At 33.2% G+C, this 57671-nt stretch carries 43 protein-coding genes and 2 pseudogenes (1 of these 45 running past the window's edge); 22 read left to right on the top strand and 23 right to left on the bottom strand.

Features of this window, described 5'->3' with window-relative positions:
- A protein-coding gene (purL, locus tag ACYSNM_RS11100) for a phosphoribosylformylglycinamidine synthase (protein WP_461756972.1) crosses the window boundary here: on the bottom strand, positions 1-1064 show its 5' end (the start). The gene continues 2608 nt to the left of window position 1, outside the view; only the first 1064 of its 3672 coding nucleotides appear in the window; its start codon is at positions 1062-1064; its stop codon lies off the left edge, out of view.
- Positions 1065-1585: 521 nt separating this feature from the next.
- Here purL and ACYSNM_RS11095 point away from each other — a divergent pair.
- Positions 1586-4507 carry a M16 family metallopeptidase gene (locus ACYSNM_RS11095; protein ID WP_461756971.1) on the top strand — a complete coding sequence of 974 codons (2922 nt, stop codon included), beginning with the start codon at positions 1586-1588 and terminating at the stop codon, positions 4505-4507.
- Positions 4508-4673: 166 nt separating this feature from the next.
- On the opposite strand, the gene ACYSNM_RS11090 is transcribed toward ACYSNM_RS11095, so the two are convergent.
- From ACYSNM_RS11090 to ACYSNM_RS11075, 4 genes and pseudogenes are all read right to left on the bottom strand, one after another.
- Positions 4674-5489: a 2,3,4,5-tetrahydropyridine-2,6-dicarboxylate N-succinyltransferase gene (locus tag ACYSNM_RS11090; protein WP_461756970.1), complete on the bottom strand. Its 816-nt coding sequence runs from the start codon at positions 5487-5489 to the stop codon at positions 4674-4676.
- Positions 5490-5507: 18 nt separating this feature from the next.
- Positions 5508-6353 (bottom strand): annotated as a pseudogene (locus ACYSNM_RS11085) (NAD(P)-dependent oxidoreductase); the annotation flags it as partial.
- A 793-nt stretch (positions 6354-7146) separates the two neighbouring features.
- A complete protein-coding gene (locus ACYSNM_RS11080) occupies positions 7147-7629 on the bottom strand; it encodes an Lrp/AsnC family transcriptional regulator (RefSeq protein ID WP_461756969.1) in 483 nt (160 codons plus the stop codon).
- A 239-nt stretch (positions 7630-7868) separates the two neighbouring features.
- Positions 7869-8504, bottom strand: coding sequence for a hypothetical protein (locus tag ACYSNM_RS11075; RefSeq protein WP_461756968.1), 636 nt, complete (start codon positions 8502-8504; stop codon positions 7869-7871).
- Between the two features lie 370 nt (positions 8505-8874).
- Here ACYSNM_RS11075 and ACYSNM_RS11070 point away from each other — a divergent pair, with 370 nt between their 5' ends.
- Complete coding sequence (locus ACYSNM_RS11070; RefSeq protein ID WP_461755015.1) at positions 8875-9078, top strand: hypothetical protein; 204 nt, start codon at positions 8875-8877, stop codon at positions 9076-9078.
- A 614-nt stretch (positions 9079-9692) separates the two neighbouring features.
- Positions 9693-9892 (top strand): annotated as a pseudogene (locus ACYSNM_RS11065) (helix-turn-helix domain-containing protein).
- 67 nt (positions 9893-9959) lie between these two features.
- On the opposite strand, the gene ACYSNM_RS11060 reads toward ACYSNM_RS11065, so the two are convergent.
- The 6 genes from ACYSNM_RS11060 to ACYSNM_RS11035 form a co-directional block, all read right to left on the bottom strand.
- A complete protein-coding gene (locus tag ACYSNM_RS11060) occupies positions 9960-10190 on the bottom strand; it encodes a hypothetical protein (RefSeq protein ID WP_461756967.1) in 231 nt (76 codons plus the stop codon).
- A gap of 30 nt (positions 10191-10220) precedes the next feature.
- Positions 10221-10604 carry a nucleotidyl transferase AbiEii/AbiGii toxin family protein gene (locus tag ACYSNM_RS11055; RefSeq protein ID WP_461756966.1) on the bottom strand — a complete coding sequence of 128 codons (384 nt, stop codon included), beginning with the start codon at positions 10602-10604 and terminating at the stop codon, positions 10221-10223.
- A 17-nt stretch (positions 10605-10621) separates the two neighbouring features.
- Positions 10622-10795, bottom strand: coding sequence for a nucleotidyl transferase AbiEii/AbiGii toxin family protein (locus tag ACYSNM_RS11050; RefSeq protein WP_461756980.1), 174 nt, complete (start codon positions 10793-10795; stop codon positions 10622-10624).
- Between the two features lie 139 nt (positions 10796-10934).
- The gene (locus ACYSNM_RS11045) at positions 10935-11552 is read right to left on the bottom strand and encodes a DUF6088 family protein (protein ID WP_461756965.1); all 618 of its coding nucleotides are present in this window, start codon (positions 11550-11552) and stop codon (positions 10935-10937) included.
- Between the two features lie 930 nt (positions 11553-12482).
- On the bottom strand, positions 12483-14915 hold the full coding sequence (locus ACYSNM_RS11040) for a TonB-dependent siderophore receptor (RefSeq protein WP_461756964.1): 2433 nt from the start codon (positions 14913-14915) through the stop codon (positions 12483-12485).
- A 44-nt stretch (positions 14916-14959) separates the two neighbouring features.
- Positions 14960-15979, bottom strand: coding sequence for an ABC transporter substrate-binding protein (locus ACYSNM_RS11035; RefSeq protein ID WP_461756963.1), 1020 nt, complete (start codon positions 15977-15979; stop codon positions 14960-14962).
- 895 nt (positions 15980-16874) lie between these two features.
- On the opposite strand from ACYSNM_RS11035, the gene ACYSNM_RS11030 reads away from it, so the two are divergent.
- The 6 genes from ACYSNM_RS11030 to ACYSNM_RS11005 all read left to right on the top strand — a co-directional run bounded on the left by ACYSNM_RS11030 (position 16875) and on the right by ACYSNM_RS11005 (position 22633).
- Positions 16875-17570: an SMI1/KNR4 family protein gene (locus ACYSNM_RS11030; protein ID WP_461756962.1), complete on the top strand. Its 696-nt coding sequence runs from the start codon at positions 16875-16877 to the stop codon at positions 17568-17570.
- A 246-nt stretch (positions 17571-17816) separates the two neighbouring features.
- Positions 17817-18452: a hypothetical protein gene (locus ACYSNM_RS11025; protein WP_461756961.1), complete on the top strand. Its 636-nt coding sequence runs from the start codon at positions 17817-17819 to the stop codon at positions 18450-18452.
- A 10-nt stretch (positions 18453-18462) separates the two neighbouring features.
- Positions 18463-19005, top strand: a complete 543-nt coding sequence (locus ACYSNM_RS11020; RefSeq protein ID WP_461756960.1) for a TlpA family protein disulfide reductase — start codon at positions 18463-18465, stop codon at positions 19003-19005.
- Positions 19006-19383: 378 nt separating this feature from the next.
- A complete protein-coding gene (locus ACYSNM_RS11015; protein WP_461756959.1) occupies positions 19384-20727 on the top strand; it encodes a DUF5690 family protein in 1344 nt (447 codons plus the stop codon).
- 52 nt (positions 20728-20779) lie between these two features.
- Positions 20780-21946: a TIGR03364 family FAD-dependent oxidoreductase gene (locus tag ACYSNM_RS11010; protein ID WP_461756958.1), complete on the top strand. Its 1167-nt coding sequence runs from the start codon at positions 20780-20782 to the stop codon at positions 21944-21946.
- 3 nt (positions 21947-21949) lie between these two features.
- Positions 21950-22633, top strand: a complete 684-nt coding sequence (locus tag ACYSNM_RS11005) for a phosphonatase-like hydrolase (protein WP_461756957.1) — start codon at positions 21950-21952, stop codon at positions 22631-22633.
- 95 nt (positions 22634-22728) lie between these two features.
- Here the strand turns inward: ACYSNM_RS11005 and ACYSNM_RS11000 are convergent, their stop codons facing one another.
- A complete protein-coding gene (locus ACYSNM_RS11000; RefSeq protein WP_461756956.1) occupies positions 22729-25773 on the bottom strand; it encodes a DNA polymerase III subunit alpha in 3045 nt (1014 codons plus the stop codon).
- Between the two features lie 20 nt (positions 25774-25793).
- Entirely contained in the window at positions 25794-26960 is a 1167-nt protein-coding gene (gene dinB, locus ACYSNM_RS10995; protein WP_461756955.1) for a DNA polymerase IV, read from the bottom strand.
- Between the two features lie 88 nt (positions 26961-27048).
- Here dinB and ACYSNM_RS10990 point away from each other — a divergent pair, with 88 nt between their 5' ends.
- The 7 genes from ACYSNM_RS10990 (at position 27049) to ACYSNM_RS10960 (ending at position 36074) form a co-directional block, all read left to right on the top strand.
- A complete protein-coding gene (locus tag ACYSNM_RS10990; RefSeq protein WP_461756954.1) occupies positions 27049-27819 on the top strand; it encodes an XRE family transcriptional regulator in 771 nt (256 codons plus the stop codon).
- Positions 27820-28073: 254 nt separating this feature from the next.
- Positions 28074-28577 (top strand): GNAT family N-acetyltransferase, encoded by a 504-nt coding sequence (locus ACYSNM_RS10985; protein ID WP_461756953.1) that lies wholly within the window; start codon positions 28074-28076, stop codon positions 28575-28577.
- A gap of 374 nt (positions 28578-28951) precedes the next feature.
- Positions 28952-29908 (top strand): AAA family ATPase, encoded by a 957-nt coding sequence (locus ACYSNM_RS10980; protein ID WP_461756952.1) that lies wholly within the window; start codon positions 28952-28954, stop codon positions 29906-29908.
- 41 nt (positions 29909-29949) lie between these two features.
- Positions 29950-30600: a hypothetical protein gene (locus ACYSNM_RS10975; protein ID WP_461756951.1), complete on the top strand. Its 651-nt coding sequence runs from the start codon at positions 29950-29952 to the stop codon at positions 30598-30600.
- Between the two features lie 149 nt (positions 30601-30749).
- Entirely contained in the window at positions 30750-32384 is a 1635-nt protein-coding gene (locus ACYSNM_RS10970) for a S8 family peptidase (RefSeq protein ID WP_461756950.1), read from the top strand.
- A 398-nt stretch (positions 32385-32782) separates the two neighbouring features.
- Positions 32783-33793, top strand: coding sequence for a hypothetical protein (locus ACYSNM_RS10965; RefSeq protein ID WP_461756949.1), 1011 nt, complete (start codon positions 32783-32785; stop codon positions 33791-33793).
- On the top strand, positions 33756-36074 hold the full coding sequence (locus ACYSNM_RS10960; protein ID WP_461756948.1) for a hypothetical protein: 2319 nt from the start codon (positions 33756-33758) through the stop codon (positions 36072-36074). The genes ACYSNM_RS10965 and ACYSNM_RS10960 overlap by 38 nt, the downstream gene beginning before the upstream one ends.
- A 277-nt stretch (positions 36075-36351) precedes the next feature.
- On the opposite strand, the gene ACYSNM_RS10955 is transcribed toward ACYSNM_RS10960, so the two are convergent.
- Positions 36352-36981 carry a hypothetical protein gene (locus ACYSNM_RS10955; RefSeq protein ID WP_461756947.1) on the bottom strand — a complete coding sequence of 210 codons (630 nt, stop codon included), beginning with the start codon at positions 36979-36981 and terminating at the stop codon, positions 36352-36354.
- A 355-nt stretch (positions 36982-37336) separates the two neighbouring features.
- On the opposite strand from ACYSNM_RS10955, the gene ACYSNM_RS10950 reads away from it, so the two are divergent.
- Together ACYSNM_RS10950 and ACYSNM_RS10945 are read left to right on the top strand one after the other, a co-directional pair.
- Positions 37337-43204 (top strand): hypothetical protein, encoded by a 5868-nt coding sequence (locus ACYSNM_RS10950; protein ID WP_461756946.1) that lies wholly within the window; start codon positions 37337-37339, stop codon positions 43202-43204.
- A gap of 40 nt (positions 43205-43244) precedes the next feature.
- Entirely contained in the window at positions 43245-43787 is a 543-nt protein-coding gene (locus ACYSNM_RS10945; RefSeq protein WP_461756945.1) for a hypothetical protein, read from the top strand.
- A 100-nt stretch (positions 43788-43887) separates the two neighbouring features.
- Here ACYSNM_RS10945 and ACYSNM_RS10940 read toward each other — a convergent pair whose 3' ends face one another.
- From ACYSNM_RS10940 to ACYSNM_RS10905, 8 genes are all read right to left on the bottom strand, one after another.
- On the bottom strand, positions 43888-44808 hold the full coding sequence (locus tag ACYSNM_RS10940) for a hypothetical protein (protein ID WP_461756944.1): 921 nt from the start codon (positions 44806-44808) through the stop codon (positions 43888-43890).
- Positions 44809-45336: 528 nt separating this feature from the next.
- Positions 45337-45990, bottom strand: coding sequence for a nucleotidyl transferase AbiEii/AbiGii toxin family protein (locus ACYSNM_RS10935; RefSeq protein ID WP_461756943.1), 654 nt, complete (start codon positions 45988-45990; stop codon positions 45337-45339).
- Between the two features lie 11 nt (positions 45991-46001).
- Positions 46002-46310: a nucleotidyl transferase AbiEii/AbiGii toxin family protein gene (locus tag ACYSNM_RS10930; RefSeq protein WP_461756942.1), complete on the bottom strand. Its 309-nt coding sequence runs from the start codon at positions 46308-46310 to the stop codon at positions 46002-46004.
- Positions 46307-47026 carry a type IV toxin-antitoxin system AbiEi family antitoxin domain-containing protein gene (locus tag ACYSNM_RS10925; protein ID WP_461756941.1) on the bottom strand — a complete coding sequence of 240 codons (720 nt, stop codon included), beginning with the start codon at positions 47024-47026 and terminating at the stop codon, positions 46307-46309. The genes ACYSNM_RS10930 and ACYSNM_RS10925 overlap by 4 nt, the downstream gene beginning before the upstream one ends.
- Before the next feature lie 305 nt (positions 47027-47331).
- Positions 47332-48384, bottom strand: coding sequence for an adenylate/guanylate cyclase domain-containing protein (locus tag ACYSNM_RS10920; RefSeq protein WP_461756940.1), 1053 nt, complete (start codon positions 48382-48384; stop codon positions 47332-47334).
- A gap of 168 nt (positions 48385-48552) precedes the next feature.
- Positions 48553-49176, bottom strand: coding sequence for a CatA-like O-acetyltransferase (locus ACYSNM_RS10915; protein WP_461756939.1), 624 nt, complete (start codon positions 49174-49176; stop codon positions 48553-48555).
- Positions 49177-49383: 207 nt separating this feature from the next.
- A complete protein-coding gene (locus ACYSNM_RS10910; protein WP_461756938.1) occupies positions 49384-51360 on the bottom strand; it encodes a DUF3857 domain-containing protein in 1977 nt (658 codons plus the stop codon).
- Positions 51360-53252 carry a DUF3857 domain-containing protein gene (locus ACYSNM_RS10905; protein WP_461756937.1) on the bottom strand — a complete coding sequence of 631 codons (1893 nt, stop codon included), beginning with the start codon at positions 53250-53252 and terminating at the stop codon, positions 51360-51362. The genes ACYSNM_RS10910 and ACYSNM_RS10905 overlap by 1 nt, the downstream gene beginning before the upstream one ends.
- A 221-nt stretch (positions 53253-53473) precedes the next feature.
- Here ACYSNM_RS10905 and ACYSNM_RS10900 point away from each other — a divergent pair, with 221 nt between their 5' ends.
- The 4 genes from ACYSNM_RS10900 to ACYSNM_RS10885 all read left to right on the top strand — a co-directional run bounded on the left by ACYSNM_RS10900 (position 53474) and on the right by ACYSNM_RS10885 (position 54921).
- Complete coding sequence (locus tag ACYSNM_RS10900; RefSeq protein ID WP_461756936.1) at positions 53474-53641, top strand: hypothetical protein; 168 nt, start codon at positions 53474-53476, stop codon at positions 53639-53641.
- 437 nt (positions 53642-54078) lie between these two features.
- A complete protein-coding gene (locus ACYSNM_RS10895) occupies positions 54079-54417 on the top strand; it encodes a helix-turn-helix domain-containing protein (protein ID WP_461756935.1) in 339 nt (112 codons plus the stop codon).
- On the top strand, positions 54414-54632 hold the full coding sequence (locus ACYSNM_RS10890; RefSeq protein ID WP_461754550.1) for a hypothetical protein: 219 nt from the start codon (positions 54414-54416) through the stop codon (positions 54630-54632). Before ACYSNM_RS10895 ends, ACYSNM_RS10890 begins: the two co-directional genes overlap by 4 nt.
- On the top strand, positions 54622-54921 hold the full coding sequence (locus ACYSNM_RS10885) for a type II toxin-antitoxin system RelE/ParE family toxin (RefSeq protein WP_461756934.1): 300 nt from the start codon (positions 54622-54624) through the stop codon (positions 54919-54921). Before ACYSNM_RS10890 ends, ACYSNM_RS10885 begins: the two co-directional genes overlap by 11 nt.
- 150 nt (positions 54922-55071) lie before the next feature.
- On the opposite strand, the gene ACYSNM_RS10880 is transcribed toward ACYSNM_RS10885, so the two are convergent.
- A complete protein-coding gene (locus ACYSNM_RS10880; protein WP_461756933.1) occupies positions 55072-57021 on the bottom strand; it encodes a KUP/HAK/KT family potassium transporter in 1950 nt (649 codons plus the stop codon).
- Positions 57022-57671: the final 650 nt, after the last annotated feature.

The raw sequence follows: 57671 nt of genomic DNA, 5'->3' as shown, positions 1-57671 counted from the left end.
TATCCAAGAGTTTGATCTTGTTCTTGGTGTTCGAAAGTCAATACAGAACCAGTAATTAATGGCTGTCCAAATTTGTTTCCAAAATCAGAAGCACCATTAGAGGCTTTGATTAAAATATCGATAGGACTTTGGTATAACCATTGTCTTTCTTGTACTTTTTGTTCCCATGGACGGTCAGATAATAAACGAGAGTAAGCTGTCATGTAAACTGCTGTTCCCGCTAATGGTAATGAACCTTGTCCACCTGCTAAACGGTCACGAATCTCACCTCCTGAACCTGTTGCAGCTCCATTAAATGGCTCTACTGTAGTAGGGAAGTTATGTGTTTCTGCTTTTAAAGAAATTACAGAATCGAAATCTGTTTCTTGGTAAAAGTCAGGTTTATCTGCTGATTTTGGTGCGAATTGCGTTACTTTAGGTCCTTTGATAAAAGCAACGTTATCTTTATAAGCAGATACGATATCGTTAGGGTTTTGTTTTGAAGTTTCTTTAATTAAGTTAAATAAAGAACTTGGTTTTTCTTGTCCATCAATAATAAATGTTCCACCAAATATTTTGTGACGACAGTGCTCTGAGTTTACTTGTGAGAAACCGAATACTTCAGAGTCGGTTAATTTACGTTGTAATTTTTCAGATAAGTTATTTAGATATTCTACTTCCTCTTGGTTTAAAGCTAAACCTTCTTGTTGGTTGTACGCTTGAATATCATCAATATAGATGATTTTCTCTGGTGCAATATCTATGTGGAAGATATTTTGGTCTAAACCGGCAAATTTCTGAGATAACATTGGATCAAAGTCCTGTGTGTCTTCTTGAGTTTGAAATTCTTCAATACGTGTAATTCCTTGGATTGCCATGTTTTGAGTAATTTCCACCGCATTAGTACTCCATGGAGTTACCATAGTTGCGCGAGGTCCTACTAAAGCCTTGTCAAGACTGGTTTGGTTTAAGTATTGTGCATTACCAAATAACCAGTTTAACTTTTGGATATCTTCATTAGATAAATCGTTCTGAGCTTCAACAGCATAGAACTTTCTCGAAGGGTTTTCGAAGAAATGAATCATTATGTTATGAATATTAAGTTGTTGTTGTAAGGTGCAAAAGTAGCTAAAAAAAGTCAATAAAAAAACTATTCTTAAGGGTGTTAAACAATAGAGTTATAGTTTGATTTTAGCTTTGGTATATAGTTGGGGTTTGCCTTGTTAAAAGCAATTATATAAGTTTTAAAGACTCTGTATTTTTTTTATAATGCCTTTTAACTTGGGTTTTTTACGCCTTTTTTATCCTATTGTAAATTAGCTCTGTATAGAGAATTAAGTATGCTTGTGTTTCAATAATAGAGTTAATGCTGTTTTGTAGCCAAAAGGGAACAAAAATCTAAGAAAAATAAAACCAATAGGTATTCATTGTATTAGTTAATGCCTTGATTGCACGTGCTATAGGTTAAATAGTTTTTTTTTCTCTTAACTTACTGATAGTAAAATGGTAGAGGATAAAATGTTTTTTAAATTCGATTGGGTTTTATTTTAAAAGTAAGTCTTTTTTCACTTACTTTATCAGGATTAACAACCTTAACTTAATAATTATGATAAAGAAGTTTATACTCCTAGGGGCAGTATTTTTTCTCTCCTCCATACTACATGCCCAGTTTCGTACTGTAAAGCAAACGGATTCTAAAGGGTTTACCTATGAAATTGTAGAAAATGACCCTTCTAAAACTAGGGTTTATACCTTAAGTAATGGCCTTAAAGTATACTTAGCACAAATTAAAGATAAGCCTATTATACAAACTTATATTCCTGTAAGGGCTGGATCGAATAGCGATCCTAGTGACAATACTGGTTTAGCCCATTATTTAGAGCATATGTTATTTAAGGGAACTAGTAAATTAGGAACTAGCAATTGGGAAATTGAACAACAGTATCTACAGCAAATTGAAGATTTATATGAAAAGCACAAGGCGGAGAATAACCCTGAAGTGAAAAAATCTTTGTACCAGCAAATAGACTCTATATCCAAAATAGCCTCTTCCTTTGCAATAGCTAATGAGTATGATAAGTCTGTGGCTACTTTAGGAGCTGTAGGAACAAATGCTCATACTTGGTTTGAAGAAACCGTATATCAAAATACCATACCATCTAATGAATTAGATAAATTCCTATTTATAGAGTCCGAGCGATTTTCAGAACTTGTTTTGCGTTTGTTTCATACCGAATTAGAAGCGGTTTATGAGGAGTTTAATCGTGGACAGGACAATGATGGAAGAGCTGTTTTTGAGGCTATCTTTCAAATGTTATTTCCCGAATCTAATTACGGGCAACAAACTACTATCGGTACTTCGGAACACCTTAAAAACCCTTCTATGATAGCTATTAAAGATTACTTTAATAAATATTATGTTGCCAATAATATGGCTATTGTATTGGTAGGAGATTTAGAGTTTGAGCCTACTATAGAAATGGTCAATAATTATTTTGGAGATTTTAAGTCCTCTAAAGATATTGTGGAGTATGTAGCCCTTGAGAAGCCTCTTACTAAAATTCAAAGTCGTGAAATATTTTCTCCCGAGGCCGAGAATGTCCAATTTGCCTTTCGTTTTGATGGAGTAAAAAGCCAGGATCCTCTATATGTAAAGATGATTGACTTACTTCTTACCAACGGTACAGCTGGATTAATAGACTTAAATATTAATCAAAAGCAAGCTGCATTACAAGCAGGAAGTATGTCTTTGGTTTTGAAAGATTACTCTGTGAGTTATTTTTCAGGTTACCCAAATCAAGGACAAACTTTAGAAGAGGTACAGCAATTGATCTTGGATCAAATTCAAAAAGTAAAAGATGGGGATTTCCCACAGTGGCTATTAGAGGCTGTTATTAACGAAGCAAGAGTAGATGCTATGAAAAACCTTGAAAGTTACCAAGGTATGGGCTCGGAGATGTATACAGCTTTTGTTCAAGGTAGATCTTGGCAAGAGGTAGTTTCAGAAATTGATCAAATGGCTAAAATCACCAAAGCGGACATTGTTAAGTTTGCCAAAGAGAATTACAAGGATAATTATGCAATTGTTTACAAAAGAAAAGGCGATAAACGCAATTTGGTTTATGTAGAGAATCCAGGTATTACTCCAATTGATCTTAATAGAGAGAGCGAGAGTGTGTTTTATAAGGAATTAAATGAAATTAAAGTAAAGCCAATTGAGCCTGTTTTTATTGATTTTAAAAAGGCGATTGCTCAAAGTAAACTAAGTCCAACTTCTACTTTATACCATATTGAGAATACAACCAATGATCTAGGTACGGTTACTTATATCTTTGATATGGGAGCTGATAATAGTAAGAAATTACTTCCTGCTTTGAATTATTTGGATTTGTTGGGAACCGATAAATATTCGGCAGCTCAAATAAGAGAAGAGTTTTATAAATTGGGAATAAGTTTTAGTTATTCCGTAAGTAGTGACCAGAGTTTTATTAGCCTATCTGGGCTAAATGCATCAATGGACAAAGGTATTGCTTTAGTTGAGCATTTATTTAAAAATGCAAAAGTAGATCAAACGGCTTTGGATAACTTAATAGATCAATACTTTAAGAGTAGAGAGGATCAAAAGACAAATAAAAATAGCATTAAAGCTGCTTTGAATGCATATACTGCAAGTCAAGGAGAGCTGAGTAGATTTACAAATGTGCTTTCTAAAGAAGCCTTACAAGGGCTTAAAGCAGACGAGTTAGTAGGTATTATACATGGACTTTTTAACTATAATCACGATGTTTTCTATTATGGAAACCAAGTCAAACAGGTGGAAGAATCGATAAAATCTGTCCATAATTTAGGTAAGGGTCAAAAGGTGCCAACAGCAGTAGTTTTTGCGGAGCCAGAAACGGCCAGAAATGTATATTTTGCTCCTTATGAAATGGTTCAAGCTGAAATTAGTTTCCGCTCAAGAGAGTCTTTATTTGACAAAGATTTACTTGCATACTCTAGTGTTTTTAATGATTATTTCGGAGGTGGAATGGCATCTGTGGTTTTTCAAGAGATACGTGAAAGCAAAAGTTTAGCTTATTCGGCTTATGCTTCTTATGCTAACGCAAGTAAACTTGGAAATCATAACTATGTGATTGCTTATGTAGGAACCCAAGCAAATAAATTACCTCAGGCAGTGGATGCTATGATGGAACTTATGAATAATATGCCTGCAGCTCAAAATCAATTTGACAATGCTAAGAACTCGAGTTTGAAAAATATTGCAACCCTTCGTTACACTAAGGCGCAAATTTTTTACTATTGGCTAAGTCTTAAAAAGCGAGGTATAGATTATGATATTAATAAAGATATCTACACGCAAACCAAAGATATGCAATTGCAAGATTTAGTGAATTTCTTCGACAACCACGTTAAAGCAAAGACCTATAACGTAGGTTTAATGGGCAAGAAAGAGGAATTAGACTGGCAGAGTGTTCAGAAGCTTGGAAAGGTAATTGAAGTAAGCTTAGAAGAGCTATTTGGGTATTAATAACCAAAAGAGAACTGAATAGATTACAAGGTAGGGTAAAAGAAGATTTTATCCTGCCTTTTTTTATCTTTAAGTATTTGTTGTGTAGGTGGTTGGTAGTGTTTTAAGTAAAAAACAAAGGAGCTATTTTATATAAAACAGCTCCTTTATTAGGTTTTATTGGTTATTAAACCGCAATATCAAAATCTCTTAATGTTTGGTTTAAAGAAGTCTTTAAATCAGTAGACTCTTTTCTTTTTCCAATAATTAAAGCGCAAGGTACTTGGTATTGTCCTGCAGGAAATTCTTTGGTATAAGCTCCTGGAATAACTACAGAATTCGCAGGTATATGTCCATTGTAATAGATGGGTTTGTCTTGGGAAACATCGATTATTTTGGTCGATTTAGTAATAACTACATTTGCCCCTAAAACGGCTCTCTCTCCTACAATTACACCTTCTACTAAAATACATCTAGATCCTATAAAGGCACCATCTTCAATAATTACTGGTCCGTTTTGTAAAGGTTCTAAAACTCCACCAATTCCAACTCCACCGGATAAATGTACATCCTTTCCAATTTGGGCGCATGAGCCTACTGTTGCCCATGTATCTACCATCGTACCTGAATCAATATAAGCTCCTATATTTACGTAACTAGGCATAAGTACAACTCCTGGAGCAATATAAGAACCATATCTAGCTACTGCATTAGGTACTACTCTAATTTGTTTTTGTGCAAAATCTTTCTTCAAAGGCATTTTGTCATGGTACTCAAATGGCCCCATTTCTATGGTTTGCATCTTTTGGATACTAAAATAAAGAAGTACTGCTTTTTTTATCCATTGGTTCACTACCCAGTTGTTATCTTGCTTTTGGGCTATGCGTAACTCCCCTTGATCTAAAAGGGCAATTACTTTGGATATAGCTTGTTGGACAGTGTCTTGTTTTAGCAAGTCTTTATCTAGCCAAGCTTGCTGAATTATTTGCTGAAGATGCTGCATATATTGGCTTTTTTTAGGTTATTTTATTGCTCTAATGACCGCCATTAAGTCCAGGTCACCTAAACCTAAATCAGCGGCTTTTTGGTAATCACCACTTACTGCTTGTGACAAAGGAGTATCTAAGCCTTGGTCTTGAGCCAAAAGAATGTCTTTAAGCATGAATTTTAAAGGGAAAGCTACTGGGTAATGATCCTTTAAAACACCTGGTGTTTTAATTTGTGTCATAGCCGATCCACATGCGCTATCGTTCACAATTTGAGTCATCATTGCTTTGCTAATACCCTGTTGATTTGCAAAATTGACTGTTTGAGCAAATCCATCTACTACAACAGACATATAGTAATTAATAGCTAGTTTAGCTTTACTTCCCATCCCAACTGCTCCAAGGTAATAATGTTTGCTTCCAAGAATTTCAAAAAACTCGATACCATCTTGGTAGATTTGAGCATTATCCGCTCCAATTAAATACAGTAAAGTACCATCTTGGGCTGGTTTTACACTTCCTGATACAGGGGCATCTATGTAAATGGCTTCAAAGCTTTTCAATAGAGTATTGAATTCAACTGCAGCCTGTGGTGAAATGGTACTAGAGTTTATAAAGGTTTTTCCTTTAATAGGGTAAGTAATGATTTGTTGAAAAACTTCTCTACAAACTGCATCGTTTGGTAAGGTTAAAAAAATCACTTCTCCATTTTGGATAACTTCTTTTAAGTCTTGGCTTGGCTTAGCCCCAAATTGCTCAGTAGTGGAAACATCTTTAGAGTTTCTTTGAAGATAGGTTATTGAATAATTCTTTTTCAATAAATTAATAGCCATTGGTGTGCCCATATTGCCTAGACCAATCCATCCAAGTGTTTTCATACTATAGTTTTTTAGGTGATTATTTTTTTACAAGAATGCCTTGCCTAACAAATATAACTAAAAATATAGGCCTTTTAGCTACTGTTTTAGCTTTTTTTATGGTGCTTTTGTAATTTACTAAGTGGAAAAAAACATTAAAACTGCATAATTTGGAATTTTAGTAAAAAAAATATTCAACAAGAGAAATTTTGTAGTGAAGAGGGGTTTTTATTGGCAGTGGTGACACTAAAAATTGATTTATAATAGTTTAAAAAATCAATTGATAGGTTGGTTAAGGATTTTTGAAGGGGGTGTTGATACGTTTTAGTGTTGTTTTTGATATGCTTCACTAAAGAAAATAGGGGGTTGAGCTAAAAAAAGTATTTTTTTTAAAAAACTGTTATTATATTTGCGCTATAGAAAACAAGTAATAGACGAATTTGTGTTTACCGCTTTTCATTAAGCAAGTTGATTGAATTTCTTAATCGCACTATGTTTATAGTTTTTAAAAAGTATTTTAATAAATTATAAGCAAAAAGAAAGATTAATATAACAAACCATTAGTAGTCTTTATCGAATATGCTTTGTAATTTTCCAAAGCATAAAAGGAGTGGTCTTCCTTTGTTTAAAAAAGACTATTATTATTTTTATTTTTTTTTAGAAAAGCACAAAATAAATGTATGGGTTAGTTTGTCATCCATTTGTGCTAATCTTAAGTTATTACACAGCTAGACTTTAAACTTTGGATAAAGAGTACCTTGTAAGTGGTGATTTTTTTCACTTTTTATTCATTGTTTAAGCTAGTGTAAAGCCACCTCTACCCATTGCTTTGCACTAATCCAACTGCTATATTATGTTGGTTTTTAATCTCTCTCATTACAAAAGAACTATGCGTACTTCCAATGCTGTCTAAAACAGAGAGTTTGTTGAAGACAAAATCTTGGTAATGTTTCATATCATTGGCATAGACTTTTAATAAGAAATCAAATTCTCCAGACACGTTATAGCATTCTACTACTTCATCAATTAAATCGATGTCTTGTATGAATTTATTGTGTAATAATCTACGGTGTTGTTTTAACTTGACGTGACAAAATACAATAAAGCCTCTATTTAATTTTTCAGGGTCAATTAAGGCGATGTACTTCTTTATGTATCCTTCTTTTTTTAAGCGTTTAACTCTTTCAAAAACAGGGGTAGGGGATAAATTTACCATTTGGGCTAATTCCTTAGTGGTTAAATCTGAATTATTCCCCAGGATTTCTAAGAGCTTTAAATCCGTGTTGTCTAAATTGTGCATGTTCAGGTTTTAATTTTGGTTATAGGTAAATAGTCTTTGTAAAAAGATCTTTGCCTTTTAAAGGGCAGAGGCAATGTTTTTTTAGCAAAGAAGGTTATTGGTAGTGTACACGATAATTGGTTACAAGGATAGAGAATAACTATGTATAAAGCGCCTGCTTTACATAGGGGGAGGATTCTTTTCTTTTAGAACGCTGCGTTGTACTTTTTAATTTTTAAGGGTTAGCTAGGGTATTGCAACTAGCATTTCTCTTGATCTCTTACATAGAAGGATAGATTGATAATGCGGTTTAATTTCTCTTTATCAATAGTAGTAGGTGCTTGAGAATATAGTTCACTCTTTAATAAAGAAACAATTTGGAAAAAATCCTCACTTATATTATCATAGTATAACTCTAGGTCTTTTTCATTGCGGTGAGTAAGACACTTTAAGTTTTTACTATGCTCTAAAAGGTTACCTACATAATCCAGGATTTGATCATAGGTTTCATAGGAAGTATGCATTTGTAGATAACCAAATTCAAATAAGAGGTCTTGTAGGTTCACTACTTCTCTTTCTATGGATTTATTATGACTTAAGCCAACTTGTAAGTTTTCTTTTTGTAGTATTATATTTAACTGGGTTAAGAATTGAAAGAACACTTTTTGTTTTTTTATAAATACCCTTAAGTTTCTTTCTCTAAATAGTTCACTTTTGGTTTGCCCTTGTAAGAGTAATACAGTAATAATAGCTGTGATTACTACTCCAAGTAAAGTCCCAAAGAATTGAGCAGGTAAACTTCCTAATTCAAATATTTCAAAAGTCACTGCAGTTATTAAAAAGATAATAGTACAAATTACTATTCCTACTCTTGCCCAGTTGATGTTTTTTAGCATTGTGAACTATGGTATTATAATTTTAGTGTATATAGTTGGTGGTTTTGTGTAGCCTATAAAGGCCAAGACAAAATACAACTTATTTTGATGTATTGGTAGGTTTTAGTGCTTTGTTTTTATTGTTTTTATTTCAAGTAGTTTTGGATACTACAAAGGTGTACGAGACCTTTTTAAAAAATGCAACCCCCTTAGCTGGACTAATAACAAACAATGGGTAAAATCACCCTAATGTTTACCCAATGTTAGGTCTGTGTTAGAAAAGGGAGGATATAGAAATTAATTCTTAATAAAGTATTAAAAATATATTTTTATGTGGGATTGTGTTTTTTATTGCTTATGTTTACTACAGTAAAATATTAAAAACACAGCTATGAGAACACGTTTTATGTTTGATTTTGCAAAGACAGTTTTAGTGAATGTTAGCTTTGATCCAACCTTATTCTACAAAGAATTAGACAAAGCTTTAAAGAATTTATTACCTTATGATGTAGAACAATTAGGACGCTGGGTTAGCTCCTATGTAAAAGGAAAACCAGAGTTACATGAATCTTTGGATTTATTAGAAGCCTATTAATGGAATTTTTAAAGGTAATTGGATAACAATTTTATTGTTTTAAATTATCTTATAATATAAAAAGGAGTTTAGTTTTTTAGCTAGAATCTTTTACTTTTCTTGAATACATGACAGTCTTTTTTAGCTTAAAAGCTAAAGATAAGGAGCTGTTTTTATAAGAATGTAAGACTAAAATATTGGCATTATTGTGCCTTACTGTATAAAATAATCAAAAAAAAGCACTCCATTTAGAGTGCTTTTTTTTGATTAAATCAATTCACCTTCTACAAAGACTGTTGCTGCAACCATCACACTAAATAATGGTGTCTCAATTGAGTCAGTGAGTAAGATGCTTGGGCATGCATCTATTAAAACATAAACTGGGCGAAGATATGGGAACCTAAGAGAAAGAAGTCTTATTCAGGAAAATCACAAGTACAACTTTGAAGAGTCAGATTAAACTTCCCATTGACAACAGAGCTAAACTAGCGCAAACAAATTGTTATTTAGGGTTACAACTAAGCTTGTAGTAACTTACAACAAATTAAAACTAACTCTAAATACTATTTATTATGCAAGTAGAACTTATTACTAAAGAAGTTTTTGAGATTTTTAAACAAGAGATTACTACCTAGATTAGAAGGTAAAGTCCTTCTAATAGAAAGATCAAGAAACAAAATAATGGATCAAAAGTTATGAGGTAAGAAAGCTTCTTGGTATTTCTCCTGATACTTTGCAAAATATGAGAATAAATGGTACCATGCCTTTTAAGAAGATTGGTGAATGGATGTTTTATAGAAACGGGGATATTTTAAAGATGATAGAGAGTGAATGAGATGCCCTCTTCTATTAGATAAATAGCGACTTTTAGGCTTTTGTGACAACATAAAATAGCCGCCCTTTTAAATCTTATTAAATTTATTTTCGATCTCCTTTAAACGATTAAGTAAATCAGTCCAATTTAAGCTATCACCAATAATCATGTGCTCTTGCATCGTTTTATAGTCTTCTTCCCATTTACCAGATACTTCCTCTGGAGGTAAAATACTCAATTTACCTTTTTTATGATTCGAATAATCTATCCCTCTTAAAGGCGTTACTTTTTGTCGATGATCAACAATACTAATAAACAAATCATCATCAACTACTGCTTGTTCACCGAATTATGAAGCCATAATTTTGTCTAAATCGTAAAAATGTCTAGTTAGTCGATCAGTCCTAATATTTTCAATTGCCTTTGAGAATTCTTCGTGCAATAACAATACTTTCTCAATTAAAGTACGAGTAGGAACAACTACTTCTACATTAAATGCTGGTAAAGCAAAAGGCGATTTTGAAAATCCCGAATCAATATATGAAATAATAGGTTTTGACTCAGATGGTTCAGTTAGCGATCTAGCCCCCATTTCAAGTAAAACACGCTGCTCAATATATGCATTAGTAGCAGGGACACTTGATTGATAATAAACCTCTAGAGTATTAGGATCACTTGTATCGTCAACATGGTCGTTATACTTAATTTCATATAAACTCGGATCTACTCCCAACTTTGTTAATTGATGTATTAACTCTTCTCTAAATTCATTAATAATAAATCCTCCAGAAGCCTTTCTAAGTTTTTTAATTTGTGTTTTAGAATCAAGCTCACCAAATGTCTGTCAACAATCAAATCAATATCTTCTGAAAAACGTTGTATTAAACTATAAGCTTTACTCAGGGAGGTTCCTCCTTTAAATATAATAAAACCTGCATATTTAGATTGAAATATTGCCTTTAAAAGAATACAAACCCACCAATCTTTCTCTATTACAAAAGCTGGTAATCCATAAACAGCTTCAGCTTGTTTTAGTACAGCAACTCTTTGTTGTTCTGATAAATTAATCCATATACTCCTGTTTATAATAAAGTTTTTTTATTTCATTTTGAATCCAAACCGAAGCAAATTTTAATTGAGATTCTATCACCTGCTGATCTATTTTATCAATAGCTAATTTGATAGTATTTAAAAAAGAATCTGTAATTTCTTTTTGCCCTTTTTCTTTAAAAGCCTGCACTACTAAATGTAATAGATTATCTTTTATCATAAGATTTTTAGGGACAGTCCTTTTAAAATTAATCTTCCTATTTCCAACCTTAATTTCTCTTTGAGACCCGTCAGTCAAATAAACAGTTTTTAATGGTATTTGAGTTGTTAGTCCCAATAGGTACAATGCTAATACTCCAGTTGGTGCTATACGCACCTTATCTCTTTTTGCAATCTCATTTGCAATTTCCTCTATAGCTGGATAAATTGTTCCTAATAAAGAATCTTGCTTAGGTTTTATATAAATACCTTGAGCTATCCGTTCAATAAGTTTTTCTTTTTCTAAACGCGAAAGTATTTGGCGAATATTTTCAGATGTGCCATATTTAACAAAATCATTAGCGAAAAAAATTTTACCACGCTTAGATTTAGAAATCTTCCCTATTATTTGATTACTAATAGATTCACTCATGAAAAAACATATATATATGTCACAAATTTAATGAATATTTGTGACAAAAATCATCTTCAGTTAATTAAATATTTTGCTTATTGAGTAGTAATACCTTATTTCAAACAAAAACATCTCAAACAATAACTTATTTAGATAGATAATATCAAAGCTTCAAGTAAACATGTACTTATAAAAACTGAATTATTTATTGATACATGTCTACTATTGTTCATTATAAGTAGTAAAACGTATTCATTAGCAGATAAAGCCTGTATACTACAAAGGGTTTCTTTGAGTACTTTTAAATCAAAATATACAGGATAGTATTTAAAAACTAAGAGATTTCATCTATGGATAGCTTTGAGGTTAATTTTTTATGGAAAATAAGCTGTTCTTTGGCGTGAGAGCTCTGATCCCAGTCTTTAAAGTCACTAGTTTTGTTTTGGTGTTAAAATTTCCTTCCATCTACACCAAGTAACTCACCAATAGCCTTATGGCTTAGTAGTTTAGTATCGGCTAATTTTTTAAAGATCTACGAAAACTCTTGAGTCATTCGTGTTTCTTGTGTAATTATATTTCAATAGTGTGAGATAATTTCTTCTGTATTTTTATTTATCTAACGACTATGTTGTACATGTAGCTTTACTGATTTACTTCTTAAAGCAAAATCTTCGATGACAGCCATAGGGTAGGAGCCCTTAAGTATCAATTGTCGATCGGCAAGTTGATTTCCATAATCGTTCCCCTATTCAAAGTAAATATCTAAACGACTATTAAACTCTTCTACTTTAGTTTTATTGAAATGCTATACCAAGTACTCTGGTAGGATTAGTTTTAGTAATTTTTTGCTGTCTATCATAACACAAAGGTATTTATAGTTCCCTTTTGCTCCCCAAGTTTTGTGTTTGGACCAAAGAATTGGTCATGCTTACTTTTTTCAAGGTTGTTTTAGAAAGTAAAGCTAATACTTCCCATAATGTTTCTAGGTGCTCCTGCAAATACTCTTGTGTAGTCAAAACCTCCTAAGAAGTAATATTTATCAAAGATGTTGTTTACATTCACGGCTACTTTTACCTTGTCTATATGATAATAAACTGCTGCATTAGCTGTGGTGTAACTTGGTAAATATCCCCAAACAGTTTGTCCTTGGGCATCTTTTTCAAAACTGTCATTTAACCTTCTTTTGTCTACATAATAAACTCCTGCACCAACACCTAGTCCTTTTAAGGCAGAATGGGATAAAACGTATTTTACCCACAAACTAGCAGAGTTTTTAGGTGCTCCAGCTAGTAACTGGCTGTCCTCTGAAGGGTCGGAAGAGTTTTTTATTTTCGTTTTGTTATAAGTGTAATTAGCCATGATTTGCAATTCTTTTGTGAATTGTCCTCTAATGTCTACCTCTACTCCTTGAGAGCTGACCTTACCAGCTTGTCGGTAATAAGGTAGTCCTTCAGGGCCTACAATACCAGTTTGCATAAGCATTTGATCTCTTTCTATATGGAATAAAGATAAATCCACTTGTAATTGGTCTTTTAAAAAGGCCGCTTTTACTCCGGTTTCGATTTGGTAGCTGCTTTCTGATTTAAATGGTTTATCCGAACCATATGCTTTGTGGTTTACAATGAAATCCGCCGAAACAGGTACATATCCTTGAGAATAACTAGCAAAATAATTAATCGATGGACTAATTACGTAGGTTAATCCTACACGAGGTAAAAGTACATTTTGAGTAGCAGTATAATCCTTGGTGATATCGGTGCTTTTGGATCTGTGATTTTCATAGCGTAAACCAACTACCATTTTAAAGCGCTCAAAAAGGTTTAATTGGTCTTGAAAATATACCCCTGTTGTATGGTAAGGGCTCATAAAAGGGTACTGTGTATTTGGGCGCCAGATATAGTCATTTAAGTTAACAGCTCCGTAGGAAGGCTTGTTTAGATCATAGGTTAATGGAACTATTTTTCCATCTACCATTTTACTTCTTGCTTCTCTTTGGTAACTGTTTTTATCTACGTTGTACTGAGCGTAGTCTACTCCAACAACTAAATGGTTTTGAATATTGTCCTCATAGATATCCCATTTTACATAAGACACTACATTGGAGGTGTACTCTTTTCCATGACGGTCAAAAAAGCGCAAATTCACTATAGTGTTCTCCGGTGGGTTTGCAAAGCTATTTAAGGTACGGTGTTCGTTTAAATCCTCTTTATAACTACTTTGGGTATAGTTGGTATTCCATACCAAATTAGGAGTTATCTTTTGCTTTAAACCAATACTAGCTGTAATGGTAGTAGTGTTGAAAAAATCAGATGGTTGGCTTAAAGAGAACGATCTAGGTAATGCATATAAATCTCCACCTAAAATACTCATTCCCCTGTCTAAATACCCTTTGAAATTATCAAATACTAAGTCAATAGAAATATCTGTTCCTTCTACTGGTTTAAGTAAGAACGATGGAGCAAATAAGAAATTGGTTCTATTGTTTATATCTCTGAAAGTTTGAGAAGTTTCATATCCAGTGTTTAACCTATAAAGCATTTTTTTATTTTTCTCTAAAGGTCCACCTAAATCTAAGGTAGTTCTAAGGGTTTGAAAACTTCCAGCTGCAAGTTGTATGTTTCCTTTGAACTCGTCTAAAGGTTTTTTAGTAATCATATTAATAGTTCCACCTGGGGCAATATCCCCAAATAAAGAGGCAGTTGGTCCTTTTAATACTTCAATACTCTCTAGGTTTAAAATCATAGGAGAACGGTAGTAGCTTTCTCCAAAGCCATAAGCTGAGCGCATACCATTAATTAGACGGTATCCAGTGTCATAACCACTTTTGAACCCCCTAATTACAAACTCATCATAAGAAGAAGCTTGGGTAACTCCAGCTAAATCTGAAATAACATCGGTTAATTGAAAGGCTTGTTTATCTTCCATTAACTCGGCCGATACTAAAGAAATACTCTGAGGAATATCTTTAATGGTACCACTAAATTTACCGCCTAAAACCGCCGAGTTAGTAAGGTAGGAATTATCTCTTCGGATAGTAACTAATACTTCCTCTAACTGGGTTTGGTCTTGCTCTAGTGTGATGCGTAAGTTATCCAGTTTGCTTATATCTTTTTGGTCTAGTACGACATATTTGGTTTTGTATCCCATAGCCGTTATTTGTACGGAAATAGGTAAGGCAAAACTTTGTGAAGATTTGAACTCTCCTTTATTATCGGTAGTTAGGATTTGGCTATTTTGTACAATAACATCACAATAGGCCACTCCTTGACCTTGTTGGTCTAAAATACTTCCTTTGATTTGGTAAGTAGCTTGAGAGAACCCTGTTAGGGTGCACAATAAAAGTGCTAAAACACTAAGGGTTTGAAAAATAGATGTTCTCATCTTTTATAAGTTATTAAATATAGGTGATACGCTACGAGCTATGTTTATTTGGAAAGACCGTAGAAAAAATCTAAGTCTTGTTTTAATTCTTTTTCAAATTCTTCTGGGCTATAGATTTGAGGGTACGCCCAAGATTGTAGTTGTTTGGAGAATAGTAAAATCTTTAAAGTATGTGGGTTGAAGTTAAAAGTAGGAGTTAACTCATAAACTTGTTTGTTCACCACAGCAGGTAATGCTGCCAATTCTTTTAGATCATATACATCTTTTTGGGGCGTATTCCACAATACCATTAAGTCAGGATTCCATAAGTAAAGTGTTTCTGGGCTTAGGTTTGGCGCATCAATATCTAAAGGACAAGCATTAAGGGCTCCAGAGCTGGTAATTACAAAGTCCATTAAAGATCCTTTTCCCGAAGTGGATAGAATTCTTCCTTTACTCCAAGAGTAGTAAATGGATTTCTTTTCTTGTACACTTTCTGCACGCTGTTTTAATTTATTAGATTCCGCAGTATAGTAGTCAATAAGTTCTTTAGCTCTTTTGTCTTTCCCCATTAAAGTAGCAATACCTAAAAACTCTTCCACAATACCTAATGGTTGGCTACCATCTACTGTGAAAACCTTATATCCTAGTGATTCTAACTGTTCACTTGTGTCGTTTTCTTGCTCTAAAAGAATAACTAAATCTGGTTCTAAAGCAATTATATTCTCCATTGAAATAGCTCTACCATTAAAAGTAGGTGCGCTAATTTGTTTGTTTTTAATACGAGGGTCTAAAGTAGATAAGAAATCATAGGTGTCTTGTTGTAAATAAACCTCTTGCGTAATGGCAATTAATTGGTCTTGGGCACCAAGCATATATATTTCCTCTACAATTGGAGTGAAAAGAACAGCTACTTTGGTGGCGATAGTATCTAAGGTTACTTGTTTACCTCTACTATCTGTTGCTACTACACTATAGGTAGAGCTCTTCGAATGCTGAGCAGAGTCCTTAACTTTTGTACAAGATTGTAAAAATAAAAGTCCTATAATGAAAAGGACGCTAAAAAGTAATTGTTTCTTTTGCATATAAACAATGGTTATAAATGTTTTGTTGAAGGTAGGAAAAGTGTCTAAAAAAAGGGTATGTTTATAATGTCACTTTTCGCTACAAATATACACTAATCTTTGTTTGTAATTATATAGGTGTGAAAAAAAATAAAAATAAATACAAACCATTGGTTTTGTTAGTGTTGTTAGTGTTTTGTAGGGGTAAATGTATGTTTTAAGGAGGTTTTTAAGTAGTACAAAACTTGAATAATATAGTATATTTAGGTATTTGATGTATTAGTACTTATTATGTATTAAGAATGTATTATGTGTATTATTGTTAATAATGTTGTGTGTTTTGTGTTGATAATATTGTTTTTTATTAGGTATTGTCTTTTGTTAGGCTAATTTGTATGGTGTCTGTTTTAGACATTTTGCTATTGAAAAGGCTTAAAATTAGAGGCTATTGGTTATTTTGAGGGTTTATTGCAGCACAATATTGGGCAGGGAAGTACTTTTAAAGTTACTTATTCTAAGTGAATTCCTCCATACTCTTGTAGTATAGTGGAAAAAAAGACTGCTTTAATCTCCCAAAGGAGATAAAGCAGTCTAATACGAAGACGAAAAATAAAATAAATTTAAAATGAAATGTATGTTGTTTTGTTGTTTTATATATTACAATTTAGTAAAAATTATACTTTTTAATATGGTGGTTTTTAGTTTAATTAAAAAAAATATAATAAAATAACATAGGTAATTTGTACCCCATAGGCAAGTGGAGGTCTGTTTTTAGTCTAGTAAGTAGATTTATAGAGACTTACCAAGGATTCTAGAGTAGGGTATTTATTGGTAAATGTTATATTTAGTGGTGTTTTTGTTAGAAATACGTGGTAAAAAAAGTGTACCTTGTAGAATATAATACAATTTGATACACATGAAACTAATTTATTCTTTTCCAAATTTGACTCAGGATCTACTGGATGAGCAAATGAGTATTTTAAAGCAAATGTTTGGATTTAATGAACTGCCTAAGGATTACCAAGAGTTCCTTTTGAAAAACAATGGAGGTTTTGTATCTCCAGGAATTATCGATTGTGGAGATAGTTTACAAAATTTTAAGCAAATTCGATTTGACTCTACTCTTTTAAAGCAAGAAGGTAGCTCAGAAACCGTTTGTCCAGTTTTATATAGTTTTAGCGCAGTTTGGTTAAACGATAAAATGGATCAAAGTAAAGTGGAACAATGGGATTTATTTGAGTTAATGGCAAGCAATAGATATTTAAGATCATACTTTGATGTGATGCCAGATCAAATGATTTCTATTGCTAATTGCAATGGAAGGAATACCTTAGATATGGTTTGTATTTCTTTAGATAAGCAAGATTATGGTTGTGTTTACTACTATTTCAATCATGTTAATGGACCTAGTGATTTCCCAGGATCTGTGAAACAAAAACAGTTAGCTGAGGTATACAAACAATACCATATAGATCAAAATAGTTTTATTAGTAGTTCAACCCCAGAAGGAAAGCAAGTGCACAATGCTATTTTAAAAACTAACTTTGTTAAGGTAGCAGATAACTTCAATGACTTCTTAGAGAAATGTTACTCCTGCGTAGGTAGTTTATAGCAAAGTATATAGCCGTATTCATATATGTTTAGGGATACCTTTAAAGAGAGAAGAGAACTTTTTATATAGGGTATTCTTTTGAGTATTTTGTTTTTTATTAGTGAACTTAAACATTGGTTTTTTGCCTTTATTTAATAGGAACTCATAGTTGTTTAAACCCTTTTAGCAGTAAGTTGGAAACTAGCGTTAAGCTTTTCAAGATAGGTAGTAGAACTATTTGAGTAGCTCAAGTATATATTGTTATTTATGAAGTATGTTTTTTTGTTATTGTTTTTTAGTTTGAACCTTTTAGGAGCAAGCGCGATGTCTTTTAAAATTAAAGGGCAAATCCAAGGTTTAACCCCTGGAGATACACTTTACTTTGAGAAGGTTACTCAACCTGGTTATCAAACCTCTTTTGCCTTTGAGGTGATAGTTGAAAAGCCCAATGAGTTTTATTATGAAGGCGAGCATGCAAATGAAAGCCTTTACTTAATGAGTTATAAACCTGTTTCAGGGCAGGAAGTGGAGTTAGACCGTATAGGCGCTGAATTTTTAATTAAAGATCAAGAAGTCCTACTAACTGGTAATACCCAGCAGATCTATTACCCAAAGATTGAAGGAGGGGTATATGACAATGAATTATTACAAGAGGCGTTAAATTTGGATAATTCCCTGTCTTCTAAAATAGGAGAGCTCTATAGGTTGCGTTCACTAGCTGATAATGGTAATGACACAAAAGCCAGCAAAGAGTATTCATTAGAAATAGAGTCTTTTTATACAGTTAATGAAAAGGCCTATGAGCAATTAGATTCTTTATACCAGAATTTTTATAATTCCTTCCCTTCTTCAGATATTACTATAGTAGAAACTTTAGCAGGTGTACGCTTTAAGCCTTGCTAGATACCAAAAAATGGACGATAAGGCTAGAGAAAGTCACTTTGGAAAGGCTTTGAAAAAGGAATTAGATATACTAGGTAGATTACAGCCTGGAGCAGATGCTCCCGATTTTGAGTTAACTGCTTTAGATGGTAGTAAGGTGAGCTTAAAGGATTTTAAAGGAACTTATGTTTTGCTTTATCATTGGGGAGTTTGTCCAGGGTCTTTTCAAAGGGAAAATGATATTGTACAGTTTCAAAATCAATATAAGGATAAAGTAAGTGTTATTGGAATTACAGATAATATCTTGGAGATAGAACAGTTATATGATCAAACTAATGAGAATGCTAAAAGCTATGGTATGAGCGTAAAGCCTATTTTAAAAAGTATGCTTGCCCACCCTTGGTTAGAAGTGGAAAAGGTAGAGGCGAATAAACAAATGTTAGAGGATTATCCCTTTGCAAGTCTTCCTTATTTTGTTTTTATTTCTCCACAAGGAAAAATAATATCAAGGGGATCTCATAAAACTTTTTTTAAAGCAAAAGAAATGCTAGAATTAGATTCCAATTCAATATAAGCTATCAGATAAATAAGGGAATAAAGCATGGCTTATAATATACTTTTCTATAAAAGTATATTTTGATAGCTAGTACGCTTTACTTAAAAGCACATCGGAAGAAAACTTAAAAGAAATTTGAGGATTATACATTATATATCATTAATGTATAATCCTTTTTTTATCCTTTATAATGCAATAAATACCCTTGTAGTATTAGGTTTTTGCTTCTCAGTAGTTTAAGGTATAATTGCTAAAATCTCTATTTCTTATTGTTTTTACATTTAAGCAACATTAACTTAACTTATTAAAAATGTAAAGTGTTGGTTTGCAACTATTAATAGTATTTTAATTTTATAATTATTTTAACATCGTTAACCTATCGTTAACAGTAAGGTAATGCCTTTACTACCTTACAAGGCTATGTTTGCTAGAACAAAATTCAACCAAATGGAAGCTGTATCTAAAAAACATTCCTCAAGTGGGAAATTAAATACCTTTATAATTGTTATCTCTGTTTTTCTATGTTATACAGGAATGTACGCTATTAGAAAATCTTTTTTAGCAGGGCAGTACTTAGGAGAAGGTCTGCAATTTGGGTTAGAACAGAAAACTGTTTTTGTGATAAGTCAAGTATTAGGTTATATGGTCTCTAAGTTTATAGGTATTAAGGTAATTTCAGAAATGCCTAAATCTAAAAGAGCTTTATGGCTTATTGGCTGTACTACTTTTGGACTACTTATGCTTGGGCTTTTTGCTATTGTGCCACAAGAGTATAAAGTAATAGCTCTTTTCTTTAATGGATTACCTTTAGGAATGATCTTTGGAATTGTCTTCTCTTATATTGAAGGCAGAAGAAATACCGAATTATTAGCAGCAGCTTTAAGTGCAACTTTTATCTTCTCTACAGGCTTAGTAAAGACCGTAGGACTTATTTTAATGCAAGATTACGGCATTACCCAATACAATATGCCTTTTGCTACAGCTTTGTTATTTTTCCCTTTGTTTATGCTCTCCGTAGCTTTATTAAATAAAAGTAAAGGACCTAGTAAGAGTGATATTGAGGCAAGAAGTGAGCGCTTACCTATGTTTAAAGAGCAAAGAAGAGCATTTTTAAAAGCCAATGGACTAGGATATTTAGGCCTTGTAATTATCTATATGTTACTTACCATAGTTAGGGACTTTAGAGATAATTTTGTGGTAGAGTTTTGGGCAGAATTGGGCTACTCTGGTACCCCAAGTTTGATTACTCTAACGGAGATACCTGTGGCGGTTACCGTTCTTGTAATTGCAGCAATGTGTGTGTTGATTAAGAAAAATAAAAAGGCCTTTAACTTTGGTATGACTCTAACTGTTATAAGCGCACTTGTAATGATTGGTTCTACGATTTTATTTCAAAATAAGTTGATGTCTCCAATAGTTTGGATGGTAGTAAGTGGTATAGGAGTGTACTTACCTTACATACTATTTCACTGTCTTGTATTTGAGCGCTTAGTAGCACTTTTACACTTTAAAGGAAATGTAGGATTTTTATTCTACTTAGCCGATTCCATTGGGTATTTAGGAAGCGTGATGGTTTTACTTTTAAAAGAAATAACAGATTTCTCTACAAGTTGGAAGCATTTCTTTATTATCTTAAACCTTCAATCTGCTGTTATTATTATTAGTAGTGCCATTATGGTAGTATGGTATTTTAGCAAACAAATACAAAGAAAAACCGTATTGATTAATCAAGCGGCCTAGAAAAAGAAAAGAAAATATAAAAAATATAACTAGACAAAAAAGTAAGATAAAAATGAATAACAAACAATACGATTTAATTGTCATTGGCGCAGGAGTTTTAGGAACTTTTCACGCTTACCATGCTGCTAAAAAAGGATTGAAAGTAGCTATTTTGGAAAAAGACCAAAAGCCTACTAGTGCTACAGTGCGAAATTTTGGGCAAGTAGTTCCTTCAGGTATGGATAGCAAATGGCAGAATTATGGTAGAGAGAGTTTAGCTATTTATAAAGACATACAAAGTCAGTTTGATATTTCCGTTAGAAATAATGGGTCTGTTTATTTGGCTTCCGACGAAAAGGAGCAACAATTAATTCAGGAACTTCATAACATTAATAAAGCAAACGATTATGAGTCTGTTTTATTAAGTAAACAAGAGTGTTTAAAACGCTACCCTGGTTTAAGAGAAGATTATGTGAAGAGTGGACTTTTCTTCCCACAGGAAGTAACGGTTGAACCAAGGCAAATGATCCATAAGTTACATGAGTATTTAACTAAGGAACATCTTTTAGATATATTCTACAATACCCAAGCTCTTATTTGTGAGACAATTTCTCAAGGTAAAGTAAGTGTTCTAACTAGCTCTATGCAAAGGATACAGGCGCAAAAAGTAGTTATTTGCTGTGGGTCAGAATTTAAAACACTATACCCAGAGGTATTTAATCAAAGTGATTTAGAAATCACTAAATTGCAAATGTTAAGTACAGTAGCTCAACCAAAACAGTACCAATTAAAAGGTTCTATTTTAACTGGATTATCTATACGCAGATATGAGGCATTTCACGAATGTGCTTCTTTTGCTGAAATTAAAGCACAAGAAGATCCTAATTCTTTTGAGAAAAAGTGGGGTGTACATATCTTGTTTAAACAAGCCACAGATGGGTCAATTATTATTGGAGATTCTCATGAATATGCCGATGCAAAAAACTTTGATCAATTAGGTTTTGATATTAAAGCAGAGATAAATGACTTTATGATACAAGAGGCTAAAAAGATTTTCGATTTACCTTCTTACCAAATACAACAATCTTGGTATGGTATTTACTCTCAATGTAAGAACAGCGATATATTCCAGCATACTATCGATGATCACATTCATATTGTTACTGGAATTGGAGGGAAAGGAATGACTGGAAGTGCAGGTTTTGCAAAACAAAATATTAATATACTATTTAATAAATAAGAAATGAAAGAGATTAAATTAGCTGTTTTTGATATGGCTGGAACTACGGTAAATGAAGATAATTTAGTGTATAAAACCCTTTTACAGGCTATTTTAAAACATGGATTTGAGTGTACCTTAGATCAAGTACTTGCCTATGGTGCAGGAAAAGAAAAACTACAAGCTATTTATGATACGTTAGAGCAAATAGCCGATAGTAAAACAGCTCAAGAAAAGAGCAAGCAAATTTTCGAAGACTTTAAATTAAGTTTAGAAACTGCTTATGATACTACAGAGGTATTTGGTTTTGAAAACGTAGAAACTTTGTTTTCTACCCTAAGAGAAAATGGTATTAAAGTAGTTTTAAACACAGGTTACGACAGTAAAACAGCCAATACTTTACTTAATAAGTTAAACTGGGAAGTAGGAAAGAATATTGATGGGCTTGTTACTGCAAGTGATGTAGTAAATGGTAGACCACATCGGGATATGATTCATTTAGCTATGCAAAAAGCTGGGGTGAGCGATAGTAAGCAAGTACTTAAAGTTGGAGATTCAGCTATTGATATTATGGAGGGTAAAAATGCCAATTGTGGTTTAGTTGCTGGGGTATTAACTGGAGCGCAAACCAAAGAACAGCTTTTAGAGGCTAATCCAGATTATATCTTAGATCAGTTAACGGATTTACAAGATATTTTAATTAAATAATACTTTTTGTGTCTTTTAGTTTTTCTAAAAAGAAAAGTGATATCAGGTGAAATAGATATAGAAAAGGGTTCCGTATATGGAACCCTTTTTTAGTATTACAACTTTGTTCTAGGTAAATTTATTTCATGGGCTCTTGGATAGGGAGCTCTATTGGTGGTGGATATATCGAGCTTTAAGTTATTAATAGCTCTGTTGCTTAGATCGGAGTTTTGTACATATCTGGGATCGTCTATAAAGGGCATCAGAGCCATTTTCTGTATTTCCAAACTAGCCTGGCCATAGGCAAGTTGTACCTTGCCTAATAATAAGTAACAACCAGGTCCTACAAAAGGGTAGGCCCTGATGGAATCTGAAAAGTGGACAGTGTCAAAGTAATGGCCACGGGCGTCAATCCAAGTGCCAAAATACATACTTCCTTTGTTGGTAGGAACGTGTTTAGTGCAAATTAAGTAGCCTAGCATTTTAACTACTTTTCCCTGTTGATTAATCAATTCATCTGCCATAAAATCGCCTTTATAGCTTGTTTTTAATAGGTCAAATACGCTGCAGCTCACACTAAAGCCTAAAAGTTCTATCTCATCATAAGCATCCTCTGTTATAGATCGCTTTAGGGTTGGAAACTCATAGCTAGGTAGGCTACTTTGAAGTAGGGTAGGTTGTAGGTTTCTTTTTGGCTTTTGCATTAGCAAGCGTCCAAGAATCAGCAGTTCACTCTTAGAGGCATTAAAGCACTTAAAGGCACCAACAAAAATTAGGTTTTGCATGGTTTCTATGCCTATATCTACTCTTTGTAAAAAATCTTCCAAGTCCAAGAAGTCGCCAAAAAGATTTCTACTAGAAAGAATGTTTTCTATGGTTTGTTCACTAATAGATTGTAAAAATGCAAGGCCTAAATAAAGGTCGTTTTGTTTTAAAACACAGTTTCTATCGCTTGTGTTTATACAAGGAGGATGAATAATGGCACCCGCCATTTTAGCCTCGTGTAAATAAACCTCTGTACGGTAGAAACCTCCTTGGTTATTGATAACAGCTGTGATAAATTCCAAAGGGTAATGTACCTTTAAATACAGGCTTTGGTAACTTTCAATAGCATAGGAGGCTGAGTGAGCCTTGCAAAAAGAATATCCCGCAAAGGATTCAATTTGCTGGTATATTTTTTGGGTAAGATCCAAAGAATGCCCCTTTTGTATACAGTGATCAAAGAAGCGATTTTTAATCTGTTGTAATACATCAAGGGATCTGGTTTTACCACTCATAGCTCTTCTTAACAAATCTCCATCACTTGGAGGCAGACCAGCAAAATGCAAAGCAATTTTTATAACATCCTCTTGGTAAACCATAATACCATAGGTTTGTTTTAATTGCTGTTCAAATACGGGATGGAAATACTCAAAGCAAGTAGGATTATTATGTCGAAAGATATACTCTTGCATCATACCACTTTTAGCCACTCCAGGGCGTATAATGGAGGAGGCTGCAACAAGGGTTTTGTAATTATCGCATTGCAGTTTTTTTAAAAGCCCCCTCATAGCTGGGCTCTCAATGTAAAAGCAACCAATGGTATGGCCTTTTTCTAAGGCAGCATTACATAAAGGATGATCTTTCGAAAGACTAATATCTTGTATATCAATAGAGATGTTTTTGTTTTGCAAAACAAGTTCTGTAGCCTCTTTTATATGGCCAATTCCCCTTTGAGAGAGTATGTCAAACTTCTCATAACCTATATCCGATGCGGTATGCATATCCATTTGTATTACTGCAAATCCCTTTGGGGGATAATCCAAGGCACAAACATTGTATAAGGGTTCTTGGGATATAATTACTCCACAAGCGTGCATGGTTCTTTGATTGGGAAACCCTTGTAAAATGGTGGCATAATAGAGTACTAAATCCGTTATGGAATTGGTATTTGTGTAGGTGTTTTTTTTGGATAATTGGTCAAGTTCCTGTTTGTTTAAGCCCAATACTTTTCCTATTTCTCTTACGCTAGAGCGGTATTTAAAGGTGGAAATAGCCCCACAAAAGGCAACGTGATCTTGTCCATATTTCTTAAATATGTAGTTCAAGATAACATCCCTTTGATCCCAAGACCAATCTATATCAAAATCCGGAGGACTATTTCTGTTTTCATTTAAAAATCTCTCAAAATACAAATCTAATTCTAAGGGACAAACATTGGTTATCCCTAAAAGGTATCCTACAATACTATTGGCCCCGCTTCCTCTACCTATATGCATAAAACCTTGGGATTTACTAAAACATACAATATCCCATGTGATTAAGAAATAACCACAAAAATCGAGCTTTTGAATTACTTCAAGTTCTCTGTGGGTGCGCTCTAGGGCTTTTTGGTTATCAGGGCCATAGATTTCTTGTAATCCCTTTAAAGCAAGCTTGGTCAAGAGCGCAAAATCAGATGCTTTATCCTGGGTAAAGTGTTTTTTATTGCGCGATACTTTCCAATCAAAAGTAAAGGCGCAATCTTGTAATATATCTTTGGTGTTTTGAAGTATAATAGGATAATTTTCAAAGGCTTTCTCTATAGAAGATATACTTTGTATCTGATGGTGCTCCGTGGCGGTATTTTGATCGGAGATTTGAGTTAGTAGAATATTTTGATCAATTGCTCTTAGAATTTTATGTAATTCTAGGTGCTCTTTACTTTGAATGGTAATAGGTTGTAATACTACCATTTTATCTATCCATTTTTTATACTTTGGATCATATAATAGATTAACCTGTTGGGTGGTTATTCCAATATATTGATTTTCTTGTAGCTCTTTAGGTAAGTTAGAAATAGGATAAATCGTATAATAGTGGTCAGACCCCTTACATTGTGTAGGTAAACAAAGCCTGTTTTGATTAACTTGACTTATTAATTGATGTATTTGTGCTAACCCCTTTTTATTTTTAGCCAATTGGATATAATAAGGGATATTATCTTTTCTAAAATCTACCCCTACAACTGGCTTAATCTGCTTTTTTTGACATTCTTGTATAAAACTATACATAGCAGTTGTGTTATTGATATCCGTGAGGGCTAAGGTTGTAAGACTATTTTTATGGGCTAAGTCCACTAACTCCTCTACGCTAAGGGTTCCATATCTTAAACTATAATAGGTGTGTGAATTAATAAACATAACAGACGATAAAAAAAGGGTTAGTAATTGGTTTTGTGCTTGTTTTTTAGAACAGCTCCAGAACATCTACCAAGGGCATTTGGACCGAATCTTTTTTTAATACTATCCATAGTTTGGTATAAATTCACTAATTCAGGAGTGTTCTCAAAGAGATTCATTTGGTAGGTTCCCCTTACCAAAGAGCTAAATTGTATACCAATTAGTCGCAATCGCATCCTCCTGTTGTACAATTGATCAAACAACTCCCATACTATACTAGTTAGAGTATGGTCTTGACTAGTGTAAGGAATTTTACTTTGTTTGGTATGTGTGTCAAAGTTAGAGTAGCGGATTTTTACGCTAACCGAACTAGTTAGCCATTTTTGATCTCTAAGTTCAAAGGCTAACTTCTCTACCATACCTATAAATAAGGCCTTTATTTGGGCGATATCTATGGTGTCTGTTTCAAAGGTATGTTCATTGGAAATACTTTTTTTCTCTTTATAAGGCTCTACTATAGAGGTATCAATACCATTGGCCTTCTGCCATATATCTATACCTGGTTTTCCCAAAATTTGATGCAGAATTTCCACGGGCATTAAAGAAAGAGTGCGTATATCCTTTATTCCTATACGGGCTAAAGTATCATAGGTTATTGGGCCCACACTGGGAATCTGACGGATAGATAAGGGATTTAAAAAAGGTTGTACTTGATGTTTTTCCAGGTGAATGAACCCTTGAGGTTTGGCCTGGGTAGTGGCTATTTTACAGACTGTTTTATTCACCGATAAGGCATAACTCAAAGGTAACCCTGTCTGCTTTTGTACCAAGGAGGTAAGCTCCTTGGTCCATTGGTTTAAACTAAAGAACTTATCCATACCAGTGAGATCCATATAAAACTCATCAATGCTAGCTTTTTCTACAACGGGAGCCTGTTGGGTTAAAATATCCGTAACGCTATGGGATAAATTGGAGTATAATTGCATATCTCCTTTTATAACTTTAGCCTGAGGGCAAAGCCGCATAGCCATTTTTAAAGGCATAGCTGATCTTACTCCAAAATACCTAGCCTCATAGGAACAGCTAGAAACTACTCCTCTGTCTCCGGCCCCAATAATAACAGGTATACCGTTTAAGGAGGAGTTTTGTAAGCGTTCACAAGACACGAAAAAACTATCTAAATCTAAATGTACAATCGCCCTTTGCATAGTAATCGAGGTGTTAAAAATATTTTAAGCAAACTTACTATTATTTGTATCTAATATTTGTATATTTGTTGATATAAATCATAGCAAAATGTCATTACTATCCGATAATATTAGATATTTACGTTCCCAAAGGGCTGAGTCTCAGCAAAAAGTAGCTGAAGGCTTAGGGATTACTCGTGGGCGATATGCCAAATACGAAGAAGGAGCCTCAGAACCTCCTTTGACTCTCTTGTTGCGCATTAGTCGTTATTTTCATGTAAGTGTGGATTTAATGATCTCAGTGGATTTGAGAAAAGTACCAATGGGAGAATTATTAAAGCTAGAGGATAACCGAATTTTACTTCCTATTATGGTAGATGCCCATCAAAATAACTTTATTGAGATTATTGCTCATAAAGCCCAAGCTGGATATCTCCATGGTTATTCGGATCCTGAATTTATTCAGAGTTTGGATCAGATTTCTATGCCTTTTTTAGGAAGTGGTAAGTATAGAGCCTTTCCAATAGAAGGAGACTCTATGCCTCCACATCAAAGCGGAGCTTTTGTAATTGGTAGATATGTAGAAAGCTTGCAAGAGGTAAAAGACGGTAGAACTTATGTATTAATTACCAGACAAGATGGTATAGTGTATAAAAGAGTATACCGTTTGACTCAAGAGGTGTTCGAGCTGCATTCGGATAATAGTTTCTATCGCCCTTATAGCATTGAGGCTGGTGATATTTTAGAGATATGGGAATTTGCAAGTAGTATTGCCACTAGTGAATTTAAACCTGAGGAGTTAGGACCAGAAGATACAAGGGCAATGTTCCAAGAAATCAAACAAATGCTAAGTGTGGTGATGGATAAAAAAGCAAAGTAAATTTGCTTTTTATCTACACCCAAGCAAGTTGTTTTAACTAATATAGCCTTAAAAGAAGCTTTTGATGTGAATTTTGGTGCTTTGGTTGCTGTTGTTTAGAAAATAACTCCCTTTTATGTGTTAAATTTACTTATATACATAAAAGGGGAAATAAAAAAATGTACTTTTACTAGGTATTTCTCCCTAGTTATTAAGGCTTTATGTATATAGTAAAACATATAATAGAGCAAGAGTATACTATTTAATAAACCATTATGAGCGAATCAAAAGCGATAACCACCCATAGATTAGATATATTGCCTTTGCAAGTAGGGGATGCTAGGTTTATTTTTGAATTAGTCAATACTCCAAATTGGCTGATGTATATTGGCGATAAACATATACACACCAAAGATCAAGCCTTAGATTACATACAATTGATACTTCATAGTAAACATATGTTTTTCTGGTGTGTTTTGGATAAAGTAACCCATAATAAAATGGGACTTATTAGCCTTATTAAAAGAGATAATTTAGATTACTATGATATTGGCTTTGCGTTTTTGCCTGAATACTGTGATAAAGGATATGCCTTTGAAGCAGGATCGGCTTTTATAACTCAATTAGCTACTAGCCATTCATGCATATACGCTTTAACGGATGCTAGAAACCCTAACGCTATTAAATTATTGAATCGTTTAAATTTCACTAGTAAAACAGTGAAACAAGAGAACGATCAATTACTGCTTTTATTTGAACGCAATTTGCATAAAGTCTAACCTTTTTAAAGAAGCTATTAGAGGAAAAGTGGCCCTGTAATATATTCACTAAGGATATGGTAGTGAAATATATATATGTAAGAATATTGGACTTATTTTGATGTTTTTCAATAGATTTATAAAATTCACCTTGTTATCTTGTCGAATAGGGGGGAAGCTTAATATTAACTATTTTAAAAATATAAGCTACTTCAAAATAGGGAAAGTAATTGCTTTTATTACTTGAAAATAAAGAGCTTTAGATACTAGTTAATCTAGTCAGTAATATAATCAGAAGATCTTAAGCTACAGATAGTTATTGGCATGCTTTGTAGTTTTGAGATGTGATCTTTTTTGTATACATTACTGTCAATAAATAATTGTAATTTTGCAACATGGCAACAGCAGAACAAATAAAATCTTTATTAGAGTCTCATTATAAAAATGATAATGATAGATTCACTTCTATCGCACTTCAAATGGCAGCACATGAAGCGCGTAAGGGCAGTATGACTGTTGCTAAAGAAATCAAGGAATTAGTAGATAAATCTAATACTGATGGATTTAATATTATAAAGCTAGCGCCTGATATCAGTAACTTAGTACTTGTATATTATCCAGATATGCAATTAAGTGATTTAATTTTATCTGATGAGGTAGTAAATAAGTTAGAGCGCATTATCCGCGAATATAAACAAAGAGATAAGTTAAGTAAATTTGGATTACATAATAGGAGTAAAGTATTGTTATCTGGATTACCTGGAACAGGTAAGACGGCAACTGCTTCTGTTATTGCATCAGAACTTAAACTTCCTTTATATGTAGTAATGATGGATAAATTAGTTACCAAGTATATGGGAGAAACTGCATCAAAGCTTAGGTTAATCTTCGATATGATGGTCTCAAAAAGAGGAGTATATCTTTTTGATGAGTTTGATGCATTAGGAGCAGAACGTGGAAGAGATAATGAAGTTGGAGAGATGAGGCGTGTATTGAATTCTTTTTTACAGTTTTTAGAGCAAGATAAATCAGAAAGTTTAATTTTCGGAGCTACTAATAACTTAAGAATTCTTGATTCTGCATTATTCAGGCGATTTGACGATATAATAAACTACGATATTCCAACTAAGGAGGAAATAGAAAGGTTAATCCATCTTAAACTAAGGGATTTTCTTGGAGGATATTCTCTAGAACCTATAGTAAATAAAGCAATTGGACTTAGTCATGCTGAAATTACTAATGCGTGTAATGACGCACTTAAAGAAATCATTTTAGATAATAAGAAGCAGGTTTCTCAAAAATTACTGTTACAGATGATTATAGATAGAAAGCAAACCTATCAACTTTTATAACTAAGTAGCTTATGCCAAATGAAATTAAGAAACACTTGTTTGTGCAACATGTCGTAGTTAGTAAGGACTATACTAGGCCACGTTCAAGCTATCTCCCAAAAGAACTCCCAATTAGAGATAGAGAGCAACATGGAAATAGTTTATTAAGTGAATTACAACAGATTTGGCAGAATTTCGACAATAATAGAGATAATCTTGCAATTATTAATAATCCAAGTATTCGGGAAGGTGAATATATAATATTTAAAGGAGCGGTAGATCAAACTTTGGAGATAGGTTCTTTGAGTAGTAATGGTGGTGTGTTATTAAAATTGAAGACATATAATAATATTCAAGAAGCTTCCGTATTTATCCCTGAGAGTAAAAGGATGAGTTTATTAAAAAAGCTTAGCCAATATTTAACAGAGCAGACTAAAGCAGGTTTGCCTAAACATAAGCCTTTAGTAGATAAAATTGAATCTATTTCTCGCGCATCACTGAAAGACGTCTGGAATAGTCAATTAGAGTTGTTACCCACCGAAGAGGCAGTATGGTGTGAACTTTGGTTTGCATTGGATCAAAATAACTTTACTGATGAACTATTAGAATATATTTTTAAACTTTGTGAGTTTTACAATATAAAATATAGTGAAGAAAGACTTTTTTCCCTGAACGCACTGTTATTACAGTTAGAGCAAATGGCCTACAGTTAAACTCCTTTTTCAATTCATGTGATAACATTGCTGAAATAAGAAGAGCTGAAGAATTAAATAGTTTTTGGACTAAGGATCTATCTACGCGGGATAGGGAAGAATATATTAACGATTTAAAAGATAGAATAGACTATACCGATTCTACAAATGTGGTTACAATATTAGATTCTGGGGTGAATAATGACCATGTACTTATTCGAGATTTCTTACATGATAAAGATAAATTAACAACAGATGATAATTGGGGAATTGCGGATGCTGGTCACAAGGGGCATGGTACTGCTATGGCAGGATTAATACTTTATCCTAACCTTAAAAAAGTGTTAGAATCTAACGAACGTTTTGCTTTAACCCACAAAATTGAGTCTGTTAAAATACTACCGCCACAAGGGGTAATACCGCAAAATCAATGGCATTATGTTACCATGGATGCGGTAAATAGAGCATTGATTAATAATCCTATCTATCAAAGGACATACTGTATGGCTGTTACTGCAGTTAATCAAAATGATTTTGGCAAACCTTCTACTTGGTCAGCCACAGTAGATAATATTATAAGCGGAAGTGAAGATGATGATCCTAAGTTATTTGTAATTAGTGCAGGTAATGTAAGAGAGGAAGCTGATTGGTTAAATTACCCTGAAAGCAATCTAAATCTTTCTGTTGAGAGTCCTGCTCAGGCATGGAATACATTAACTATAGGTGCTTATACTGAAAAGGTAAGTGATACGGTTGAGACTGTAGCCCAAAAATTTGAATTATCACCATTTAGTACAACTTCTGCTAGTTGGGAAAGTAATTGGCCGATAAAACCAGAAGTTGTTTTTGAAGGAGGTAATGCTATTAAACGGGAAAATGCTATAGACTTGGATCAAGAGTTAGAATTATTAACTCTTTCACATATAGCGGGAATGAATAAGTTAAAATCTTTTAATGCAACAAGTGCAGCAACTGCTTTAGCTTCTAACTTTTTAGCAAGATTGAAGTCACACTATCCACAAGCTTGGAATGAAACTATAAGGGGGTTATTAATTCATTCGGCAGATTGGAAACAAGAAATGATTAAGCAGTTTAACATTGATATTAGTAAAGTTAAAAGTAAACAAGAGTTATTAAGAAGGATTGGGTATGGTATACCTAATTTTGATAAAGCTGCAGGTTGTAAAAATAGCTATTTAACTTTAATAGCAGAAAATAAGCTAAAACCTTATAAACTGGAGGCAGGTACTGTAAAAACTAATGAAATTCATTATTATGAATTGCCCTGGCCAAAAGATGTATTAGAAAGTTTAGGAGATGCCCAAGTTAAACTTAAAGTGACATTATCCTATTTTATAGAGCCCAATCCAGGTGATCGAGGCTACTCCACTGCTTATGCCTATCAATCTACTGCACTAGAGTTTAAAGTCATTAAACCAACGGAGGATTTTGAGAATTTTAAAAAAAGAATCAACGCGAAAGAGAGAGAGGAAAACGCTAAAATACCTCCAAGTCAAGATTCAAGATGGTTTTTTGGATCTAATTTTAAAGGATCCATACATAGCAATTTTATCCAAGGAACTGCAGTAGAAATCGCCCAATGTAATAAAATAGCTGTGTATCCAAAAGCTTCGGGATGGTGGAAGAATCTTAAGAAGAAAGAAAAATATAACAATTATATACGATACTCTCTTATTGTTTCTATAGAGACACCAGAGACAAAGATGGATATTTATACGCCTGTAGCTATAGCGGTAAAAATTAATAATATGGTCAATGATCCAGTCATAAGCAGAATATTATAATCATACAATACTACTAAGTATACATCAAAAATGCTCATACTCCATATTTCCTTTGCTTATGATAGTAATAATGTACTTGTAGAGTAAAACAATATAGGTATCTGTATATGAAAGTTTTTATTTTGTTACTTATTTTTTTCTATTCCTTTGATCCAAATAAAATCTCTTGGTTAGCAGATTATCCTATAATCTATTCTTAGGGAGTGTACTTTGTAAATATGTACTACAATAATTCAATATAAAGTTTTTTATGTAGAGCTTTTAACCTATAATTCTACTTCGGACTTCAAAGTAAAATTGGAAAATCATAAGTTAAAAATAGCCATAAACCACTAGAAGAAAAAGTATACACCTTTGCCAAAAAAGCGTAATTTTATCTCTGTAATATAAACGCTACTATGTATAAAAAAATAGGGATATTCTTCCTGCTTATCTTTGTGGTTTGCTGTTCGAAACCCAAGGATAAAGAGGATATAGAAAATACAATTTCTTTTTATTATTGGAAAACAATATTTAACTTAAAAGATAAAGAAAAAGAATATTTAAAGGATTTTAATAGCTCTAAACTCTATGTGCGCTATTTAGATATAGGCCTTAAAAATGGTAAAGCCATTCCTATTGCTCCGATTATATTTAAAGACTCTTTAATAGAGCAAAATATTATTCCTGTAGTATATATCAAGAATGAAGTAATGCTCAAAAAAGATATAGATCTTGGACAACTCGCTCACCAAATTGTGGATTTTATAGACCAGATAAACAAAAAGAACAACTTATCTATCAATGAGATACAATTAGATTGTGATTGGACTCTTCAAAGTAAACAAGCTTTTTTCTCTTTGATTGATCATATTAAAAAATCCAGTAATAAACGCATTTCCTGTACTATTCGTTTACATCAAATAAAATATGCAAACAAAACAGGTATACCCAATGTGGATTATGGTGTCTTGATGTATTATAATATGTCGGCTATCTCTAATGATACTCTTAACTCCATTTATAACAGAGAGGTAGCTAAGTCTTATATAGGGAATCTGAAAAATTATCCTTTGCCTTTATCTTATGCCTTACCCATTTATTCCTGGGTGGTAATTAGCCAAAAGGATAAAGTAGTGGGGCTTTTAAATGGTATGAGTATAGAAGACTTAAAAAACAACCCTCTTTTGGTAGCAAAAACAGCAAATATTTTTGTGGCAAAGGACCAAACTATGGTGAAAAATAAATTAATCCAAAAAGGACAGGAATTAAAATTAGAACATATTAAAGAGCATCAGCTCCAAGAAATGATACAAGATTTAAAGCAAAATGCCCAAAGCTCTACTTTAGATATTTTACTATATGATCTTAATGAAATAAACTTATCTAGCTATGAAAAACAGACTTTACAAGACTTGGTGTATCATTAGTGCCTTTGGCCTTAGCCTTAGCTATGGCATTTATTCTTATGGTTGCGCTGATGGTTGGTGGGATTATTCAGATCATTCTGTTTTAACCCCAGAGGCTTTTGCAGATGAGTCTTATAAGCCGCTGTTTTACGCTCCTTATGACAAATTTTACGATTATTCTTCCATGGATAATGTTTCCATGTTCACTCCAGGTATGCTAGAGGACTGGAAAGAATACTTAAAGGGCTTAGTACCTGAAAAAGACATAGAAGAATGTTTATTATTTACCCCAAGTGAGCAATTGAGTTTTGAGGATTATTTTATGGGTTTAGCTCCCAAAATAGAAAGAGAATGGGACTATAAAAATAAAAAGGTAGTGGGGTTTTTAACCTTTTTAAATCTGGCAAAAAAACTAGAGTTTTACTCCACTCAAAGCTATGACTATTGGGATTATGATTCTTATCAAGCTGTTTTATTAGATAGAGATATAGCTCAGGCTGTGGAAGGTGCCTATTTTGACCAAGTAGCTATTAATGAGGATTTGGATGATTTCTTGAAAAACCGCCTGTGGTTTCAAGTAATGAAAGCTTACTTTTATAGTGAAAATCGCTATGCTGTAGTGGATTTCTTTTTAGCCACTAAGGATAGTCAGCCTAAAAATGAGCTATACTATAGAGCTCTAGGGTATGTTGGAGGAGCTTATTATCAAGTAGGAGACTACCAAAATAGCAATAGGATCTTCGCTGAGGTATTTGATCAAAGTCCAGTACTTAGACAAGTGGCTTTATACAATTTTAAAGCTCTACCTCAAAAGGATATAGAGGGGCTTGCTCAAACAATAGACAATTCAAGTACTAAGGCTGCTTTATGGGCTTTGTATGGATATTATACTATGGATCAAACCCTAGAGGCCATGCAAAAAATATATGCTGTTGACCCTGGAAGTAAGCATTTAGACTTTTTATTAACTAGATGGATTAACCTAAAAGAGGCTGAGGTAACAGAATTAAACCCTAAAGATTTTAAGAATAAAAAGGAATACCTAAAGAAAGTAAACACTGTTTTAGATAAGAACAAGGTAGATTGGATCCAAAAGACTGCCCAAAGTACAAAGCAGTTACACAATCCTGCTTTATGGCAAATTGCCAGTGGTTATTTGTGTATTTTACAAGGTAATAATACTAAGGCAGCTGAGCTTTTAAATAAGGCTAAAACCCTTGAAATTAAAAGCCCTTTAGTAAGTCAACAGATAAGATTGTTTGAGATAATCAATCAAGTGGATCAGTTACAGTCTATAAGTATTCAAGGTCCTACGGGATTGTTAGATGATTTGCAGTGGCTATTGAATGACTTAAACAAAGACCAAGTGGCTCAGGAGTCTTCCTTTAGATACTCCTTTGGTCAAAGCTGGGTAAGACAAAAATTAGCTGACTTATACCTAAAAGAGGGCCAAAGGGTATTAAGCGAGATAGTATCCCCTAATTTATCCTTTTATGATAGTTTGGAAAATACTCAGGCTATGGAGGATTTCTTAAGTAAAGGAAGCTTTAATGCTTGGGAGAAAATTCTACTGGAAAATTATCCAATTTATTTACAAGAGCTCTACCAACAAAAAGCTATTCTATTGTTTTATCAAGATAAGCTACAAGAGAGCTTGGCTTATATGCAGAAAGCCACTTCGGTGACTAAGAAAGATTATTTCGGCCAAGATTATACCTATAAGCTTAAAGATTATGAGCTTTTAGGTAATCCCTTTAATGGTAAGATTAAAGACTGTAATGATTGCGATCATGCGGCCAAACAATCTGTAAAGTATACCAAGGAAACATTTTTGCAAAAGATGATAGAAATGCAGGATAAAATTGCACAAAATCAAGAGGTATATAATAATGCACTCTTACTTGGGAATGCATTTTATAATACTACTTATTTTGGGAATGCACGTATGTTTTACGACAGTAGATTATTTGCAGAAAATAGTAATTACATAGAAGAGCAAACCCAGAAATATATTTTAAATATGGACTTGGCTAAGAAGTATTATACCCTTGCGTTTAATAATGCTAGTGATAACGAGCAAAAAGCCAAGATTGCCTATCTACTAGCAAAAATTCAAAGAAATGAATTCTACAATCAAAAATACTTGCGTAACAATTATTTCTCTATGATCTATGGGGATGATACAGCTTTTTTAGCATGGCAAGGTTTTCAAGATTTATATAACCTTTATAGGGATACAAAGTATTACCAAGAGGTAATTAAGGAATGTGGGTATTTTAAAACGTATCTAGACCAACAATAACAAGATGGATAAAAGTAGCTCAAAAGATATAATTCTTGTAGGATCTTAGAAAGGTTAGATTAGTACACAAAAGACTTTTGAGTGAAGTGAAAATAATAGATAGTAACATTTAGCTGCTGCCCTTGACAAGCAATCTTGTGAAAGTTTGTCCTTGGTTTATAGTAAAAAGCCTCTTTAAATTACATTATAATTTAAAGAGGCTTTTTTTATAGCATCCTTCCTAGGTTCTACTTACATAGCCAAGGGATACTATTTGTATTTATCTCCTAATAAAGGATTAATTGGTGATAGCTTTTTCTACAAACGCTTTAAATTCCTGTGGAGTCATAAAGCTATTTAAAAATTCTTCCAGAGTACCTACTACCTCTACCTTTTCAAAGAAAGAACTATGGTCAGTGGCAAATACTGTTGGATTGTCACTATTTGGATCATTGGCTAAAACGTAATAATGGTCTGGATTGGAAAAGCCAAAGCAAATCTGAATAAAATTCGGATTATCTACATCTAGTACTTTTTTAAAAGCGGAAAGATCTAATTTCTCTTTATTACTAAATACCTCTTTCCATTCTTGGTAGTCCAGTGTTGCCTGGTCAAATGGAGTGAAAAAAGTAGAAGTCCAAATTTTTTGTCCATGATTATCCACCACGTCAAAGTAGAAGTATTGGGTAATCCTTTCCATAAAATTTTCTTTGTTATTGTAAAAAAGATCTAGATGTTCTTTTATATAATCACTTAATCCTACAATAGGTTGCTGCTCATCATCTAAGTGCCAAGACTCATTTTTAAATTTAGGATATAGTTGGGCATCAAAATTTATACTAGTTAACTCTTCAAGTAGAGTACCAGGTTGGTAATTGGTTGTATCCCCACCTAGAGCTTTAATACGCTCTAAAATTTGGCTTTTCATATTTATATCAATTTTGGATTGTTCTTATCTAGTTATTATTGAAATGTCTATGAGTTAAAGTTAATAAAAAGAAAGGGGATTATTAACCTTTGTATTTTAAATTTTAATTTGAAATATTACCATAGAAAACCTGTAAGGTAGAGGGGACCATAACTTTTTATGTATTGCCGCTACTGTGATTAATACATAGGTTGTATTATTGTATTTGAACTGTGGTGTTTGTTGTGTTTTTTACTATTTATGTAGTATTAATTATCTAAAATAGTTAATTTAATTGTTTAATTATGTTAAAATTAATTAATTTAATGATGTTTGCTTTATTTAAATGGTAGGGATAATTTAATGACAGGAAATTATGACGAGAAAAATACTTAGTTTGTTATTTTTTTGCTTTTGCTTCTATCAAGCATATGCTCAGACACCTGGAGGAATAGGTAATGTGGAAGTGGAATATTGGCTTTCTGCGGATCAAATGGGTAATTTAGATTTAAATGATGGACAGGATGTACTGTTTTGGAAAGACTACTCTGGAAAAAATAGGGATTTTGAAAATACCAATGGATTATCTCCTAGGTATTTAATGTCTTTTATGAATTACCATAATGCAGTTGATTTTTATTATGATCAAACCTTGACTAATGTAACTCATAATAATAGGAGAAAACTAACTTCGGTCGATAATTTTAGATTTGATGTAGGCAAGGCTTATTATGTTATTTATGTTTCCAGATTGGATAATAGTAATTACACTACATCTTCTAATACAACCTCTGTCTTTAGTTTGTTAGCTTTAACTTATGCTAATTTCGGATGGATCGCAGGTACTGGGGCAAATGGCAAGAAGCTGTGGCATGAAACAAGAAATACTGACTATATAAATAGTAATTTAACAGAGCAATATGGAATAGGAATAGTACAAATTCCAAATACAGCCCAAGGAAATCCACAACAACAGATTTTAAATGCTTTGCCGAGTTCTACTAGCATGCCGGCAAGACAGATTAACACTGGTTCTATGAATGGAATAAGTATTATTGGTTCGAGCAGTGCAACTGCAACTTCTTCCACCGATAATTTTTATGGACAAATAATGGAGATTATTGTTCTTTCCCGATCGTCGGGTAGTGTACTTAGTTCGCAAGAATTAGAAAAAATAAACTCAGCCTTAGCCCTTAAATATGGGATTCCCTTATCAGAACAGCAAAATCAATATATTTTAGCGGATGGAACTGTAGTATTTGATCGCTCCAATTCAGGATACTCTTCCTATAAAAAGGACGTATTTGGTATAGCTAGAGATGATGCAAGTGGACTTTATCAAAAGCAATCTACAAGTGCTCAGGATAATACTTTGGCAGTCTCTTTAGGAGAGTTTATGGATACCAATAAAGAGAACACTTCTGTTTTGGACAATAAACAAGCTATTGTTTTTGGAACAAATGCTTTACTTGGAACCAGTACTTATAACCATAGCAATGGAACTTCTTTCTTAAATTATACCTTAGGTAGCGGGCCTGGTGGACCACAAAATATTACAGATCGTTATAATAAAGTATACCGCTCTAAAACAACTGGTAAAAACTCTTTTACTTTAGAGGTCAGCGCAGGTATGGGAGACTGGCTTTTAGTGGGGTCTAGTGAAAATTTTGACCCTAGTCAAACTAGGATTTATAAAATAGAGAGCGGTTTGTGTAAAGAAGTTATAATAAACGATGGAGACTACATAGGTTTTGCTTTTACAAAACAAAACTTTATTGGAGGCGTAGGAAATGTAGCGGTGGAATTTTGGCTATCTGCAGACAATACGGGATTATCTAATTTAAAAGATGGTTCTCCTGTTAGTAGTTGGCTAGATAAGAGTGGTCAAACACGAGACTTTATAAATACAACGGGATCTGTGCCAAGATATAGTTCTACAGCGATGAACTATCATCCTGCAGTGGAGTTCTATAGGGAAGATGAAAGTAGTGAGATTGTCAATAATACACGTAAATTACAAACCAGAGAAAACTTTACTGCCTACGCGGACCGTTCTTATTTTGCTATTTATGTGTCTCGATTAGATAATAATAGTTACACTGATCCAGCCAACAAAGCTAGTGTGTTTAGTCTTTATGATGGAGCTACTACAGGATGGATTGCGGGTACTGGTAATGATGCTACTAAGATGCTTTATGTAAATAACAGCACTACGAGTAATTTTACCAGTGAAGGATTCGGTATCTCTATTTATTCTATCCCTAATAAAAATCAAGGCGATTCTCCAACTCCTCAAATGTATTTAAATGGGCTTCGAAGTACTACATCACTATCTAACACAGTTTTAAAAGCCATACCTGACTTAAGTGTAATTGGATCAAGTAATGCCAAAAGTAGCGCAGCGAATCCATTTTTTGGTGAAGTAATGGAGGTAATTCTTATTTCTAGACCTGGAGGTAGTAATGGTGTTGAATTAAGTTCTGAGGAGCTTAATAAATTAAATTCCCATTTAGCTATTAAATATGGTATCACTTTAGATAACAGTCAAAATAAATATGTATTATCGGATAATACTACTATTTACGATATGCAAAATCAAGGTTATTCTGGATATACTAAGGATATAGTAGGTATAGCTAGAGATGACCAAGGAGGTTTATATCAAAAGCAGTCTAAGAATAGTAGCAATGCTTCCTTAGCTATTTCCAAAGGGGAGTTTCAAGAAACAAACCAAGAAAATAGATCTGTACTACAAGATAAAACAGCCTTAGTTTTAGGAGCAAATGGGCAAGAGGGAAGAACGGCATATTCCCACCCAGTAGGTACTTCTTTTGCCAATTATACCTTACAGGTTTATACAGACCCTAGAACAGGAGTAGTACATCAGGAGAAATTGAGCAATATTTTCTCCTATAAAATGCGTGCAAAAGTTACTGGGCAAAGCTCTTATACTATTAATGCCCGTATTGGGCTAGGTAGTTGGCTATTGGTGAGTTCAGATAGTAATTTTGCTCCTAGTCAAACCAGAATTTATAAACCAGAAGATGGAGAAATTAGAAATGCCTTAATTAACGATGGAGATTATATAGGTTTTGCTTTTGATGCGGTGGCTCCAGGTGGGGTAGGTGATGGACTTCGTATGTGGCTTAATGCCTCTCAAGACCAAACTATTTCTACCAACAATAAAGGAGAAATAACTAACTGGTCGGATTATGCTGGTTTTGGTACTGCTTATAGAAGAAAAACAGCAAATAAATCTGCGCCTTTATATTTGCAATATGAGGAGAGAACAAACTTTCACCCTACACCTTTATTTAGAAGTAGAAAGGATTATTTAATTACAGACAAAGCCGCTATGAGTGTAGCCTCTCCAGAGAAGGTCTCTTTTTACGCTGTTGTAAACCATAATTTCGACACAGATAGGGCATACTTTATTGGCTTTGGTGATATAAGACAGTCTACTAATGGAAGAAGACCTTCCTTTGGAGTGTTGAAAAACAGTGGAGGTACAGATGGTTTTGGACGCGTTGGATCTACTGGACTAACCAATAGCCCTACAAGGTTATTTACTCCTGGTGCAACAACTATTGCTGGTTATCATTGGAATGTGGGTAAGGATATGACCTTTGAATTTGATGGAGGGCATTCTGAAACAACTAGACATACACATGATAAAGTGTTAATGAATGGTCCTGGAATGCTAGGTTTAGGAAGTTCTTCCGAAACTTATTATTTACAAGGAGTTATGCCTGAGGTAATTCTTTATGAAAGACAATTGAATGACAATGAAAAAACAAGAATTAACTCTTATTTAGGTCTTAAATACGCTATTACCATTGATTTAGATAAGAACTCTACTGATAGGAATTTTGATTATTTATTGTCTAATAATGCATCTATTTGGAATGGAGACGATGCCATTCATAGAAACTACCATAATAATGTAGCCTCTGTAGTAAGAGATGATAGTACAGAGTTGTATAACAAACAGGCTAAAAGTACAGACGTTGGTTCTATGCTTCACATGGGAGTTGGAAGCAAATTAGGCGCTGATCCAGAGTTGGGTAATATTCTTGTGGATAGATCTGCTATTACATGGGGACACAACAATGCGGCATTAACCACTGTCGATATTGGGGACTTAGCCGATATTTGTGGGGCTTTTGACTCTAAACTTAGCGGTAGGGTATGGCTTGTGGATAATACCAATTTTGATCAGTCCATCTTAGTACAAGCAGGTGGAGTGAATTTTCCATACGACGGATCTAGTTGGGATGTAACTATGCTCGTGGCTGATTCAGCAGATAAAATCAGTCAAAATAGTTGGGATGCTGCCATTCCAATGTACTACCAAGATGGAGTACATAAGACTAATTATAAATTTGAAAAAGATAAAGTGATCTATATTTCTTTTGCTGGAAAAGAAAAGGATTCCCATTGTATTCCGTGTGAATTCCAAGGGATAAAGACTCTTTCGTTTACTAGTCAAAATTGGCCAAAAGGTTCTCAGTCCAATACTTATGACTTAGGAGATCAGTTCCAAGCTAAAGTAAATGTATCTATAGAGTCTCCTTCTTCTTTTTACACTTATTACCCGAGGGCATTTAGTTATAACTCATTGCGTCAACTTAGAACAAGAAAGGCAGGGTCTAATAAAATGACTACTGAAATCATCTTAACTCAAAATGGATCAGGAGTTTCTGCTCAAGCATCCTTTGAAATATTTGATATTGATCTCAGTGGTAGAAGAATAGATGAGGTAGAGGTATATGGATTATGTTCGGATGGTAAGATAGCTCCTACACTTAGTTATGTGCAAAGCGAACAAAAAAGTAGTTATACCATACAGGGGAATAAAGCACTTGGAAATAAGAGATATAGCGGTTATACCAATAAAAATGGTAGAATGCATGTAGAATTTGATACCCCAGTGGAAAAAATTTACGTTGTACACTCCTATACTGGTGCTCCAAATGGCGGTAGTGCTAGTTTGGGTATAGGACCAATTGACTTTACTTGTGCACCATTGCCACCACCGCCAAACGAAGAAGGATTAGTGTTTACAAAACAGGCGCCTTTTGAAGTGAACTTATGTGATGAGGTGAGTTTCACCTTTAGAGTGACAAACATAAACTGTTTTCCTTACTCTGTTAATTTTGAAGATGTATTGCCACAGGGAATGAAGTGGGTGCAGGAGTCTTTATCGGTAGAGGATTCTGCTTTGCAAGGTGCTACGGTAAATGACTATAAGGATTCTAATACCTTAAGTATAAATGGCCTTGTAGTAGAAGGTTCTTCCACTTTAACCTTTAGGGCTAGGGCGGTATTTGATACTAATGCTGTGGCTGGGGTATATGAGAATCAAGCTAAAATGAATTATGCCTCTCATGTGGATCCTTCTAAAACAAAAGAATTATTGAGTTGTGACCGCTTTCAAGAACAGTGTAGTCCAACTCGTACAAATGCAAGTGGAGATCCTGATTTTAGACCTTTACCATTGGAAGTAGTGGATTTTTCTTTCCCTGTATTATGCTATTCTCCAAAAGAAGAGATGCTACTTAGTTGGACTTTGAAAAATCCTAATGCTTTTGATATAGATCTAATGTCTGTATTAATTGATTTTAATCCAGAATTTAGTTTTGTGGCTAATTCTTTGAGCTCTCCAACATTAGACTTGTCTTCTTCTATTTTAGATAGTAGTGAGCCAGGAATGGTAATGATAAGTGACTTTGATATACCACAAGGGGAGCATACGATTTATATAAAGATAAAAAGTCCAAATTTAGAAGATGTTCAAATGGAGGACATAGACCCATCTAATCCATCTTTGGGTAAAAAGCCTATGGATCTTTACCTGAGCTATGAGTTTGTAAGTGAATCTTTAGATAATTGTCTAAGTCAAACCACAAGAGATACTTATGGTACAGAAACACTTCCTTATTGTGAGGTATGTTATTATGAGCCAGTGGTAGGGGATAGCGGGAACATTTTCCAAGAAGATGCTTTTTTTGGAGTAAGTAGTTTGAATCGTCAAGATGGTTCTTGGATGTCAACTAGATCTAATGCTTTTGTGGTATTGGAATCTACTACCAAAGGTTTTGTGGTAACTCGCTTGACTAATACACAAATGGAAAGTCTTAGCCCAGTAGAGGGGATGTTAGTTTATAATACCACTTTAGAATGCCTAATGTTATACAATGGCCAAGATTGGGGTTGTCTAGTACAGGCATGTGTGGATGAGTAAAATTCTCAAGACTGAATAGTTTAATCAATGCAATTTAAATATGACTTACAATATAAAATTTTCAATTCTTGGAGTAGTACTACTTTTTTTTATAGGAGCTCCAAGTATCTTAGCCCAGAGTTCTATTGGTAAATTTACCAATGAAAATGCTAGTGTGCTATTGGATTTTAATCCAGATGAAACAAGGGGAATCATACTACCTTGGGTAACTGCCTTACCACAGGGGAATAATCTAGTGGGTGGAACCCTACTTTTTGATGCTCAGGAGAAAAAAGTAAAGTATTTTAAAGCAGGTTCTGAAAGTCAGTGGGTAGATCTCTCGGTAAAAACAGGAGAGGTTCCTACTCAAGCAGGCTTACAAGAAAATACTAGTTTCCAAAATGTAATTATAGGCAATACCCAAAGTGATGCAGATGGGGTCTTAGTTTTAGAGTCTACCCAAAGAGCAATGGTATTACCCAAGGTGAAAAGTCCTCATTTAAATATGCTAAGTCCTTCTCCTGGTACTATAGCCTATGACACCGATAGTAAAATGCTTTGTATTTTTGATGGAAAGCAGTGGTCTTTTTGGAAAGCCAATTAAACTTAAAAACAGATAGAAAGTAATTATAAAAATGAAAAGCAAGCTCTAAAAAGGCTTGCTTTTTTTATAGGAAAAAGTTGTATGTTTTTATATTTAGCTTCTATTTATCTAAAGATAAAGTAGTCGTTTTTTTGGGTTGGAATACTAGGTTAAACCATTTTCTAAAAATACCAGGGTGATGTAAACGATAGGTTTTCTTAGCTTGCTTAGCTACTATTTTATTGGAATCTGCTTTAAGGGTTTCAAGGATGTCTAAGTGATAGTGAGAGGCTACTTGAGCTCTAACACTAGGATGAGAATCCTTTTTTAGTACTTCTAATATGTCTTTTATATTATGTTTAGCAACTTGGGTGCGTATAATGTAATTAGAATCAAGGGCTAATTTTTCTAAATTTTCTTTGTCAGGATGCTTACATAGTTCTAGTTTTACTAGAAGGCTTTGATCTTTATACAGGGCATCAAATAACTCCTGGGATCTTGTCTTAGCGATTTGTGCTCTAATTGTTGCACTAGAGTCATCGATCATTAATTTAAGGATGGAAACATCCTTAAAAGCACAAATTTTCTGTTTTACAATTTCACAAGGATCCTTGGCTAAAGCAAGTAGAATATCCGGGTGAAAGTGCTCTACAACTTGTTGCCTCACTAGGTTGTTTTCATCTTTTGCTAAAAGAGTTAAAAGACTTGGGTGATTGTGTTTGGCTACTTGTATTTTGATAAAAGGATCTTGGTTGTAAGCTAGTAATTCTAACAAAGTTATATCATCCATCTTAGCTAATTCTCTTAAGATATCCCAAGGAGCAGTCAAACAAATCTCTTGCCAATTTTCTTGCCCATTTTTAAGCTTGCTTTGATTGTCTTTAAAGGCTGTTTTAATTTGTTGTACAACAACTGGGTCTACTTGGAGTTTTTTAAAGTACTCTGGAGATTGTTCTAAAGTAAAACATTCTTGATGCGTAAAGATATATTTACCAGCAACAAGAGTAGGGAAACCAGATACAGGATGCTCTAAGATAATCATGCGATAGAAATTGTTTTTTTAAGAGGTGAAGTTTAGCCTCCTATTTGTTTTTTGGATCTATAGGAGCTCAAAGAGCTAAATTAACCTAAAAAATGGCTATCGAGGTATTTTAGGATTGTTTTTTTAGATAAATTAAATGCTGCAGCTATTTTTGATCTGAAAAGGAGATTATGCCTTGAAAATTATCCAATTTAATCCTTTTAAGGTATTCCCTTAAAAGTAAAGAGGTAAAAGTTTCTTATCTCTACTGATAAAGAGTTTTATGTATATTCTGATTTCGGTTTGATTTATTACATTTAGGCTATATACATTTTTTTGAGTAAAATAAGGTAGCTGACTATCAATAATTCAAATGTTTTTTCGGCAAGCAATCAGGGGATTCGTGTAATAATTCATGCTTTTCAAACGTAAATCTATGTAGGGAAGTACATTAAAGCTACCTCTTAGTACTATATCTTCTTTTTGTTTATTAGTAAGTACTCATAAACAATGTGTTACATAATAATAGTGTAGAGATAGATAAAACCCCTATAAATTCCAAGTTATTATGTCTATTTGTGTTTTAATTGTTTTTAAGGATTTAATAATAGCTTTCTCTGTAGGTAAATCTCCAAAAACGAGTAGTTTAAAATCATAAAAATAACTCTCTTTAATTTTATCCCAAGTTGATTCTAAGTCACTAAATAAAATAGATTCCTTAGGATGATTACTTAACCATTTATTATCATTTTTATAACTTGAAACATCATCTTTTCCTACTTTAATCATCATTTTATTAAAGTCGTCCGACTTCAAGAAATCTTTAATTTCTTTTAAATCTAATAATTGACTTAAATCATAAATATGGCGGATTTTATTTTTTAAATCATCAATCGGATATGAAGAAAAAGAAAAACGGACCAAGCTCATAATTTTTTCACAAAAAGTCCTCTTTACATCTAAAACATTAACTTCAAATGGCTCTAATTCATATTCTGTAATCATGTCTAAAAAGCCTTTGTTTTTTATCATTTCACTAACAAAAGAAGTGATTTTAGATGAGTGATACGGTTCGAAATTTCCTAACCAAGATGCTTCTATAATTACCTTATCTCTCACTTGTCCAAAATTTCCTCTTTGAAGTATTGGATATTCATGTACAGTTTTGCGAATATTTCCAAGTTTATTCGTTATGCCATCCAAGTTTATTTCAGCTAAGTCTTTCTCTTCTTTTTAGAAATAGCACGTATTTTACGTTTTAATTCGTTATCAGTTTCTCCTTCATTTACAAGGATAGTCAAGTCAATATCTTCGGAAAAACGTTTTATAATATCAAAACACTTTGACAAAGCTGTTCCTCCTTTAAAAACAGTGTAAGATTTAAGCTTTGCATCGGTGAAAATTAATTTTAAAACATAAGTTACCCAATAGTCTTTTTCAACATAAATTGGTAGTATCCCTTTTTCTTGAGCAGTTATGGCAATTGCTTCTTGAAATCTTTTTCGATCTAAATGTAATTTCATATTATGTTCCAATTTATAGCATTAGGAAATTCCTTCATTATTCCATTAAATTGATATTTTGTTGCTGGATTCAATGAGTTTCTAAGTATTAAAGTTTCTACGTTATCTTCTAATAAACAACCTAATAAAGCACGAGTACTAGGAGGATATTTTAATGCTAATCTCTGGATTTTCTGTAATTCATCCGCAGAATAATCGTTTAATTTTCGTTGCAATATTTTACTTGAATTTACAATTGTCGCATCAGGTATTTTCTTAATCAACCTCAATGCATCCAATAATTGTAAATATTTAATATTATCGGTGGTGATTTTATTTTTTTGAAGTAAAAAACTAATCCTATAGGGTTTTCGTTCAAGAAAAGCTTTAGGTGTATTTCTTCCTATCTGTATCTCAAAACCTATCTGTGTTGTTAATCCTAATTCTGAAAAAACACTTATTCCTGTTATATAACCAATTAGGTTTCCATTTTCAATCAACAAATCTTTTACCACTTGCCTTGGTTCTGGATTAACAATGCCAAAAATGGTTTTTTCTGGTTTATAGTATTTTCCTTTCGAAAGCTTTGAAATTTTATTATTATCAGCTAATCGATTTAAATATTTTACCAGAGCTTCAAAGCTAATATTCACCTCTTCAATAAAATCTCTATAGGTGAAAATGTATCCTTTTGGTAATTTGTTTATCTTATCTTGTATAATATCAGTAGGTTTCATAGTTGTGTTGTGAAGTGCAAATATAGTAAAAATGTCCAGTTTTTACATTAAAAAACTGGACATTTTATTTGAAGTAGTTTTTCTTTGTAACAAAGTGCTCAAAAAATTACTTACTTAGATATTAAGAATATTTTAAAAAACCTTGCGTTTATGTAGCAAATAAGCTGTGGGTATTGCTTTGAAAGATATTTAACAATAAAGCTATAAGCCTTAGGGGGGTACTGAGTTAGAATACTGCAAAAAAAAAGCACCCTTAAACGGTGAAAAAGTTTAAGTAGTGCTTGGTTTATTCTTGTTGTTATTTCTTAAGATTCCTCTTGTAGCCAAAAAGGCATACTCTGTATTTTTATATTTTTGTCAAATAGGATTTTATATGCTAAAGCATCTCCTTCATTTTTTATAAAAATTGTACTTTCTTGGGCTTGATAAGAGTGATTATATACTTGTTTAAACTCTTCAAAGGCAGAAAGGTTCAGCAAGGTTTCTCCAGCATTAGCCCCAGATAACCTACAGGCGTATACCACTGGAATTCCCACAACAGTTAATTCCTTTCTTTTGTTAACCAGGTGAACTTCTCCAAAGTCTACCCCAATTCCCAATCCAATATCTTTAATGTATACGTTAAAGAAGTTTTTGTGTTTCCAATAGTGCTCAGCAAAGGCTTGGTGACATTCTTGAGCTGCTTTTAAGGCTCTTACGATGGCTTGTTCTCCTGAGAAAAATTTTGGGAAGAAAGCCAAGATACCATCTCCGGTGAACTTGTCAAATACCCCATAATTGTCCAAAATGATTTCCGATAATTGGTCGGTTAATAAGGTGATGAAGTCCGCAAACTGTTTAGGACTTTTTGCTTTTAGCATTAAGTCTGTTGAACGGCGAATATCAATGGATATCACCACCATTTCATGTAAGACACCATCTTTGAAGTTATCTTTGAAATGAGGGTCACTAAAAAGATAATCGGAAGCCTCCGGGGTAATTCGGTGAGAAATATGGTTGATAGCCTCTTTGTTTTGTAGTTCTTCTAATAGAACTACTAATCTTTCTTTGTGTTCCTTTACGTTTTTGTTATCCGCAATTAAGGTGGAGATTTCCCCTTTTAACTCACTGATCTCTTTTTCTTGTTTGGCTGTTGCCTTAAAATTAAGCAAAGAACCAATGCTGTTATCATAAGGATCATTGTCAAAAGATAAATCCATTTTTTTCTTACTTATTTTTTGTTTCGCCTTTGGAATACTTGTTAGTAAATCATGGTCCATTACACTAAAAACAGTGTCTGCTCCTTGGTCTATAGTTGTTAGATTCTCTTTGTTTGAATCTTGAATTGTTTTGTTTTTTGTTGTTATTTTCTTTGTCATATATTTTCCTTCTACATTTGGATAAATGTACGATTTTTTCGTTTTTTTAGCAATTTTTTATCCTTAATGTTTTATTAATATGGTTGTTTTAATTTATTTTTTTAAGGTATTCTATGTGTTTTTTTATCAAAACATATAGAACCGCTTCTAAATAAGCGGCTTTGTTTTTTATTGATTTAATAGTTCTTGGAAGCGCTCTGCAAATAAACCAATGTGATAAGCATCTCCTAATCCGTGGTGTAAAAAGATACTTACAGGCATAGTGGAAACTCCTTGTTTATGGGTTAGTTTTCCAAAAGTAATCTTTGGACAGCTATCAGGGAAGCTATAGCTTCTAGCATGGGATATACTAGTGAAGTTAATCCATGGTATAGTGGAATAATGGATTACATTTTCTCCAGATATAGCAGGGGTTAATCCTTTAGAATTATGCACCAGCTCGATTTGCTCTTTGGCTTTGGGATAAAACTTTTGCCAAGAGTCATAAAAGTCCATATAAGCAAAACCAAAGGTATTATCTGGTCTATTAATAGTAGGAGAGGCGTGTAGCACATCAAATAAGTAAACATCCCCGTCGATAATACGGTATTTGAAGTTTTCTATTTCATTTACTGCCTCTAAACTTTTATATAGATAGTACAGGAAAAAAGAAACCCCTTGTTCTTTCGCCTTTTGGTAGGCTATAGTACAATCTACCTCTAGGGTCACCCCAAAGAAAGGTTCATCGAATTTGCTAAAAAATAAATAGTGGTCTTTTCTTTGCCATGTATCAATATCTATGCGTGTTTTCATGTAAAACGAATTTAAAGTTATGTTAAGTAGTAGGGTAAGAGTAAAGTTACGAACTATGTCATTAACTAATCAAGGACAATTGACCCAATAAGGAGGCCTTTAGGCTATAAAAGTGTTTTATGTAGTAATTAGTCTCTATAAAAGCAAAAACCTCCCTTATTTCCCTAAAAGGGTATAAGAGAGGTTTGTATAAAAGGGGAATTAGGGTTATTTACTTGGTGTGAAAATAATTTGGTCTTCTAGTTTATTTACTAGTTTATCATAGAAGGCTTTTACCTTTGGATAATCTTTTGGTTCAATTTTGTTTTCAGAGATAGAGAATTCTAAGCTAACAATAATTTTATCCTCTTTTTGCTCTACGTGATAGTCTGCTTGCAAGCCTAACTCTTCTTCTTGTATAGTTAAAGCACTAGGTAAGTATTCTACTTTATAATTAGCAGGTATACTTATAGAGGCTTGAAAATTATCTAAAGTAGGGTAAGAGTAAGTAATTGGCAGGTCTCTTTTATTGGCTTTAAAAGGATTTTTAAAGGAATAGAACTGCGTTGGGTTAAAGTATAGCTCATCATCAATCACTGATGCAGCATCATTCTTTTCAAAAGAATAGATAAAGCGTAAATCCTTTTGAGTATTCTCTAAGTTGTACACCCTAACAGAAGTAATCTTAGTATTATGGGAGTTCTTCTCAAAGTCATTCATTATTTCCTCTTGGCTTTTACCTTGGATGTTATTTCTAACATTATAGCCCATATAACCATTATAAGAAAGTAGCACCTGTCCGAATGCTTTTCCATTTGGCTCTAAAGAGATATGGTAATTCTCTAATCCTACAGAATAGAAAGTAGGGAACATTTGTGCAAAATAGAATTCCTCTGCACTTTTCATTAATATTCCTTCCCAGTTTAAATTACTAGTTGGAATAATATTAAGAGTAGTAAATGGATTTGTAGCATCTAGAAATAGAATGTCCTCTCCAATTAATGCACTACTAATTACTCTGTTAAAAGAACTTTTCTGAATCGATAGGTCAATTCCATTGGACTTAGTACTAATTAAAACAGGATAAGATTCCACTCCAACATAGTTTAACATACTAGTTAGCATTAGGTTAATGTCTGCTACGTTTCCTGTTTTAGCATCAAAAGCTTTTTTTACACCTTCACTACTATAGTATCCATTTTTCTGATTCCACGATACAGTGCTTTTTACTAAATCTAAGATTTTTTGGGTTTTCTCTAAATCCGATAAATCTTTGTATTGCTCTAAATCAATAATGCTTTCGAAATATTTGGTTTGTTTTAGCTGTTCTCTAAAGTATTTGTTGTTGTATATTTCTTTTACAAGATCTTCATTAGAAAGAGAAATTTTCTTTATCGGTTGATTTGGAAATTGTATCACACTAAGGTCAAAGGCTACGCTAGGACGATAGTTCTCTAAATTGTCCACATAAGGTTCTTCTTCTAAGGCAGGTAGGTTGGTAGCCGAGTATAATAGAATATTCTCTGTCATGTCCATCTCTCTAGCATTAGCACTATTGGAAAGTCTTAGTCTTCTTTTCTTATTATCTTTTTCAATATCTATAGGAGCATCCCCTTTTATACGGGTAGTGTATATTAAGTATTCTGGGATTCTCACTCTATAGGAGGTTTTTATAGTAGGTATGTTATTTTGAAAAGTCCATGCTGGAATTTCATTCAAATAATCGGTTCTAACGGTATAGCTGTACTCTACAATACTTCCAGGCTTAACATCTGGGGCTAATACCTTTTTTTGTTTCCAGTTTTCACTTTTTCTATCTTCAAAGACAGCATCGTTTTTCGCTTTTGTCTTTTTAATAGTACCATCTTCTTGTAAATTATACGTGGTTACTTGATCAATTTTGACTGTTTCATTCACGTTTTTTCCAACATAGTAGTTCACAGCAATGTCGATACCAGGGATACCATCTTGAGTGTATACCTTAATTTTACGACTTGTTTCTTGAACCATTTGAAATCCTAAGGTAGGAATATAATCAAAATAGACAGTTCCCCATTCCTCTAATATAGCAGCATCTGCTTCAGGGAATTCGGGGTTTTGTTGTTCTAATAACTCTTCTTTAGTGACTTTATTTAAAAAGTCTTGTGCCCAGCATCCACTAGGGTATGCTAAAACAAGCAGAAATAATACTAGGGTTTTGTTCATTAGGATAAGGGGTTTATGATAATTTTAATTTGATCGGATGTATTGATTTGTTCTCTGAATTCTCTATATAGTTTATACTTCTCTTTACTATGTCTTCCAGAGATAATAAACAATTTGCGTTTATACTCTAGCACATTGTCCTTAAAAGAGAAAGTAGCAGTATAGGTTCCAAACTCGCTTTCAATAACAATAGCAGTGGGGATCTTATCAATGGTATATCCCTGTGGTACCCTTAAAGTTAGGGTATCCTCATCTAACCACTCTGATTCGATAGAAAAAGGAGTTATTCGTTTGTCCGCACTAGATAGGTTAGAGCCTATTGCATTCCATCCCGTTAGAGTAACCATTAATCGATTGCCTAATTTGGTAGCGAATTTATTAGATTTAAAGGCTAAGTTTTCTTTAAAAGTAGCATTGTCTTTGTCTATTTCTAATTCTAGAGTATCAAATTCATCTATCTTAAAGGTAGAAAGACGGCTTTTATAGTACTTTTGTTTATCGGAATTATTGTAATAATAAGTAAAGTTTCGGTTGTCAAACTGGCCTTGTGTACTGCTAATTGCCATAGTAACATAAGCATCTCCACTAGGGTCTAATTCTATAGAAATATTACTTTGTTGCAAGTTTTGCTCATAGGGATAGTCCTGTGTCTTAACTAGTTCACTACCTTGTGGTTTAACCACAAGAGCCGTTCTATTGTCTGTAAAACCAGCTATGTAGCCAAAGGGTGCTTTTTGATCGGTACATTCAACCCACTTATAACCTCCATTGGGTAAAGCAATGGCTAAAATCATATGGTTTCCTTGTAAACAAACCGATTCACTTTGTATATCTACTGGACTACTATTTCCATAAATAACAACAGGATAACTCTCCACGCCTGCTTGCTTTAAAAGTGCTCTATAGTAATTACTTAGTCCTTTACAGTCTCCATAACCTAATCTATCTACTTCACTTGCCTCTACAGGTTTCCATCCTCCAATACCTAATTGAATACTGATATATCGAGTTCTGCCTTGCATATATTCATAGAGTATTTTAGCTTTTTCTATTGGGTCATCTACCCCTAAAACAAGCTGGTCTACCTTTTGCTTGGTCTGCTCACTTAGGGTTTCTGTTCCTTGTATTAAGTTGTTGTAATACCAGTTACCAAGTTCTTCCCAAGAGGTAAAAGAAGCGTTTACTCCCTCTAGGTGAATTTTTTGTAGAGAAACAATAGCTTTTGGTAAAAAATTAGTTGGGCTAGGGGTATTACTCTCACTTATTAAAGCAGGAAAATTATCCAAGGAGAATTCTACCTTATTAGGAGTGATACTTTCATTTATAGCAACAAAATCTGGGTTGTATAATTTAGCATCAATAGGAAGGTCTACTGGGGAATCTATAGAGAAACTCGAGTGTATTATACTTTGATTATAGTAATTAATTGGGGACCACTTAGGTAAAAAGGCGGTGTTTCTAGATTCCAATTCACTTTCGAAAACAAAGGTTACTGGAAAGTTCACAGGTTTGTACTCCAAAGTAAGTATTCTAGTATCCGTAATACTCATTCCCGCGCTTAAGGAGTAATCCTTAAAGTCTTTTTGTTTAAAAACCTGAAGTAAATCTCCTTGTTTATCGTACATGGAAACTTGCAGGGATTTAATTTTATTGGTCTTGCTATAGTATTGGTTTAAGTCCAAAGAAGAAAGTCCACTTTGGTCAAGTACAGTAATAACCTTGGTTGTTTTGGTTATAAAGCGATCTTGCGAGAGTACATTGACTTTTATATCTTCTTGATTTATAATGGTAACGGCATTTTGTGTAAGCTCATTGGGATAGGTTGGAATATCAATCTTCTTTTGAGCAAAGAGTATACTAGTGAAAAGTAGAATAAATAGGGATTTATGCATAAGTAAAGGGACTTTATTTTTGCTAGCAAATATATTCATTTTGGTTAATTAAATGTTAATATAATTCATATAATATTAACTATTTTTAAAAATGTTATTTTAGAGTAATCAAACTTCTTGGTAAATAGCTTTAATTTAAGGAAGTACTTTAACATAAATTGAAGTAGAATGCCGTTATTTAAAGAAGTGATTTTTGTTAATTAGAAGATAATTAAAGACTTATGGAAACAGAACAAAAGGAAGTAGAATATTACAAAAAGATACTATTACATCAAATGCCTGAATTAACTACCTACCAGGCCTATAAGCTAGCAATTGGATTAAGAGAGTTGTCCTATCAAAGAAAAATTGCTAACTCTTTGAAGCAGATTACACAGGCGATGGAATAAAATATTCTAAGGTGTTTTGATATATTTTAACAAAGGTTGAATTATGAAAAAGTATAAAAAGAGAAAAGGAGAAAATAAAAGGATAATAATATTCATGAAAATAATGTTTTAGGCTAGGTGTATCTCGAAACGCTATTAATTTTTTAGCATAAAGCTGACTTAAAAAACATATCTAAATAAACTTATAGCTTACTGTACAACCTAGGTATAATAGACGTAGTAATATATCTCCTTTGAGGTGTAAAATAGAATGATATAAAATTTCCACCAAGGAGCAAACTTTGTTGGATTTCTAGGCTTACAAAAGTGAAAAATATTACTAACTTTTTTCAATCAAAATTCACCTAAAAAAATGTTTTTTTACCGAAAAAGGTTTGTATATTTGTTATAGATAAGATATAAGAGCTTTTAAAAGCCGTTTACGTATAATTTTCGATATGACCTTTGGAAAAAAAATAGCACTACTACGCAAAGAATTAGGATTGAGTCAAAGAGAACTAGCTAAAAGTCTCCATACATCAGTAAGTGTAATTTCGCGTTATGAGAGAGATGAAATGATACCATCTGTAGATACTGCAAAAAAAATAGCAGAGCTTCTTGGTTCTACAGTTGGTTATTTACTTGGAGAAACAGAAAATGTTAATCTTTTCAAAGACCCAGAAATGTTACAAAGGTTGGCTGAACTTGAAAATATGCAAAATGAAGATAAAATACATATTTTATATGTTTTAGATAGCTTTATTAAATCTGTTAAACTTAAAAAGATTGCTTTATGACAACTTATAACGTTTCTATCCCTGAAAGTAAGAACGCTTTCTTTTTGGAATTTCTTGAACTTATTGGAGCTCAATATAAAAAAGAAGAAGAAATTAATTTTCAGTTAACCGAGGAGCAAAAACAAATTTTGCAGCAGCAAGAAAATATTTCTTTAGATCAATGTATTGATGCTGAAGAATTCTATAAAGAATTGAAGAATAAATATGAGCTATAAAATAGTAATTACTCCTGTAGCTCAAGAGCACATTGAAGAAGCAATCGATTATTATAAAAAAAATGTTTCTACTAAAGTGGCTATTACCTTTATTAAAGATTACAGGGATACTTTTACTGCTATTCAAAAAGTGCTATATTTCAAATTCTTTTTTGAAAATGTTAGAGGTAAGCCTTTGAATAAATTTCCGTTTATAGTTTTCTATTCGCTTGATGAAGACTATAAAACAATTATAATTAAGGCTGTTTTTAATACCTTTCAAGATACTGAAAAGTATTCTAAGCCTTAAAATATATATTTCCTTATACTATTGTCTGGTAAAAAATTAATACAAAAAAATAGGTCTTAGAAGTTTCTAAGACCTATTTGGGCATTAATTGTTTTGGCTATTGTTTTGTTGTTTCCTAATTTTTGTTGTTTGTAAATATATAATTGGCTATTATTTTTCTCGTTTTAATACCAGTGGGCTAACTGGTTGATATAGTAAGGGGATCTGCTCTGTAATTGTATCACTTTTATCAATTCCAAAAGCTTCCTGATCACTTTGTCCTAGTTTCTTAAGTAGGAAGTATGCCTTTAAGATAAAGCCTTCTTTTAAAGAAAATTCATTCTCTACAGATAGGTATTTCTCCATGATTATAAACTTAAAGTCAATAGAGTCATTATAAGGGTTTATCGTACTATTGTCTAGAGATAGATTTAATTCTTTATTGTCAATTAAGTCTTGCATAATTTGGGTGAAGAACAGCTCTGTTCTGGGCTGTATTCTAAAACCAATATTAAGAACAATCTTAATGACTTTATCTTCAATTAATTCACTCACTTGGTAATCTAAGGTATAGGGATTATTAGTTCGATTGATGTGAAAGAACCAATAGTGATCCGCTCTTTTTGGTTTTTTAGCGAAGATAGACTGTATAATTCTCTGTTCTATTTGCTCTCTTCTTTCGGCTTTAGTTAAGTAGATTAAATGGGTTACCATCTTTGGAATGGAAGTGTCATTACTTAAAGCAGTAATTTTCTTGGTGTACTTACCTAAGTCTTCCATTTTAGTGTAGCCTTTATTGATTTGTCTAGCGTAATAACTTACATACATCACCAAGAAGAATAATCCTCCTACAAATACAGTGATGTATCCTCCTTCTTGGAATTTGACAATATTGGCAATAAAAAAGCTCACTTCAATAACGGTGAATATTAATAATAATAATCCCACCATTGCCTTTGGCCATTTAAGTTTATAAAGTAAAAAGTAGTACAATAAGAAAGTAGTACTCATCATGGCTAAAGTAATAGCTAGTCCATAGGCTGCCTCCATTTTAGAGGAGGTTTGAAAATAGAGAATAACTATAATACATCCAAGCCAAAGCAAATTGTTTACACTAGGGATATATATTTGTCCTTTGGTCTCACTAGGCTGTTTAACAGCTACTCTTTGCCAGAAGTTTAAGTTCATTGCCTCGTTAATTAAGGTAAATGAACCGCTAATAAGGGCCTGTGAGGCTACAATAGCTGCTAGAGTAGCGATTACTACTCCTGCTAGTAAGAACCAGCTAGGCATTACTTCAAAGAACGGATTTCTTCCATCTAATAATTCTCCACTATGCTCTAAAAGCCATGCTGCTTGTCCTAGGTAATTTATCACCAAACAAACTTTCACAAATCCCCAGGTTAGTCGAATGTTTTTTCTACCACAGTGTCCAAGGTCAGAGTATAGGGCTTCCGCTCCAGTGGTACATAAAAATACTGCACCCAAAATCCAGAATCCTTTAGGATAGTTTACCAGTAGATCATAGGCATAATAGGGATTAAGCGCCTTAAATACAGTAGGGGTCTGCCAGATTTGACTCATTCCTAAAATAAATAATACCCCAAACCAAATAGCCATAATCGGGCCAAAGGCTTTTCCTACTTTATGGGACCCAAAACGTTGTAAAAAGAAGATCATGGAGATAATTCCAATTACAATGGGAACTACCTTAATATTTCCTTGAAAAATGGAAATCATTTCTAATCCTTCTACAGCGGAGGTTACCGATACTGCGGGAGTGATTATACCATCGGCTAGAAGAGCTGCTGCTCCAAGCATAGTTGGAATAATCATTGTTTTACCATATCGCTTTACCAGGGAGTATAAAGAAAATACTCCACCTTCCCCGTCGTTGTCTGCCTTTAAAGTAAGCCAAACATATTTTAAGGTAGTTTGTAATAATAAAGTCCAAAATACACAAGATACTCCTCCTAGAACTAACATAGGAGTGATCTCTTTGAGTCCAATAATTGCTTTGAAAGTATATAAAGGGCTGGTACCTATGTCTCCATATATAATACCAAGGGCCACTAATAAAGAGGCTGCGCTTACCTTGGAGTGTAAGGTGCTTTGCTGCATGAAATAAATGTTTATTATTTATGGTGTAAAGGTCTTACTTTCTCTATAAGGCTCGTATAAAATTCTCTTTGTAGGATATAAAGATTTTATAAAGAAGCTAAGTTATGTATTCTAGAAGTTTTCAATGAATCGTTATATGAAAGTCATAAGTAGTTAGTTTTTATAATAGCACATTTTGTGCAGAGTGTAGTATAGTTGGGCAATAACTTGAAACATTGCTTGATGATTTATAAATGAAAAGATAGTAGGTTTATCGCAATACTGTAGAATCGAGAGTTTTAAACCGTAGGGGGCACATTAGGAAACTGTAAAATTGATTATATTTATAGTTTAGTAGAGTTAAAGATTAAGGTTACACAAAGAACGGTTATTGTCACCATGGATTATTTAAGAAGTTTTCAATACATCAACAATGTATCAAAGTTCTTTTTTTATGCCGTAGGAATATTACAATGTTTGAAATAGTAGTTCCCTGTAGCAATATTAAATTTAAGGGCACTGTATCTTTAAGTGTGTAAGTTCAAAAAATAAGCTTGGGTTAGGTTTTGTTTAAAGTCTAACCCTATCTTTATATAGGATCATAAATTGGTCTAATATTATTCCCCAGTTTCTTACTGGCATAGTCCATTTTCTAGTAGCTTCTCTTACAG

This window comes from Myroides sp. LJL116 (assembly GCF_054871685.1).
Note: the sequence above shows the minus strand (reverse complement) of the source record. Positions and strands in the feature narration are given on the sequence as shown.

What these genes read in the sequence shown, in the direction of transcription:
- ACYSNM_RS11040 (WP_461756964.1), bottom strand. Translation starts at nt 14,915, where the DNA reads ATGAGAACATCTATTTTTCAAACCCTTAGTGTTTTAGCACTTTTATTG.
- dinB (WP_461756955.1), bottom strand. Translation starts at nt 26,960, where the DNA reads ATGCAAAGGGCGATTGTACATTTAGATTTAGATAGTTTTTTCGTGTCT.
- ACYSNM_RS11080 (WP_461756969.1), bottom strand. Translation starts at nt 7,629, where the DNA reads ATGCACAATTTAGACAACACGGATTTAAAGCTCTTAGAAATCCTGGGG.
- ACYSNM_RS10965 (WP_461756949.1), top strand. Translation starts at nt 32,783, where the DNA reads ATGTATAAAAAAATAGGGATATTCTTCCTGCTTATCTTTGTGGTTTGC.
- ACYSNM_RS10900 (WP_461756936.1), top strand. Translation starts at nt 53,474, where the DNA reads ATGGAAACAGAACAAAAGGAAGTAGAATATTACAAAAAGATACTATTA.
- ACYSNM_RS10910 (WP_461756938.1), bottom strand. Translation starts at nt 51,360, where the DNA reads ATGAACAAAACCCTAGTATTATTTCTGCTTGTTTTAGCATACCCTAGT.
- ACYSNM_RS11015 (WP_461756959.1), top strand. Translation starts at nt 19,384, where the DNA reads ATGCCTTTACTACCTTACAAGGCTATGTTTGCTAGAACAAAATTCAAC.
- ACYSNM_RS11090 (WP_461756970.1), bottom strand. Translation starts at nt 5,489, where the DNA reads ATGCAGCATCTTCAGCAAATAATTCAGCAAGCTTGGCTAGATAAAGAC.
- ACYSNM_RS10905 (WP_461756937.1), bottom strand. Translation starts at nt 53,252, where the DNA reads ATGCATAAATCCCTATTTATTCTACTTTTCACTAGTATACTCTTTGCT.
- ACYSNM_RS10955 (WP_461756947.1), bottom strand. Translation starts at nt 36,981, where the DNA reads ATGAAAAGCCAAATTTTAGAGCGTATTAAAGCTCTAGGTGGGGATACA.
- ACYSNM_RS10990 (WP_461756954.1), top strand. Translation starts at nt 27,049, where the DNA reads ATGTCATTACTATCCGATAATATTAGATATTTACGTTCCCAAAGGGCT.
- ACYSNM_RS10945 (WP_461756945.1), top strand. Translation starts at nt 43,245, where the DNA reads ATGACTTACAATATAAAATTTTCAATTCTTGGAGTAGTACTACTTTTT.
- ACYSNM_RS10895 (WP_461756935.1), top strand. Translation starts at nt 54,079, where the DNA reads ATGACCTTTGGAAAAAAAATAGCACTACTACGCAAAGAATTAGGATTG.
- ACYSNM_RS11030 (WP_461756962.1), top strand. Translation starts at nt 16,875, where the DNA reads ATGAAACTAATTTATTCTTTTCCAAATTTGACTCAGGATCTACTGGAT.
- ACYSNM_RS11025 (WP_461756961.1), top strand. Translation starts at nt 17,817, where the DNA reads ATGAAGTATGTTTTTTTGTTATTGTTTTTTAGTTTGAACCTTTTAGGA.
- ACYSNM_RS11075 (WP_461756968.1), bottom strand. Translation starts at nt 8,504, where the DNA reads ATGCTAAAAAACATCAACTGGGCAAGAGTAGGAATAGTAATTTGTACT.
- ACYSNM_RS10885 (WP_461756934.1), top strand. Translation starts at nt 54,622, where the DNA reads ATGAGCTATAAAATAGTAATTACTCCTGTAGCTCAAGAGCACATTGAA.
- ACYSNM_RS10915 (WP_461756939.1), bottom strand. Translation starts at nt 49,176, where the DNA reads ATGAAAACACGCATAGATATTGATACATGGCAAAGAAAAGACCACTAT.
- ACYSNM_RS11045 (WP_461756965.1), bottom strand. Translation starts at nt 11,552, where the DNA reads ATGAGTGAATCTATTAGTAATCAAATAATAGGGAAGATTTCTAAATCT.
- ACYSNM_RS11010 (WP_461756958.1), top strand. Translation starts at nt 20,780, where the DNA reads ATGAATAACAAACAATACGATTTAATTGTCATTGGCGCAGGAGTTTTA.
- ACYSNM_RS10920 (WP_461756940.1), bottom strand. Translation starts at nt 48,384, where the DNA reads ATGACAAAGAAAATAACAACAAAAAACAAAACAATTCAAGATTCAAAC.
- ACYSNM_RS10940 (WP_461756944.1), bottom strand. Translation starts at nt 44,808, where the DNA reads ATGATTATCTTAGAGCATCCTGTATCTGGTTTCCCTACTCTTGTTGCT.
- ACYSNM_RS11000 (WP_461756956.1), bottom strand. Translation starts at nt 25,773, where the DNA reads ATGTTTATTAATTCACACACCTATTATAGTTTAAGATATGGAACCCTT.
- ACYSNM_RS10890 (WP_461754550.1), top strand. Translation starts at nt 54,414, where the DNA reads ATGACAACTTATAACGTTTCTATCCCTGAAAGTAAGAACGCTTTCTTT.
- ACYSNM_RS10930 (WP_461756942.1), bottom strand. Translation starts at nt 46,310, where the DNA reads ATGAAATTACATTTAGATCGAAAAAGATTTCAAGAAGCAATTGCCATA.
- ACYSNM_RS10980 (WP_461756952.1), top strand. Translation starts at nt 28,952, where the DNA reads ATGGCAACAGCAGAACAAATAAAATCTTTATTAGAGTCTCATTATAAA.
- ACYSNM_RS11005 (WP_461756957.1), top strand. Translation starts at nt 21,950, where the DNA reads ATGAAAGAGATTAAATTAGCTGTTTTTGATATGGCTGGAACTACGGTA.
- ACYSNM_RS11070 (WP_461755015.1), top strand. Translation starts at nt 8,875, where the DNA reads ATGAGAACACGTTTTATGTTTGATTTTGCAAAGACAGTTTTAGTGAAT.
- ACYSNM_RS10925 (WP_461756941.1), bottom strand. Translation starts at nt 47,026, where the DNA reads ATGAAACCTACTGATATTATACAAGATAAGATAAACAAATTACCAAAA.
- ACYSNM_RS11095 (WP_461756971.1), top strand. Translation starts at nt 1,586, where the DNA reads ATGATAAAGAAGTTTATACTCCTAGGGGCAGTATTTTTTCTCTCCTCC.
- ACYSNM_RS11020 (WP_461756960.1), top strand. Translation starts at nt 18,463, where the DNA reads ATGGACGATAAGGCTAGAGAAAGTCACTTTGGAAAGGCTTTGAAAAAG.
- ACYSNM_RS10950 (WP_461756946.1), top strand. Translation starts at nt 37,337, where the DNA reads ATGACGAGAAAAATACTTAGTTTGTTATTTTTTTGCTTTTGCTTCTAT.
- ACYSNM_RS11035 (WP_461756963.1), bottom strand. Translation starts at nt 15,979, where the DNA reads ATGCAAAAGAAACAATTACTTTTTAGCGTCCTTTTCATTATAGGACTT.
- ACYSNM_RS10960 (WP_461756948.1), top strand. Translation starts at nt 33,756, where the DNA reads ATGAAAAACAGACTTTACAAGACTTGGTGTATCATTAGTGCCTTTGGC.
- ACYSNM_RS10985 (WP_461756953.1), top strand. Translation starts at nt 28,074, where the DNA reads ATGAGCGAATCAAAAGCGATAACCACCCATAGATTAGATATATTGCCT.
- ACYSNM_RS10880 (WP_461756933.1), bottom strand. Translation starts at nt 57,021, where the DNA reads ATGCAGCAAAGCACCTTACACTCCAAGGTAAGCGCAGCCTCTTTATTA.